This is a genomic window from Corallococcus interemptor, assembly GCF_003668875.1.
Classification (GTDB): domain Bacteria; phylum Myxococcota; class Myxococcia; order Myxococcales; family Myxococcaceae; genus Corallococcus; species Corallococcus interemptor.
In genome coordinates, this window is record NZ_RAWM01000058.1 from 1 (window position 1) to 49,948 (window position 49,948).

At 71.2% G+C, this 49,948-nt stretch carries 44 protein-coding genes; 27 read left to right on the forward strand and 17 right to left on the reverse strand.

Features of this window, described 5'->3' with window-relative positions; translation table 11 throughout:
* Nucleotides 1-188 precede the first annotated feature (188 nt).
* Nucleotides 189-692 carry a hypothetical protein gene (locus tag D7X96_RS20895; protein ID WP_121725542.1) on the forward strand — a complete coding sequence of 168 codons (504 nt, stop codon included), beginning with the start codon at nt 189-191 and terminating at the stop codon, nt 690-692.
* 122 nt (nt 693-814) lie between these two features.
* On the opposite strand, the gene D7X96_RS20900 is transcribed toward D7X96_RS20895, so the two are convergent.
* The 3 genes from D7X96_RS20900 to D7X96_RS20910 are packed head-to-tail and all read right to left on the reverse strand — an operon-like array spanning nt 815 to nt 3,683.
* The gene (locus tag D7X96_RS20900; RefSeq protein ID WP_121725543.1) at nt 815-1,078 is read right to left on the reverse strand and encodes a DUF3006 domain-containing protein; all 264 of its coding nucleotides are present in this window, start codon (nt 1,076-1,078) and stop codon (nt 815-817) included.
* Nucleotides 1,075-2,445: a ComEC/Rec2 family competence protein gene (locus tag D7X96_RS20905; protein ID WP_120548975.1), complete on the reverse strand. Its 1,371-nt coding sequence runs from the start codon at nt 2,443-2,445 to the stop codon at nt 1,075-1,077. The genes D7X96_RS20900 and D7X96_RS20905 overlap by 4 nt, the downstream gene beginning before the upstream one ends.
* Nucleotides 2,442-3,683: a ComEC/Rec2 family competence protein gene (locus tag D7X96_RS20910; RefSeq protein ID WP_121770553.1), complete on the reverse strand. Its 1,242-nt coding sequence runs from the start codon at nt 3,681-3,683 to the stop codon at nt 2,442-2,444. The genes D7X96_RS20905 and D7X96_RS20910 overlap by 4 nt, the downstream gene beginning before the upstream one ends.
* A gap of 113 nt (nt 3,684-3,796) precedes the next feature.
* On the opposite strand from D7X96_RS20910, the gene deoC reads away from it, so the two are divergent.
* From deoC to D7X96_RS20930, 4 genes are all read left to right on the forward strand, one after another.
* Entirely contained in the window at nt 3,797-4,657 is an 861-nt protein-coding gene (deoC, locus tag D7X96_RS20915) for a deoxyribose-phosphate aldolase (protein WP_120548973.1), read from the forward strand.
* A 21-nt stretch (nt 4,658-4,678) separates the two neighbouring features.
* Nucleotides 4,679-5,074, forward strand: coding sequence for a TraR/DksA family transcriptional regulator (locus D7X96_RS20920; protein WP_120548972.1), 396 nt, complete (start codon nt 4,679-4,681; stop codon nt 5,072-5,074).
* A 35-nt stretch (nt 5,075-5,109) separates the two neighbouring features.
* On the forward strand, nt 5,110-6,837 hold the full coding sequence (locus tag D7X96_RS20925) for a phospho-sugar mutase (protein ID WP_121770554.1): 1,728 nt from the start codon (nt 5,110-5,112) through the stop codon (nt 6,835-6,837).
* Nucleotides 6,838-6,920: 83 nt separating this feature from the next.
* A complete protein-coding gene (locus tag D7X96_RS20930) occupies nt 6,921-7,559 on the forward strand; it encodes a hypothetical protein (protein ID WP_199747136.1) in 639 nt (212 codons plus the stop codon).
* A gap of 43 nt (nt 7,560-7,602) precedes the next feature.
* On the opposite strand, the gene D7X96_RS20935 is transcribed toward D7X96_RS20930, so the two are convergent.
* The 5 genes from D7X96_RS20935 to D7X96_RS20955 form a co-directional block, all read right to left on the reverse strand.
* Nucleotides 7,603-8,781, reverse strand: coding sequence for a sensor histidine kinase (locus tag D7X96_RS20935; RefSeq protein ID WP_120548969.1), 1,179 nt, complete (start codon nt 8,779-8,781; stop codon nt 7,603-7,605).
* A 353-nt stretch (nt 8,782-9,134) separates the two neighbouring features.
* Nucleotides 9,135-10,064, reverse strand: a complete 930-nt coding sequence (locus D7X96_RS20940) for an ABC transporter permease (protein ID WP_120548968.1) — start codon at nt 10,062-10,064, stop codon at nt 9,135-9,137.
* The gene (locus D7X96_RS20945; protein ID WP_121724435.1) at nt 10,057-11,190 is read right to left on the reverse strand and encodes an ABC transporter permease; all 1,134 of its coding nucleotides are present in this window, start codon (nt 11,188-11,190) and stop codon (nt 10,057-10,059) included. Before D7X96_RS20945 ends, D7X96_RS20940 begins: the two co-directional genes overlap by 8 nt.
* Nucleotides 11,183-12,676, reverse strand: a complete 1,494-nt coding sequence (locus D7X96_RS20950; protein WP_121770555.1) for an ABC transporter ATP-binding protein — start codon at nt 12,674-12,676, stop codon at nt 11,183-11,185. Before D7X96_RS20950 ends, D7X96_RS20945 begins: the two co-directional genes overlap by 8 nt.
* A gap of 38 nt (nt 12,677-12,714) precedes the next feature.
* On the reverse strand, nt 12,715-13,908 hold the full coding sequence (locus D7X96_RS20955) for a BMP family lipoprotein (RefSeq protein WP_120548981.1): 1,194 nt from the start codon (nt 13,906-13,908) through the stop codon (nt 12,715-12,717).
* Between the two features lie 60 nt (nt 13,909-13,968).
* Between D7X96_RS20955 and D7X96_RS20960 the strand changes: the two genes are divergently transcribed.
* The 5 genes from D7X96_RS20960 to D7X96_RS20980 all read left to right on the forward strand — a co-directional run bounded on the left by D7X96_RS20960 (nt 13,969) and on the right by D7X96_RS20980 (nt 18,791).
* Entirely contained in the window at nt 13,969-15,273 is a 1,305-nt protein-coding gene (locus tag D7X96_RS20960) for a thymidine phosphorylase (RefSeq protein WP_120548965.1), read from the forward strand.
* A 13-nt stretch (nt 15,274-15,286) separates the two neighbouring features.
* On the forward strand, nt 15,287-16,459 hold the full coding sequence (gene moeB, locus D7X96_RS20965) for a molybdopterin-synthase adenylyltransferase MoeB (protein WP_121770556.1): 1,173 nt from the start codon (nt 15,287-15,289) through the stop codon (nt 16,457-16,459).
* Between the two features lie 25 nt (nt 16,460-16,484).
* Nucleotides 16,485-16,967 carry a PilZ domain-containing protein gene (locus D7X96_RS20970; RefSeq protein ID WP_244219671.1) on the forward strand — a complete coding sequence of 161 codons (483 nt, stop codon included), beginning with the start codon at nt 16,485-16,487 and terminating at the stop codon, nt 16,965-16,967.
* A gap of 69 nt (nt 16,968-17,036) precedes the next feature.
* Nucleotides 17,037-17,441: a cytidine deaminase gene (locus D7X96_RS20975; protein ID WP_120548962.1), complete on the forward strand. Its 405-nt coding sequence runs from the start codon at nt 17,037-17,039 to the stop codon at nt 17,439-17,441.
* A gap of 12 nt (nt 17,442-17,453) precedes the next feature.
* Entirely contained in the window at nt 17,454-18,791 is a 1,338-nt protein-coding gene (locus D7X96_RS20980; protein WP_120548961.1) for a 5'-deoxyadenosine deaminase, read from the forward strand.
* Here D7X96_RS20980 and D7X96_RS20985 read toward each other — a convergent pair.
* A complete protein-coding gene (locus tag D7X96_RS20985; RefSeq protein WP_121725370.1) occupies nt 18,788-20,224 on the reverse strand; it encodes a sensor histidine kinase in 1,437 nt (478 codons plus the stop codon). The genes D7X96_RS20980 and D7X96_RS20985 overlap by 4 nt on opposite strands.
* 283 nt (nt 20,225-20,507) lie before the next feature.
* On the opposite strand from D7X96_RS20985, the gene D7X96_RS20990 reads away from it, so the two are divergent.
* The 9 genes from D7X96_RS20990 (at nt 20,508) to D7X96_RS21030 (ending at nt 32,344) form a co-directional block, all read left to right on the forward strand.
* Complete coding sequence (locus D7X96_RS20990; protein ID WP_120548959.1) at nt 20,508-21,245, forward strand: PspA/IM30 family protein; 738 nt, start codon at nt 20,508-20,510, stop codon at nt 21,243-21,245.
* 33 nt (nt 21,246-21,278) lie between these two features.
* The gene (locus D7X96_RS20995; protein ID WP_120548958.1) at nt 21,279-22,466 is read left to right on the forward strand and encodes an ABC transporter substrate-binding protein; all 1,188 of its coding nucleotides are present in this window, start codon (nt 21,279-21,281) and stop codon (nt 22,464-22,466) included.
* A gap of 32 nt (nt 22,467-22,498) precedes the next feature.
* A complete protein-coding gene (locus D7X96_RS21000) occupies nt 22,499-23,305 on the forward strand; it encodes a hypothetical protein (RefSeq protein ID WP_121725005.1) in 807 nt (268 codons plus the stop codon).
* 121 nt (nt 23,306-23,426) lie between these two features.
* Nucleotides 23,427-25,082 (forward strand): hypothetical protein, encoded by a 1,656-nt coding sequence (locus D7X96_RS21005; RefSeq protein WP_120548956.1) that lies wholly within the window; start codon nt 23,427-23,429, stop codon nt 25,080-25,082.
* On the forward strand, nt 25,079-25,783 hold the full coding sequence (locus D7X96_RS21010) for an ABC transporter ATP-binding protein (RefSeq protein WP_121770557.1): 705 nt from the start codon (nt 25,079-25,081) through the stop codon (nt 25,781-25,783). The genes D7X96_RS21005 and D7X96_RS21010 overlap by 4 nt, the downstream gene beginning before the upstream one ends.
* Nucleotides 25,780-27,066: an ABC transporter permease gene (locus tag D7X96_RS21015; RefSeq protein WP_120548954.1), complete on the forward strand. Its 1,287-nt coding sequence runs from the start codon at nt 25,780-25,782 to the stop codon at nt 27,064-27,066. Before D7X96_RS21010 ends, D7X96_RS21015 begins: the two co-directional genes overlap by 4 nt.
* Nucleotides 27,063-27,830, forward strand: a complete 768-nt coding sequence (locus D7X96_RS21020) for a hypothetical protein (RefSeq protein WP_120548953.1) — start codon at nt 27,063-27,065, stop codon at nt 27,828-27,830. Before D7X96_RS21015 ends, D7X96_RS21020 begins: the two co-directional genes overlap by 4 nt.
* Nucleotides 27,831-27,947: 117 nt before the next feature.
* On the forward strand, nt 27,948-30,500 hold the full coding sequence (locus D7X96_RS21025) for a serine/threonine-protein kinase (protein WP_120548952.1): 2,553 nt from the start codon (nt 27,948-27,950) through the stop codon (nt 30,498-30,500).
* 86 nt (nt 30,501-30,586) lie between these two features.
* Nucleotides 30,587-32,344: an ATP-binding protein gene (locus D7X96_RS21030; RefSeq protein ID WP_208647350.1), complete on the forward strand. Its 1,758-nt coding sequence runs from the start codon at nt 30,587-30,589 to the stop codon at nt 32,342-32,344.
* A 5-nt stretch (nt 32,345-32,349) separates the two neighbouring features.
* On the opposite strand, the gene D7X96_RS21035 is transcribed toward D7X96_RS21030, so the two are convergent.
* The 4 genes from D7X96_RS21035 to D7X96_RS21050 form a co-directional block, all read right to left on the reverse strand.
* Nucleotides 32,350-33,144, reverse strand: coding sequence for a L,D-transpeptidase family protein (locus D7X96_RS21035; RefSeq protein WP_121723503.1), 795 nt, complete (start codon nt 33,142-33,144; stop codon nt 32,350-32,352).
* A 230-nt stretch (nt 33,145-33,374) separates the two neighbouring features.
* Nucleotides 33,375-35,300: a LysM peptidoglycan-binding domain-containing protein gene (locus tag D7X96_RS21040; protein WP_121770558.1), complete on the reverse strand. Its 1,926-nt coding sequence runs from the start codon at nt 35,298-35,300 to the stop codon at nt 33,375-33,377.
* Between the two features lie 125 nt (nt 35,301-35,425).
* Complete coding sequence (locus tag D7X96_RS21045; RefSeq protein WP_120548980.1) at nt 35,426-36,994, reverse strand: multiheme c-type cytochrome; 1,569 nt, start codon at nt 36,992-36,994, stop codon at nt 35,426-35,428.
* 5 nt (nt 36,995-36,999) lie between these two features.
* Nucleotides 37,000-37,386: a response regulator gene (locus D7X96_RS21050; RefSeq protein WP_014398957.1), complete on the reverse strand. Its 387-nt coding sequence runs from the start codon at nt 37,384-37,386 to the stop codon at nt 37,000-37,002.
* A gap of 181 nt (nt 37,387-37,567) precedes the next feature.
* Here D7X96_RS21050 and D7X96_RS21055 point away from each other — a divergent pair, with 181 nt between their 5' ends.
* From D7X96_RS21055 to D7X96_RS21090, 8 genes are all read left to right on the forward strand, one after another.
* Nucleotides 37,568-39,211 (forward strand): mechanosensitive ion channel family protein, encoded by a 1,644-nt coding sequence (locus D7X96_RS21055; RefSeq protein ID WP_120548979.1) that lies wholly within the window; start codon nt 37,568-37,570, stop codon nt 39,209-39,211.
* A 123-nt stretch (nt 39,212-39,334) separates the two neighbouring features.
* Nucleotides 39,335-39,901: a hypothetical protein gene (locus D7X96_RS21060; protein ID WP_120548948.1), complete on the forward strand. Its 567-nt coding sequence runs from the start codon at nt 39,335-39,337 to the stop codon at nt 39,899-39,901.
* A gap of 11 nt (nt 39,902-39,912) precedes the next feature.
* The gene (locus tag D7X96_RS21065; RefSeq protein ID WP_121723506.1) at nt 39,913-40,728 is read left to right on the forward strand and encodes a hypothetical protein; all 816 of its coding nucleotides are present in this window, start codon (nt 39,913-39,915) and stop codon (nt 40,726-40,728) included.
* A 14-nt stretch (nt 40,729-40,742) separates the two neighbouring features.
* Complete coding sequence (gene lpoB, locus D7X96_RS21070) at nt 40,743-41,354, forward strand: penicillin-binding protein activator LpoB (protein WP_120548946.1); 612 nt, start codon at nt 40,743-40,745, stop codon at nt 41,352-41,354.
* Nucleotides 41,355-41,363: 9 nt separating this feature from the next.
* Nucleotides 41,364-42,644, forward strand: coding sequence for a COG3014 family protein (locus D7X96_RS21075; RefSeq protein ID WP_244219670.1), 1,281 nt, complete (start codon nt 41,364-41,366; stop codon nt 42,642-42,644).
* 32 nt (nt 42,645-42,676) lie between these two features.
* The gene (locus D7X96_RS21080; protein WP_120548945.1) at nt 42,677-43,435 is read left to right on the forward strand and encodes a ZIP family metal transporter; all 759 of its coding nucleotides are present in this window, start codon (nt 42,677-42,679) and stop codon (nt 43,433-43,435) included.
* Between the two features lie 7 nt (nt 43,436-43,442).
* Nucleotides 43,443-44,234 (forward strand): class I SAM-dependent methyltransferase, encoded by a 792-nt coding sequence (locus D7X96_RS21085; RefSeq protein WP_120548944.1) that lies wholly within the window; start codon nt 43,443-43,445, stop codon nt 44,232-44,234.
* Between the two features lie 373 nt (nt 44,235-44,607).
* Complete coding sequence (locus D7X96_RS21090; RefSeq protein ID WP_120548943.1) at nt 44,608-46,326, forward strand: sigma-54-dependent transcriptional regulator; 1,719 nt, start codon at nt 44,608-44,610, stop codon at nt 46,324-46,326.
* Between the two features lie 19 nt (nt 46,327-46,345).
* Here the strand turns inward: D7X96_RS21090 and D7X96_RS21095 are convergent, their stop codons facing one another.
* Genes D7X96_RS21095 through D7X96_RS21110 form a run of 4 tightly spaced genes read right to left on the reverse strand, consistent with a single transcriptional unit; the run spans nt 46,346 to nt 49,938 of the window.
* The gene (locus D7X96_RS21095; RefSeq protein WP_120548942.1) at nt 46,346-46,843 is read right to left on the reverse strand and encodes a GDYXXLXY domain-containing protein; all 498 of its coding nucleotides are present in this window, start codon (nt 46,841-46,843) and stop codon (nt 46,346-46,348) included.
* On the reverse strand, nt 46,840-47,949 hold the full coding sequence (locus D7X96_RS21100) for a DUF4401 domain-containing protein (RefSeq protein ID WP_121770559.1): 1,110 nt from the start codon (nt 47,947-47,949) through the stop codon (nt 46,840-46,842). The genes D7X96_RS21095 and D7X96_RS21100 overlap by 4 nt, the downstream gene beginning before the upstream one ends.
* Before the next feature lie 2 nt (nt 47,950-47,951).
* Nucleotides 47,952-48,965, reverse strand: coding sequence for a DUF2157 domain-containing protein (locus tag D7X96_RS21105; protein ID WP_121770560.1), 1,014 nt, complete (start codon nt 48,963-48,965; stop codon nt 47,952-47,954).
* 49 nt (nt 48,966-49,014) lie between these two features.
* On the reverse strand, nt 49,015-49,938 hold the full coding sequence (locus D7X96_RS21110) for an alpha/beta fold hydrolase (RefSeq protein WP_121770561.1): 924 nt from the start codon (nt 49,936-49,938) through the stop codon (nt 49,015-49,017).
* Between the last annotated feature and the right edge of the window lie 10 nt (nt 49,939-49,948).

Here is a 49,948-nt window from a genome sequence, read left to right on the forward strand (position 1 = left end):
ACGTCCTGCTCCCGGGCGGGGAGCAGGACGCGTGACGCCGTGGGCCTGCCCGCCGCGAGCCGGAGCCGCAGCAGCCCTTCTACGCGGAGAACGAGCCGGGCCCGTCCGACGAGGACAACGGCGGCTTCGAGCGCGACGGCGACGAGGACGAGGGCACGCTCTTCGGCAACCGTGAGGCGCCTGCCCCGGTGCCCACGCCCGCCCCGCGCCGCGCGGTGGCTGCGCCGGTGGACAACGCCCCCGCGGCGAACGGCGCGCCCCTCAACGAGCTGTTCTCCGACCTGGACCTGCCCGGCAACCGGGGCGAGGCCTCCGACGAGGAGGACGCCGGTCAGGACGAGACGCGCGAGGATCCTCGCGGCGACGAGGACGAGGAGGACGCGCAGCAGGTGGACTCGAAGGCCGCGCGCAAGCGTCCGGTGGTGCCGGCCAGGCGTGGCAGCCCGCTGAAGGTGGTGGCGCTGGTGCTGCTGCTCCTCATCGTCCTGCCGGCGGTGGCGCTGTTCGGCCTGTCGGCGGCGGGCATGCTGCCGCCCGCCCTGGCGGACATGGTCAACAAGGTGACCGGCAAGGCGCCGCCTCCGGCTCCGGCTCCGGCGCCCCGTCAGGCCGCGCCCGAGCCCGTGGCGCCGCCGCCGGGCTCCGCGGCGGGTGGTGAGCCCGCGGCTCCGGCGGAAGGTTCCACGCCGTAGCCCACGGGTGAGATGGGCCTGCTTCCGCGTCACGCGGCGGGCAGGCCCACGGCGTCACGCGTCCTGCTCCCCGCCCGGGAGCAGGACGTTTTCGTTTCAGGCTCCTCGCCGTGCTCCTGGCTTCAGAGGTCGAAGTCGCCCGAAGGCGGCTTCTTTCCTCGCATCGCCTGTTCCCTCGCGGCGCGGACGTCCGCGCGCAGGGACTCGGTGGCTTCGGCGTCCACCGTCCCCGCTTCCAGGTCCACGACGTCTCCTTCGCGCACGCCCGCCGGAAGGGTGTCCAGCGCGCGGGTCACCTGCCGGCCATCCACCACCAGCACGGCGACGTCGTCCTCGATGCGGTCCACCGTGGCCCGGGACCGGGGGGCCTTCGCCTTCTTCGTCACGGGTGGCAGTCTCCGGCGGGCTCGCGGCCCGTCTTCAGCGCCGCGTCACGCGTGCTCCACGTGAGCAGGTTCTCATCCTTGATGAGCCTCACGCTGCGGCAGGTGGACTTGTGGAAGATGCGCTTGTTCTTGCTCGCCATGTAGCCGCCCGTCATGGACGTGCTGGAGGACGGGCGCACCGCCTTCGGAGGCGCCTCCTCCAGGCGCGTGCCCTTGCGCGCGGTGGGCAGGTCATCCACGTCCGTCACGCTGCCGCCGCGGGCCTTGCCGTCGCGCGGAGTCTCGGCGACGCGCGCGGGCTCCGTCTTCATGGCGGGCGGCGGCTCGGAGGGCTCCGGCTTCACCACGGGCTTCACCGTCCGCGCCAGCGGCGGACGCGGATCCAGCCCCGGGAAGACGCGCCGCGTGCCGCCAGGCTCGCCCGGGGTCGGACGCTGGAGCGAGAGCTCGAACTGCTTGCCGTCGCTCACCGCGTGCACCTCGCCGTTCACGTCCGTGCGGAACGTCCGCGCATCCACGCCGCGCAGCCGCGCGAGGAGCTCCTTCACCTTCGGGCTCTTGCCCAGGCTGTCATCCCCGCTGAACACCGCCGCCTGCGGGCGCACCTCCTCCAGGTACGCCTGCGAGTTCGCGCCCTCCACGCCGGGCGAGGCGACCTTCAGCAGCGTGGCCGGGGACAAGAGCCCGCGCTCCAGGAGCCGGGCCTCCGTCTCCCCCCGGGCGCCGCCCGCGAAGATGACCGACGTGTCGTCGTACGTCAGCCGCAGCACGATGGAGTTCGCCGCGTTGCGCCCCTCCGCGTCCGCGGCCCCCTTCAAGAGCGGCTCCGCGGGCGCGCGAGGCCAGAGCACCGTGAGGTTCACCCGGTCCTCCAGCGTCATCCGGACCAGCTCCTTGGGCGCGGACGAGGACGGCGCGGGTGAGATGACCTGCACGCCCCTCGAGCCCACCGCCGTCAGCAGCGCGTCGTAGGCCTTGGACGTGTCCGGCAGCTGCGGCTCCATCAACCGCTTCGCGCCCACGCGCTTGAGCACCGCCTCCAGCGCGCCGTGGTGCTTCGGATCCGGCTGGGTGAGCACCACCAGGTCCAGCTCGCGGCGCAGCAGCTCCGGCAGCCGGTTCACCAGGTGCGACTCGGCGGACGCGGGGCCGGAGTCCACCAGCACCGTGTTGCCGCGCGGCGTGACGATGAGCGCGGCATCCCCCGCGCCCACGTCGAAGAAGTACACGTGGAGCTTCCCGTCCGGCGCGCCCCCGAAGTAGCGCGACTTCTCCGGAGGCTTCTGCGCTGGCGGCTCGGACGGCTGCTGCTGACAGGCCAGGGAGGCGAGCAGCAGCCCCACTCCCAGCGCGATGCGGGCCTTCATGGATGACAATCCTCGGCGGGGCGGCGCTCACGCAGGGCGTCGGCGCGGCTTGGATAGACGGTGCGCTCGTTCTTCGAGCGCTTCAAGGTCTTGCAGCTCTCGCGGTGGAACACCTTGCTGCCCTTCAACGACACGTAGCGCTCGTCCGTGGCGGCGGAGGTGTCCGCTGGCGTCGTGGGCGAAGCGGGCGTTCGCGTCCGGGGCGTGCCCGGCTCCGGCTCCTTCTCCGTGGAGCGGCCGGAGCGGCCCTGGGGCGTGGGCTCGATGGGGCCCAGCGCCACCGGGGCTCCCGCCTGCTGCGTGCCACCCAGGCTCGCGGCCCCGGAGGTGCCCTTCGCCGAGCGCAGCGTCACGGACGTGCCGTCGCTCACCGCCATCACCTCGCCGTCCTGGTCGGTGCGGAAGGTGCGGGCGCGCACGTCGCGCAGGCGGCCCAGGACCTCCGGGCTGGGGTGGCCGTAGTCATTGCCCACGCCGCAGGAGATGACCGCCGCCTGCGGCTTCACGCGTTCCAGGAAGGCCGCGGTGGAGGAGTGCTTGCCGCCGTGGTGCGCCACCTTCAGCACCGTGGAGGTGAGGTCCACGGGCTTCCGCAGCAGCACCTCCTCCGTGGGCGGCTCCGAGTCCCCCGTGAAGAGGAACGCCGTCTTCCCGTAGGTGAGCTTGGTGACGATGGAGTTCGCGTTCGCGTCCGAGCGCGTGTTCGCGAGGAACGTCTCCTGGGGCACGCGCGGCCAGAGCACGGTCAGCGCCACGCCTTCGCCCAGGCCCACGGTGAGCAGCGTCTGGGGCGAGTTCGGGTTGGGCTCCGGGCTCATCACCTGGCCCACCTCGCGGCCCACGAAGTCCAGCAGGTCGCGGTACGCCTCGCTCGGGTGGTCGAAGCCGGGGTCCATGAAGCGCTTCGCGCCCACCGCCTTCACGGCCGCGCGCAGCCCGCCCAGGTGGTCCAGGTGCGGGTGGGTGAGGATGACCAGGTCCAGCGGGCCCTTCACCAATTCGCGCAGCCGCGCCGCCAGCCGCGTGCCGGCCTCTGGAGGACCGCCGTCGATGAGCACCGTCTTGCCCGTGGGCGACACGATGAGCGCCGCGTCCCCCTGGCCCACGTCGAGGAAGTAGACCGTGAGCCGGCCCGGGGCGGGGGAGGGCAGGGCCGGGGAGGACGGCGCCGCCGCGTGGCCCGGCACCACCGCGAAGAGGAGGACAAGGAGTGCGAGCAGCCGCGCGAAGACCTTCACGGGTTGGAACTCTACAGCCCCGCTCCCATTCTTCGCAGCCCGTGCGTTGACCGGCGGCTACGTCCTCCCGCGAGCGCTTCCCCGAGGCCCGGGAGTGGGCTAAGGGGCGCGGCATGCCGTCCGACGCCGAAGCCTTCTTCACCGTCCTGGAAGAGCTGGTCGACCAGGCCCGTCACCGTCTGCACGCCTGGAAGGTCCAGCAGGAGGCGGTTCCGCCCGCGCCCGCCGCCATCCTGAGCCCGGAGCCCCCGCGCCCGCCCGGCGTCAAGACGGCCACCGCGCGCGTGGACCCGGCCACCCTGGTGAAGGCGTCGGACCTGGCCCCGTACATCGACCACACGCTGCTCAAGCCGGAGGCGCGCGCGGAGGACATCGTGCGCGTGGCCGAGGAGGCCCGGCAGTACGGCTTCGCCACCGTGTGCGTGAACAGCTGCCACGTGGCCACCGCCGCGCGCGTGCTGGACGGGGCGACGGCCGTGCCCATCGCCGTGGTGGGCTTCCCGCTGGGCGCCGCGCTGTCGTCCGCGAAGGCCTTCGAGGCGCGCGAGGCCATCCGCGCGGGCGCGCGTGAAATCGACATGGTGCTCAACCTGGGCGCGCTCAAGGCGCACGACTACCAGCGCGTGCACCAGGACATCGCCGCGGTGGTGGAGGCCAGCCACCCCGTGCCCGTGAAGGTCATCCTGGAGACGGGCCACCTCACGGACGAGGAGAAGGTCGTCGCGTGCGCGCTGTCCAAGGCCGCGGGCGCCGCGTTCGTGAAGACGTCCACGGGCTTCGGGCCCGGCGGCGCCACGGTGAAGGACATCGAGCTGATGCGCGCGGTGGTGGGCGACGACGTGGGCGTGAAGGCCTCCGGCGGCGTGCGCTCCGCCGAGGACGCCGTGAAGCTCATCCGCGCGGGCGCCAACCGCCTGGGTGCCTCCGCGTCCGTGGCCATCGTCACCGGGCAGATCTCCACCGCGCAGTACTGACCCCTTCCCGGAGCACGCACCGTGACCCCGAAGCAGCGAGAGGACTTCCTCCAGCAGTTGCTCGCGCTCCACGCGGAGCTGAGCGGGAAGACGCCCCTGCGCATCGAGCCCAACCGCACCGACGAGGCGCGCGTGGGCGGCGACGAGGACGAGCAGCCCCTCAACGAGATGATGCAGACCATCGCGTCCAGCCGGAACCGCAACACGGACGGCACGCTGGCGCGCGTGGTGAAGGCCCTGGGCAAGCTGCGCGAGGACCCGGACTCCTTCGGCGAGTGCGAGGAGTGCGGCGACGAGCTTCCCCTGGGGCGCCTGAAGGCCATGCCCTACGCGGAGTTCTGCGTCGCGTGCCAGAACAACAAGGACGGCCCCAAGGGGCCGGTGCGCCGCAAGCACCTCACCGACTACAAGGGCTGAAAGAAGCCCCTTCTCCAACCACGAGGCAACGCGCGATGGACACCACCGGACTCAGGGAGCGGGCGGAGGCCTGGCGCAAGGCGGATCCGGATCCGGAGACCCAGGCGGAGCTGGCCAATGTGCTGGCGAAGCAGGACTGGGCGGACCTGTCGGACCGCTTCGCGCAGGACCTGGAGTTCGGCACCGCGGGCCTGCGCGGCGTGCTGGGCGCCGGCCCCAACCGGATGAACCGCGCCGTCGTGCGCCGCACCACCGCGGGCCTGGCGCGCTACCTCAAGGCCACCGTGCCGGACGTCACCACGCGCGGCGTGGTGGTGGGCCGCGACGCGCGCCGCCTGAGCAAGGAGCTGGCCGAGGACACCGCCGCCGTGTTCGTCGCGGAGGGCATCCCCGCGCACGTCTTCCCGGAGCCGGTGCCCACGCCCGTCACCGCGTTCGCCGTGCTGCACCTCAACGCCGCCGCCGCGGTGATGGTGACCGCCAGCCACAACCCGCCCGAGTACAACGGCTACAAGGTCTACTGGGGCAACGGCGCCCAGATTGTCCCGCCGCAGGACGTGGGCATCGCGGACGCCATCGCGAAGGTGGAGCCCGCCAACGCCGTGCCGCTGCTCACGCCCTCGGAGGGGCGCGCGAAGGGGCTGTGGCGCGACCTGCCGGAGGACGTGGGCAACGCGTACCTGCGCGCCATCCTGGACCTGCGCCTGTACCGCAAGGGCAGCGACATGCTGTCCATCGTCTACACGGCCATGCACGGCGTGGGCGGCGCGTGGGCGGCGCTCGCGCTCAAGGAGGCGGGCTTCCCGCGCGTGACGCCGGTGGCCGAGCAGCAGCAGCCCGACGGCCGCTTCCCCACCGTGCGCTTCCCCAATCCGGAAGAGCCGGGCGCCATGGACCTGTCCCTGGCCACGGCGGAGCGCGTGAAGGCGGACCTGGTGCTGGCCAATGATCCGGACGCGGACCGGCTCGCCGTGATGGCGCGGGATGCGTCCGGGAAGCTGCGCCTGCTCACCGGCAACGAGGTGGGCGTGCTGCTGGGGCACTACGTCCTCACGCAGGGGACGAAGCGCGCGCGTCCGCACGTCGTCACCACCATCGTGTCCTCCACGCAGCTGGGTGAAATCGCGCGCGGGCTGGACGCCGCGTACGACGAGGTGCTCACCGGCTTCAAGTGGATCGCCAACCGCGCGCTGGAGCGCACGGCGAAGGAAGGCACGCAGTTCGTCTTCGGCTACGAGGAGGCCCTGGGCTACACCGTGGGCACCGCCACGCGCGACAAGGACGGCGTGGGCGCGGCCCTGGTCGTCGCGGACATGGCCGCGTGGTGCGAGGCGCGCGGTACCACCGTGCTGGGCTACCTGGAGGAGATCCAGCGCCGCTTCGGCCTGCACGTGGGCGCCCAGCGCAACGTGACGCTCCCTGGCTCCGAGGGCGCTCGGACCATCCGCGCCATCATGCAGGCCTTCCGCGCGTCCCCGCCCGCGAACATCGGCGGCTTCCCGGTGACGGCCGTGCGCGACTACCAGAAGGGCGAGGGCGGCCTGCCTCCGTCCAACGTCCTCGCCTTCGCGCTGGAGGGCGGCGGCCGCGTCACCCTGCGCCCCTCCGGCACCGAGCCGAAGATCAAATACTACTTCGAGCACAAGGAGACGCCCGCCCCCGGCGAGCCGCTCCCCCAGGCCCGGCAGCGCGCGGAAGCGAAGCTGGCGGCCCTCATCGACGCCTTCCTGGCGCTGGCGCGTGATCGAGGCCAGCCCGCCTGAGTCCTGAGTCCTGAATCACCCTTCAACTGAACCAACCCCCCGGGTCGCGTCCCCTGTCGCGGCCCTTCGAAGAAAGGAACCTCGTGAAGCGCTTGATTCCTGGTTTCCTCCTGGCCGTGCTCCTGGCCATCCCCGGTACGGCGATGGCGCGCGGGCAGGGCTGGTCCCTGCTGGCGGCGGACACCGTCGGCTCGGGCCGCAACATGTTCAGCGCCCAGATTGGCTTCCCCGGCCTGACGCTGGGGCTGCTGCATGGCGGCTCGGACAACGTGGATATCGGCGGCAAGTTCAGCTTCAACTGGGGCCGTGAGGGCCTGGTGGACGCGTCCGACGCGGGCCTCAAGCTCCAGGGCTGGCTGCGGGTGATGATTGCCCGGACGGACAAGGTGGCCTTCGCCATCACCTTCCAGCCGGGGCCGTTCGTCTACTTCCCCCGGAACAACACGATGTTCGGCATGGCCCTGCCGGTGGCCTTCGTGGTGGGCATCCCCGTGGGCAGCGCGCTGATGATCAACGCCGGCCTCGACGTGCCGTTCAACGTCTACTTCGGCGAGGGCATCGGGCCGGTCATCCCCATCCTCTTCGGAGGCGGCCTGGAGTACTTCGTGAACAACAACTTCAACGTGAACTTCAACCTGCGGATGGGGCCCTCCATCGTCCCGCGCGCCGACGACAGCTTCTTCACGATGGAAGCGCTGGCGGGCGTGGCCTACCGCTTCTAGCCGTCACGCGGGCGGGGAGAGGCCTTCCCCGCCCGTGCGGCCGCTACCAGGACGACGTCTGCTCGGGCAGCTCCACCGTGAAGGTGCTGCCCAGGTTGACGCGGCTCTTCACGGTCAGCTTGCCGCCCATGCTCTCCACCAGGGTGCGCGCCACCGTGAGGCCCAGGCCCACGCTCTTCTCCGGGGCCTTGGTCGTGTAGTACGGCGAGAAGATGGCCTGCAGCTCGTCCTCGAAGATGCCGATGCCGGTGTCCTTCACGAAGAGCTGCGGGCCGAACTCACCGAACATGTCCGGCAGCTCCACGCCCACCTGCACCACGCGCGGACGGTCCTTCACGTCCTCCACGGCGTCCACCGCGTTGCAGACCAGCTCCGCCACCACCTGCTCCACCTGACGGCGGTTGAACACCACGGCGATGGGGTCCTCCGGCAGCACCGCGCGCACGTCCGCGCGGCCCAGGCGCCCGGCGGCGCGCAGGCGGGACACCACCTCCGGCACCACCTCCCGCAAATCGAAGCGCTGGATGTCCTGGGGACCGGAGGGGCCCAGGGACAGGAGGTGCTGTCCGTGCAGGCGCATCTGCTCGCCGGCCACGCCCAGCTTGAGCAGCTCCGCCGAGTCCGGCGGCAGCCCCTGGGCGGCGCGGGCGCGCACGTGCTCCAGCGCCCGCTGCAGGCCCACGCCCAGCTGGTCCATCTGCGTGGCCAGGTCCGCGGCCAGCGTGCCCACGCGCGCCAGGCGCTCCATGCGCACCCAGCGCGTGCGCGGGTCCTGGAGCACTTCACGCAGGCCGCCCTGCTCGCGGTGCGCCTTGAGCTCCAGCAGGGTGTGGACGCGCACCTTCAGCTCCAGCGGGTCCAGGGGTTCGGTCGTCAGCAAGTCGTCCACACCTGCCTCCATCACCTCGCGGCGCGTCTGGCGGTCCGCGGAAGGCGTGAGCATGAGGATGGGGAACTGCGGCGGGGAGAGCTCCTCGCGAAGGCGCCGGTACGCGGCCAGGCCCACCGTGCGGGCCCGCTCCACGTCCAGCAGCACCAGGTCCGCGGAGTGGCGCGACACCGCCTCCAGCGCGGCCGTCGTCCCGCGCGCGGGCAGCACGTCGTAGCCCGCCGGCGTCAGGATGGAGCGCACCCGCTCCACCCCGCTGGATTCCACGTCGACCGCGATCACTCGCGGGCGCTGGGGTGACGTCGAGCCTGTTGCCGTCGTCTGCATGTTCATGCCACCCCAGCCTGGAAACCGGACCGGCCAACGCCCACGGGCGCTGTCCCGCATCCGGGGGACCACGTCCCGGAATCGCTCAGGCCCACATGCTCCGCCTGCCCGGTATCCCGTCCGCAATCCGACATGGTCGCACTCCCATGCCAGCGGCATGCCGGACGTCCACCCAACGGCAGATCAGCCCACACTGGAAAGGCCGGAAAGCGTGATCCAGTAAGGTCAGGGGGTTGGCGGAGCGCCAACGCATGACCTGACGCATCAGGGCAGGTGCGCGCTTCAGATTTGGCAGGTCGAACCTGACCAAAAGTGTTTTCGGACCCGGGTCCCTGGATACCCGCTCCCTCTCAAAATGGTCAGCGGGATTCCTGTTCGTACGGCGTGCCCAGCGCGGCGGGGGCGTGGCCCCGCTGGCCCTGGAGCGCCAGGACGAGGAGGGTCAACAGGTAGGGCAGGGCGAGCAGGAAGCCCTGGGGGACCAGCTCGAGGAGCCAGGGAGCACTCGACGCGAGGCCGATCCGCAGCGCGTTGCCGAAGGCGAAGAAGAGCGCGGCGGCGAAGGCCCCCAGGGGCGTCCAGCGGCCGAACACCATGGCGGCCAGGGCCATGAAGCCCAGGCCCGCGGGGGTGTGCTGTTCGAACCGGTCCAGGACGGCGGTGGACAGCACCGCGCCGCCCAGGCCCGCCATGAGGCCGCCGCCCAGCACCGCGCCCCAGCGCAGGGCGGGCACGGACAGGCCCAGCGTGGCCACCGCGTGCGGCTTGTCCCCCACGGCGCGCAGGCGCAGGCCCAGCGGCGTGCGCGACAGGAGCAGGTGGAAGACGAAGGGCAGGGTGAGCGCAAGGTACGTGGGCGCCGAGTGGCCCGACAGCGCGCCCAACAGCGGCACGTGGGACAGGCCCGGCAGGTTCCAGCGCGACAGCTGGGTGATGCCGGGCGTGCCGTTGGGGCCGTAGAGGGATTCCAAGAGGAAGGTGCCGCCGGCCATGGCCACCAGGTTGAGGGCCATGCCGGAGACGACCTGATCCGACCGCCAGCGGATGCTCAAGAAGCCGTGCACCGCGGCGATGCCCGCGCCCGCGGCCATGCCCACCAGGACCGCCAGGGGCGTGGGCATCACGAGCGCCGCCACGGCCGCGCAGAAGGCGCCGGTGCGCATCATGCCCTCCACGCCCACGCTCACCACGCCGGCGCGCTCGGAGAGCATGGCGCCCAGCGCGGCGAACACCAGGGCGGGGGCCGCGTCCAGGGTGGAGAAGAGCAGCGAGTGGAGCACCTCAAGCACGGGGCACCTCCACTCCGGCCTGGGCGGGTTTCTCCGCCAGCGCCCGCTTCTGGCGCCGCTCCAGCAGGGCGAGCCACACCATGCGTCCGGCGACGAAGAGCAGCGCGAAGCCCTGGATGAGCTCCGGGAAGCTCTTGTGCACGCCCAAGAGCTGCATGCGCGTGCCGCCCGCGCGCAGGATGCCGAAGACGGTCGCGGCCAGCGCCGCGCCCAGCGGGTGGTTGTTGCCGATGAGCGCGATGGCGATGCCGTCGAACCCGTACGGCGCGCCCAGCGAGCCCGGGTAGCGCCCCTCCGTGCCCAGCACCAGCACCGCGCCGGCCAGGCCCGCCAGCGCGCCCGCGAGCGCCATGGCCCCGCCCGCGCGCCACAGCGTGGGGATGCCCGCGGCCCGGGCCGCCTCCGGGGTGAGGCCCACGGCGCGCGTCTCGTAGCCGGAGCGCGTGCGGGACAGCCACACCCAGACGCCCAGCGCCGTGGCGAGCGCCAGCGGGAAGCCCAGGTTGAGGCGCGAGCTGTCGCCCAGCAGCCGGGGCAGCTGCGAGGAGGGGAGGATTTCGGCGGTGCCGGTGATGGACGACGCGCCCTCCGCCACGGCGCGCAGCGGGCCGATGACGAGCCAGTTGTCCACGAGGCTCACCGCCACCCAGTTGAGCATGATGGTGGAAATCACTTCGTGCACGCCGCGCTTGAGCTTCAGCACGCCCGCGATGCTCGCCCACGCCGCGCCCGCCACCGCCGCCGCGATGAGGGCCAGCGGGACGTGCAGCACGCCGGGCAGCGACACGTGCGCGCCCACGAGCGCCGCGGCCAGCGCGCCCCAGATCATCTGTCCCTGCGCGCCGATGTTGAACAGGCCCACCTTGAAGGCCACCGCCACGGACAGGCCGGTGAGGGTGAGCAGCGCGGCCTTCATCGCGGCCTCGCCCAGGGGGCGCAGCACGGCGGTGGAGTTGCCGCCCTCCAGGAACGCGGGCCAGTTGCCCACGCCGCCCCAGAGCATCTGGAGGTAGGCGCGCGTGGCGGTGTCCGCGTCGCGCGTGAGGGCGATGGTCAGCCAGCACACCGCGAGCGCCAGCAGCACGGAGAGCACCGACGGCAGCACCTGCCGCGTCCGCTCACCCATGGCCTGCCTCCGCGCCCAGCATGCAGCGGCCCAGCGCGCGCTCGTCCAGGTCCTTGCGCGGGAAGTGTCCCGTCACGCGGCCTTCGTAGAGGACGTAGACGCGGTCGGACAGGGCCAGCACCTCCTCCAGGTCCAGCGACACCATCACCACTCCCGCCCCCCGCGCCTTCGCATCCCGAAGGCGTTCATGCACCTGCGCCACCGCGCCAATGTCCAGCCCGCGCGTGGGCTGCACGACGACGAGCAGCTTCGGATCCGCGTCCAGCTCGCGCGCCACCACGACCTTCTGCTGGTTGCCGCCGGACAGCGCCTGGAGCGCCACCACCGGGTCGTTCGGGCGCACGTCGTAGCCGGACAACAGCTGGTTCGTGCGCTCGCGGCGGCCCTTGAAGTCCACCCACGGCCCGCGAGCGAACGGCGGCTGACGGTGCCGGCCCAGCGCCACGTTCTCCTCCACCGTCATCGCCTTCACCACCGCGCGGGCCAGGCGGTCCTCGGGGACGTGGCCCACGCCGCGCGCCTTGGCCAGCGCCGGGGTCAGCCCCGCCAGCGGACCGCCCAGCAGCGTGCCCTCTCCACCGTCCAGCTTGCGCAGGCCGGTGAGCACCTCCGCCAGCTCGCGCTGCCCGTTGCCGTCGACGCCCGCGATGCCGACGATTTCGCCCGCGCGCACGGTGAGGCTCACGCCCTGGAGCGCCGGACGGCCGTTGTCGCCCGTGGCCCGCAGGTCCTTTGCTTCGAGGACGACGGGGCCCGTGGCCGCATCCTGCGTACCGGCCGCGACCGCGGGCACGCCGGTCATCGCGGCGCCCCTCGAACCCTCACCCACCATCAGCGAGGCCAGCGCGGAGACGGTGGTCTCGCTGGCGCGCACCACCGCGACGGTGCGGCCCCGGCGCATCACCGCCACGCGGTCCGCCACGCCCAGCACTTCCTTCAGCTTGTGGCTGATCAGCACCACCGTGCGGCCCTGCGCCACCAGCCCGCGCATCACCTGGGACAGCTCGTCGGACTCCTGCGGCGTGAGCACGGCGGTGGGCTCATCCAGGATGAGCACCTGCGCGCCCCGGTGCAGCGCCTTGACGATTTCCACCTTCTGCTGCGAGCCCACCGTGAGCGTGTCCACGCGGGCCCGAGGGTCCAGCTGGAAGCCGAAGCGCTTCGCCGTGGCCGCGACCTCGTCACAGGCGCGGTCCAGGTCCAGCAGGCCGCGCTTCGTGGGCTCGCGGCCCAGCACCACGTTCTCCGCCACCGTCAGCGTGGGCACCAGCATGAAGTGCTGGTGCACCATGCCGATGCCCCTCGCGATGGCGTCGCGCGGGCTCTTGAAGCGCACCGGCTTGCCGTCCATGAGGAACGTGCCCGCGTCCGGATGGTAGAGCCCGTAGAGCACGTTCATCAGGCTGGACTTGCCCGCGCCGTTCTCGCCCACCACGGCGAGCAGTTCCCCCGGGGCGATGTCCAGCGACGCGTCCTCCAGGGACACGCACGACCCGAAGCGCTTCGCGATGTGCTGGAGGGAGATCAGGGCTGCGCGACCTGGAAGGAGGACAGCTCCGCCTGCGTGCCCGGCACGGAAATCTTCCCGGCGAGGATCTGCTGCCGCAGCGACTCCACCTTCTGGAGCGCCTCCGCCTTGCCCGGGAACTCCACGCGCACGTCCGCCATGCCCACGCCGTTCTCCTTCAGGCCCAGCACCTGCTCACCCGCCGTGAGCTTGCCCTCCACCAGGTCCTTCGCCGCCTGGTACACGGCCAGGTCGCTGTGCTTCACCATGGACGTGAGGATGGCGTCCGGCGCCAGGTGCGACTGATCCGAGTCCACGCCGATGGCGAACACCGTCTTGCCCGCCGCGCGCGCCTCCTTCACCGCCTGGATGACGCCCAGGCCGTCCGTGCCCGCCGCGTGGAAGATGACGTCCGCGCCCTTGGCGATGAGGTCCTGCGCCACCTCCTTGCCCGCGGACACGCTGTTGAAGCTGCCCGTGTACACGGCCATCAGCGCGTCCGCCGCCTTCGCGTTGGTGGTGCGCACGCCCGCGCGGTAGCCCACGTCGAAGCGCTTGATCAGGGGGACTTCGATACCGCCCACGAACCCCACCTTGTTCGTCTTGGTGACGAGCCCCGCCAGCGCGCCCACGAGGAAGCTGCCCTCCTGCTCCTTGAAGAGCACCGTGCGCACGTTGGCCAGCGACTTGGGCTTGCCCTGCGCGTCCAGCAGCTGGCTGTCGATGAGCAGGAACCTGGCGTCCGGGTTTTCGGTGGCCACGTCGCGCACCGCGTTGGCCAGGAGGTACCCGTTGCCGATGGTCAGCTTCGCGCCCTGTTCCACGAGCAGCTGGAGGTTGGGGGCGTAGTCCTCCTGCGCCTTGCTCTGGAGCACCAGGGGCTGGATCGGCAGGGGCTTCACTTCCGGTGCGAGCGCCGCGAGGTCGGAGGAGATGGACTGACGCACTTCGCCAGCGGGGGCGTCCACGTACCTGCCGCCCTCGTACTTCTTGCCGGCGGCCCACAGCTCCAGGCCGCGCAGGGACGCGTCGTTGAACGAGTGGTCACCCCGGCCGCCCACGTCGATGACGAGCCCCACGACCACGGGTCTTCCCTCGGAGGGCTTCGTGGCGGTGGAGGCCTGGGAGGGCGCCTTGGGGGCATCCTCGGGCTTCTTGGAGCAGGCGCACAGGAGCGCGGCCAGGGCGAACACGTGGAGTCGGCGGAGCATCATGGGGCTGGCTATCTACCAGATGCGGCCAGGGCTTTCCCTCTGATATGGCCTTGCCCCGTGCAACCCTACGAGCTCATCAAGGCCAAGCGCGATGGCGGCAAGCTGGACCCGTCCGACATCCAGGCGTTCATCCAGGCGTACACCGCCGGCACCGTGGCCGACTACCAGATGGCCGCCATGTGCATGGCCATCTTCTTCAAGGGGCTGGACTCGCGGGAGCTGGGGGCGTGGGCCCGCGCCATGCTCCACTCCGGTGAGGTCCTGGACCTCTCCGACACGCCGGCCATCAAGGTGGACAAGCACTCCACCGGCGGCGTGGGCGACAAGGTGTCCCTGAGCCTCGCGCCCCTGGCGGCCGCCTGCGGCGTGCCCGTGCCCATGATTTCCGGCCGCGGCCTGGGCCACACCGGCGGCACCCTGGACAAGCTGGAGTCCATCCCCGGCTTCAACGTGAACCTGTCCACCGCGGACTACCGCCGGCTGGTGCGCGAGGTGGGGTGCTGCCTCATCGGCCAGACGGCCCAGGTGGCCCCGGCCGACAAGAAGCTCTACGCGCTGCGCGACGTGACGGCGACGGTGGACTGCATCCCGCTCATCGCGTCGTCCATCATGAGCAAGAAGCTGGCGGAGGGCATCGACGCGCTGGTGCTCGACGTGAAGGTGGGCAGCGGCGCCTTCATGAAGACGGCGGACGACGCGCGCGTGCTGGCCCGCACCATGATTGGCCTGGGCGCGGAGATGAACCGCAAGGTCGTGGCCCTGCTCACGGACATGGATCAGCCCCTGGGCCGCCAGGTGGGCAACGCCCTGGAGGTCCGCGAGGCCGTGGACATGCTCCGTGGCGAGGCGCCGGACGACTACACCGAAATCACCTACGCCCTGACGGCGGAGATGCTGGTGCTGGGCAAGAAGGCCGCCAACGTGGAGGAGGCGCGCGGGATGCTGCGCCGCTCCGTGGAGGACGGCAGCGCCATCAAGAAGCTGAAGGAGATCGTCCAGTCGCAGGGCGGCGACCCGCGCTCCATCGACGACTACTCGCTCTTGCCCACCGCGAAGGCCACGACGGACGTGGTGGCGCCGAAGGACGGCTTCGTCACCGGCATCCACACGGAAGGGGTGGGGCTGGCGGCGGTGGCGCTGGGCGCAGGAAGGCAGCGCGTGGACAGCAAGATCGACCCGGCCGTGGGCTTCACGCTGCTCAAGAAGGTGGGCGACGCGGTGAAGCAGGGCGAGCCCCTGGTGCAGGTGCACTACAACGACGCCGGGCCGGTGGAGGACGTGAAGGCGCGGCTGCTCGCGGCCTACCGGTTTGGCGACCGGGCGCCCGCGGCCCGCCCGCTGGTGCTGGAGCGGCTGGAGTAGTTACGCAATCGCCATGGCGCCCACGTTCCGCGAGCTGCTGTCAGAGGTGAAGAAGGAGATCCGCGAGGTCTCCCACGAGCACGTCCGTGAGCTGCTGGTCACCGGCCAGAAGGTGAAGCTCATCGACGTGCGCGAGGCGGACGAGTACGCGGGCGGACGGCTCCCGGGCGCGGTGCACATCCCCCGGGGCTACCTGGAGCTGCGCATCGAGGAGAAGGCGGACCGCGACGAGGAGCTGGTCCTCTACTGCGCGGGCGGCACCCGGTCCGCGCTCGCGGCCCGGACGCTGCGGGACATGGGCTACACGCGCGTGTCGTCGCTCGCGGGCGGGTACAACCGCTGGAGCGACGTGGCCTACCCGGTGGAGAAGCCGGTGGTGCTGTCCGCCGACCAGAAGGAGCGCTACCGCCGCCACCTCATCCTCCCGGAGGTGGGGGAGGAGGGGCAGGCGAAGCTGCTCCAGTCGAAGGTGTTGCTCCTGGGCGCGGGCGGGCTGGGCTCTCCGGCGGCGCTGTACCTGGCCGCGGCGGGCGTGGGCACGCTGGGCGTGGTGGACGCGGACGTGGTGGACCTGAGCAACCTCCAGCGCCAGGTGCTGCACACGCTGGAGCGCCGGGGCCAGCCCAAGGTCCAGAGCGCGAAGGCCGCCATCGAGGCCATCAACCCGGACGTGAAGGTGGTGCCCTTCCAGGAGCGGCTCACCTCCGCCAACGTGGAGCGCATCCTCGCGGACTTCGACGTCGTGCTGGACGGCGGGGACAACTTCCCTACGCGCTACCTGCTCAACGACGCATGCCTGCGGATGGGCCTGCCCAACGTGCACGGCTCCGTGTTCCGCTTCGAGGGGCAGGTGACGACCTTCGTCCCCTACAAAGGCCCCTGCTACCGCTGCCTCTACCCCGCGCCGCCCCCGCCGGAGCTGGCGCCGTCGTGCGCGGAAGCCGGCGTCCTGGGCGTGCTGCCGGGGCTCATCGGGATGCTCCAGGCCACGGAGGCCCTGAAGCTGCTCCTGGGGGTGGGGGAGTCGCTGGTGGGGCGGCTGCTCACCTTCGACGCGCTGGGGACGCGCTTCCAGGAGCTCAAGCTGCGCCGCGACCCGGAGTGCCCGGTGTGCGCGCCCGGAGCGAAGGTCCAGCTCATCGATTATGAGCAGTTCTGCGCCACCGGAGCCTGGGCGGGGGCCTGAGCCAGGGGCCTGAGTCTCCCGGGTGATGCATTTCAGACGCAACGGGGCGGACGGGCCCGCGTATGATGCCGCCGGCCTGGACCCGGGGCGGTGGTGGAACGCGACCCGGGTCGGATACGAGAGCGGCAGCGGCAGGGAGACGACGGCGATGTCCGAGCAGAACGAGAACCAGGACACCAGGACGGGAGAGGACCGGCGCGACTCGCCCCGCGTCCCCATGCGCCTGAAGGTCGGCTGGGATGGGGCGGATGGCTTCCTGGAGCGCGCCGGGGACCTGTCCCTGGGTGGCGTGGGCTGGGTGGGCGAGGCCCTGGAAGAGGGGAAGGACGTGATGGTGCGCTTCACGCTGCCCTCGACCCCCGAGGAAGTGGTGGTGAAGGGCAAGGTGCTGGCCCCCAAGCCCGGCGCGGCGGGCCTGGTGGTGCGGGTGAAGTTCGTGGACCTGCCGGTGGAGCTGGAGCTGGCCATCGCCCGGCACCTGGACGATCAGCTCAAGGGCGGGGCCTGAGTCAGGCTCCGGGTTTCATGCGGGACGGGGGCCCATTCCAGGGCCCTCCGACCCGCGAAGGAGGGCGGCATGGCGGAGGAGATTCCCTGGGAGAAGCTGTTCGAGGAAGCCCACCGGGTGCGCCAGCGCGCGCATGTGCCGTACTCGAAGTTCCCCGTGGGGGCCGCCGTGCTGTACGCGGACGGCTCCATCGTGGCCGGCTGCAACGTGGAGAACGCCACCTACGGCCTCACCGTCTGCGCGGAGCGCAACGCGTTCGCCGCGGGCGTGGCCCAGGGCAAAGGCAAGCCCGTGGCCGTGGCCATCGTCGTGGACACCCCGGAGCCCTGTCCCCCGTGCGGCATGTGCCGCCAGGTGATGGCGGAGTTCGCCGGGCCTGACCTTCCGGTGCGAAGCCGCACCCTCAACGGGCAGGAGGCGCGCTACCCGCTCAGCGAGTTGCTGCCCCACGCCTTCACCCGTTCCTTCCTCTAGGACCCCCCTCAAGTGGACTTGCTTCTCACTGGCGCCACCGTCGTCACCATGAACCGCGACCGCGAGGTGCTGCCTCGCGCGGACGTGCTCGTGCAGGACGGGCGCATCGCCAAGGTGGGCCGGGGCCTGAAGGTGAAGGGCGCCCGCCGAGTCCTGGACCTCGCCGGGCAGGTGGTGATGCCCGGCCTCATCCACGGCCACCTGCACGCCTGCCAGACGCTCTTCCGCGGCCACGCGGACAAGCGGGAGCTGCTGGACTGGCTGAAGGAGCGCATCTGGCCGCTGGAGGCCGCGCACGACCCGGCGTCCCTGCGCGCCAGCGCGGACCTGACCTTCGCGGAGCTCATCCGCTCCGGCTCCACGGCGGCGCTCGACATGGGCACCGTGCACCACTACGACGCCGTCTTCGAGTCCGCGCGCGACAGCGGCTACCGGCTGGTCGGTGGCAAGGCGATGATGGACTCCGGCGCGGAGGTGCCCGCCGGCCTGCGCGAGACGACGGCGGACTCCCTGTCGGAGAGCCTGGCGCTGATGGACCGCTGGCACGGCACCCACGACAACCGCCTGCGCTACGCGTTCGCGCCGCGCTTCGCCCTGTCCTGCACGCCGGAGCTGCTGCGCGAGGTGGGCCGGCTGTCGCGCGAGAAGGGCGTGCGCATCCACTCGCACGCCAGCGAGAACCGCACGGAGACGGACGTGGTCCGCCAGGTGACGGGCAAGGACAACATCGCCTTCTTCGACGGGCTGGGGCTCACCGGCCGCCACGTCACGCTGGCCCACTGCGTGTGGGTGGAGGGCGAGGAGCAGCGGCTCCTGCGTGACTCCGGCACGGTGGTGTGCCACTGCCCGGGCTCCAACCTGAAGCTGGCGTCGGGCTACGCGCGCATCCCGGAGCTGCTGCAGGACGGCATCCCCGTGGCGCTGGGGGCGGACGGCGCCCCGTGCAACAACACGTTGGACCTGTTCCACGAGATGCGGCTGGCGTCCGTGCTGCACAACCCGCGCGTGGGCCCGGTGGCGATGACGCCCATGCACGTCCTGGAGATGGCCACGCTGCACGGCGCTCGCGCGCTGGGCCTGGAGGACGAGGTGGGCTCCGTGGAGGCCGGCAAGCGCGCGGACCTCACGGTGGTGGACATGCGCGGCTTCCACTTCTGCCCGCTGCCGGACGACGTGACGGGACCGCTGGTGTACTCGGCGCGCTCCACGGACGTGTCGCACGTGCTCATCGACGGCAAGCTGGTGCTGCGCGAGGGCGAGCTGACGACGCTGGACGCGAACGCGGTGCTGGCCAACGCCCGCACGCAGGCGACGAAGCTCTTCGCCCGCGCGAAGCTGAAGGCCTCCTAGCGGCGCCGGGCGGCCGGTGGATCCGCCATTGGATCCGCCATTGGATCCAACGACGGCTGCGACGTCGGCTGTACGCGGGGCAGGCGCAGCACGAAGGACGTGGCCCAGCCCTCCGCGTCCTCCACCGCCAGCCGTCCGCCGTGGGCCTCCGCCGCCAGCCGGGAGAAGTACAGCCCCAGGCCGTAGCCCCGGCGGCCCTCCTTCTCCCTGCTGCCCTGCACGTACTTGTCGAAGAGGGACTCGCGCGCCTCTGGCGGGATGGCGATGCCGTCGTTGCGCACGGCCAGCCACTGGAAGCCCTCCGCCTCGCCGGCCTCCAGGCGCACCCGGCCGCCGGACGGGGCATAGCGGAGCGCGTTGGTGGCCAGGTTCTCCACCACGCGGATGAGCAGCCCCGCGTCACCCACCAGCTGGAAGCCGGGGGGACAGGACAGCTCCAGCTTGATTTTGCGCAGGCGGGCCGCGCCATCCAGGGAGCGGCGGACCTCGTCGAAGAGGGGCGCCACCGGGAAGGCCTGCTTGCGCGGGGACAGCCGGCCCTGCTCCAGCCGGGGCACGTCCAACAGGTCGGAGATCATCCGGTCCAGGCGCGCGGTGACGGCCAGGCCCGTGCGCACGGACTCCACCATGGGCGTGCCGATGGGCAGCTCCTGCTCCATCCACGACAGCGACAGCGTCACGGCGGACAGGGGCGAGCGCAGGTCGTGCACCAGGAACTGCATCAGCTGCTCCTGGTGGGCCTGCAGCGCCTCCAGCTGGGCGTTGCGCGCGTGGGCCTCCGCCAGCATCCGCTCGATGGTGCGGTGGGCGTCCTCCACGTCGTGGGTGCGGCGGGCCTCCAGCTGCCGGGCCACCTCCGCGTGCGACAGGTCCATGGCCAGCTGCCGCAGCCGCCCGGTGCCGTAGTGGCTCACCGCCGCCACCAGCACCAGCGTCACCGCCGCCACGGCCATGGCGCCCGGCCCCACGCCCGCCTGGTGCATGAGGACCGCCTGGGACAGCGAGGCCAGGCCCGCCGTGCCGTAGACGAGCCAGGGCATCAGCTCCAGGCCGGACAGCGCCACCACCAGCGCGAACAGCCCCAGGCTGAAGCCCGCCACGCCCGCGGGGAAGGGCGACACGGGCAGGGCCAACTGCTGCAGACCGAACACCAGCCCCACGTCCACCAGCGACTGGACGACACCCAGCTGCTTCGTCACGGGCCGGGAGCGCAGCGCGAACAGGAGCGCCACCACGCCGCCGTAGCAGAGCAGGAGCGGCGGGTAGTGGGCCCAGTCCCGGGCGCCCGTCAGCCACAGCCCCAGGCTGACGGCGAAGAACACGGCCGTGCCCACCAGCCGCACCGCCGCCCCCGCGCCCAGAACACGCCGGCGCTGGGCGGCCACCACCCGCGCGAGCTCGTTTTCAAAGGCGACGGGAGGAGTCGGGTCCATGCGACCTGTTCGTTTTCCCCGCTTCCTCCCCGCCCGGCAAGTTCATGGCCACAGCGTCTTTCGCGACACCAGGTACGCCCCTAAAGGGGCGGGGAGTGGCGGATGGGGGCCGGCCGGTGCCCCTGGACCCGGCCGGGCTGGCGGGCGGCGGCCTTCCAGGGGGCAATCAACCGCCCCGGGCGGGCGTAGTCACGGTGACACGCGCCTTGCGGCCGGATGCTTGTGAGCGGCGGAGTTCGTGTAAGGTGACTGGCATTACGCACAGGCGGAGGTGAGAGCCGACATGTGGCAGCGATTCAAGAGAGCGATGCGGAGCTTCGCGGGCTTCTTCGTCTCCTCCATCGAGGATCCGGAGCTCATCCTCGAGCAGAACATCCGTGACCTGAACGATCAGGTCCCCAAGATGAACGAGTCCATCGCCATGGTCCGGGCGAATGTGACGCTGCTCGAGAAGGAGAACATGAAGTACCAGCAGGACGTGCGGGAGCTGACCGCCAAGGTGAAGGCCGCCATCCAGGCGGGCCGGGACGACCTGGCCGGCACCTACGCGACCAAGCTCCAGGGGGAGAAGGAAGCCCTCGCGCGCAACCAGGCGCAGCTGGACATCGCGAAGCAGGCCTATGAGAAGGCCCTGAACGTCAAGAAGGCGTTCATGCGCGAGAAGGACAAGAAGACCCAGGAGGCGATGAACGCCATCCGGGACGCGCGGCGCGCCAAGTGGCAGGCGAAGGTCGCCGACACGATGGAGTCCTTCACCGTCGCGGGCGTGGACTCCACGCACGACGAGATGCTCCGCAAGGTCCAGGAGAAGACGGCCATCAACGAGGCGCGCATGCAGATGGCGCTGGAGTCGGTGGACCACACGGCCGCGGCCATCGAGGAAGAGGCGGAGAAGATCCAGGGCGACGAGCTCGTGAAGCAGTTCAAGATGGAGATGGGCCTGCTGGACAGCCCCGCGCCGGTGTCGGACGTGGGCGCGGGTCCGGAAAAGACCATCGGCAAGAAGGTGGAGATCAAGTAGGTCTTCGCCCATGAAAGGGGCCGGCGCACACGGATGAAGCTTCACCGCGGACCCGGCCTCTTTCTCTTCCTCGCGCTCTGTCTGCTGGGCGCGGGGTACGTCTTCGCCTCGCGGGCGGGTTACCTCGACCGCCTGCAGGCGCGCTTCTTCCCCTCCACCCGTGAGGCGGTGCGGCTGTCCCCGGGAGACTTCCCGGCGGGTGTCGCGGCCCCGGTGGCGGACGTGGCCTCCGTGCCACTGCGTCCCGTGCTCATCGGCTTCACCCCGCGTGGCTCCGCCTCCGCGCTGCTCGTGGCCACCGGTGGCGCCACCACCCTGGACAACCCCGCCACGCCCCCGGGCGCCGCGCAGGGGCTGCTCAAGACGGCGTACGCACTGGACGCCCGCGCGGTGCTCTTCGCTCGGGAGGAGGAGCTGAAGCAGGCCCTGTCCGTGGGCGCGGAGAACGGCGGCGTGGACATGGCGGCGCTGTCCGTGGACCGGCTCGCGTCGTGGGCGCCCACCCTGAGGGACGCGGCGCCGCGCACGGTGCTGCTGGTGGGACGCAGCCGGGGCCAGGAGGCCATGGCGGCGGTGGGCGTGCCGGACCTGGCCAGCCTGCGGGGCAAGCGGGTGGGCGTGTATCCGGGCGGCTCGTCGCACTACTTCGCCCTGTGGGTGCTGGCGCGCGCGGGGCTGCGGACCTCCGATGTTCGCTGGGTGGACCTGCCCTCCACGCTGGACGCCGGCCGGGCGCTCCGGGAGGGACGGGCGGACGTGGTGGTGGGGCTGTGGGGCGACGTGGAGCTGGCGGCGCGGGACCGGGGCGGCAAGGTGCTGGCCACCACGGCGGACGCCCCGCACCTGCTGGCCACGGTGCTGGTGGCCCGGGGCGACTTCGCGGCGCGCTACCCGGACGCGGTGCGGCGGGTGCTGCGGGGGCTGTTGGACGCGGGACAGGGCGTGCTGAAGGACCCGGCCGCCGGGGCCCGGCTGTTGGGCGAGGTGGCGCCCTACCTGGGCGACCCCACGGAGGCCATCCGGAGCGCTCCGCCCGCGACACTGGCGGACAATCGGGCCTTCTTCGGACTTTCCGGCGAGGCGCCGGTTACCTATGACGAGCTCTTCCAGAGCGCCGCGGCGCTCTTCCAGAAGCTCAAGCGCGGGAACGCGCCCCCGCCCGCGGAGGACACGCGGGACCTGGGCGCGCTGAAGTACGTCTCCGAGGCGCGGGGGCCCTGACAGCGGGGCGTTAGAGGGAAGGGGAGTCGGACGTGGCGAAGACACCGAACTACATCAAGGCCGCGTTCCTCCTGCCGGCCAACCTGGTGGGGCTGACGACGGCGGCCATGTCCAGCGCCGTGACGCAGGAGCCGCTGCCCATGATGGTGGCGCTGGGCGTGGAGGGCGTCTACCTGGCCGTCCTGTCGTCCATGAAGCGCTTCCAGCGCGCCGTGAGGGCGCAGCAGCCGGACAACCCGGAGGCCGCGCGCGCGGCGGTGGACTCGCTGCTCGCGGACCTGGCGCCGTCGCAGCGGGACCACTACCAGCAGCTGGTGGGGCTGAAGGAGAAGATCCTCGCCAACTACCGCAAGCTGCCCGGCGGGCGCGTGCTGGTGGCGGACAGCGAGCCCAAGCTGGACGCGCTGCTCACGTCCTTCCTGCGGCTCATCTCCGCGCTCAACCAGTACCGCACGTACCTCAACGGGTCCGACCGCGAGCACCTCACCTCCGAGGTGACGGCGCTGGAGGCGGAGGTCGAAAGCGAAGCCAACCCGCGCCTCAAGGACGTGAAGGGCAAGCGCGTGGAGATTCTGCGCAAGCGCCTGATGCGCTTCGAGCAGGCGGGCGAGAGCCGCGAGGTGGTGAGCCACCAGCTGGCGGGCATCGAGGACCTGATGCGGCTGACGCACGAGCAGTCCATCGCCATCCGCGACCCGGAGAGCGTCAACCGGCAGCTGGACGTGCTCTCCGCGGAGACGGAGGCCACGGACGAGACGGTGCGCCAGATGGAGCGCTTCCTCGACTTCACCGAGGAGACCTCCGCGCCCCTGCCGCACGGCGGCACCCGCGTGCGGTAGGGCGGGCACGGGCCCGGCCGGCGGGCACCTGTTCACCGTGGCACCTTGTGGCCATGGCAGGCGCCGGGAACGGCGCACGAATAGATTGACTCTCCGGCGCAGGCATCCTGTCCTGACGCCCATGCTCCGCCGCGTTGGATTCCTCCCGTTGGTCCTGCTGTTGGTCGTGTTCGCCGGCTGCTCGCGCTGCGGGAAGGAGGCGGCGGGGCCCGCGGATTCGCCCCGGGGTGTTTCGCGCTACCTGCCGCGCACCGCGCAGGCGGCCGTCGTCATCGACGACCTGGGCACGCTGGGCGAGAAGCTCGCGCGCTTCCAGAACCTCAAGGTGGCCACGTTCGTCGCGCAGCTGCAGAACTTCTCCTCCGCGGAGCGCTACGTGTCCGCGGTGATGCGGCAGGTGGGCGTGGACCTGCGCAGCCGGAAGGCGCTGGAGGACGCCGGCATCGACCCGAAGCGCGGCGCCGGCGCGGCCTTCCTCGGCGGCACGCAGGCCGTGTCCGTCATTGGCGTGAAGGACGCGGACAAGCTGAAGACGACCTTCGCCACCTTCGCGCGCTCGCGCCTGGGCGCTTCGGAGGAGAAGGACACGAAGGTGGACGCCGGGCGGCTCGTCACCTTCAACCGCCCGGGCTCCACGGAGCCCATGCTGGGCATGCTCTTCCTCAAGCACGACCTGGTGCTGCTGTCCGCGGGCGCGGCCGTGCCTCGGCTGACGGAGCTGGCGGCGCTGCCGGAGGAGCAGTCGCTTTCGAAGGAGCCGGTGCTGGAGGCGTCCCTCAAGCGCCTCTCCGGCGACCGTGACTTCCACGTGTGGCTGCCGGGCGGCATGGGCCTCCTGCCCGCGGGCAGCGTGCAGGGCATCACCTTCACGGGCCACATCGAGGACCGCGCGGTGACGCTGCGCGCGGACGCGCCGTGGCCGGACACGCAGGTGTCGCTCGCGGCGCTGGAGGCCAAGGGCGGCGAGTCGCTGGCGGGCTGGCTGCCGCAGGACAGCTTCTTCGTGGCGCGCTTCCGGGGTGACCCGTCGCAGCTGGACGGCGTGTGGCCGTACCTGGCCGGCTCGCAGGTGACGCGCGCCGTGCAGGAGGCGGGCTTCAACGTGAAGGCGGAGGTGCTGGACAACCTCAAGCCGGGCATGGCGCTGAGCCTGTCGCTGGCGCCCAACGTCAACCTGTCCTCGGGCATGCCGGACCTGGACCTGCGACGCACCAACCCCTTCCGCTTCGTCAACCTGGTGGCGCTCGCGGAGGTGAAGGACGTGGCGAAGGGGCAGGCCACGCTCGAAAAGGTGCCGGGTTTCGCGGGCGGCTTCGGCGCGAAGGTGGAGGCCACGGACCTGAGCGGCCAGAAGGCGTACCTCACGTCGTACCGCGCGGGCGAGGGCGCGCACTTCGCGCTGTCCAAGGACGGCAAGCTGGTGCTCGCGGCGCCCAAGGCGCGCCTGGAGTCCACGCTGGCCTCGTTCGCGCAGCCCGCGGGCGCGGGCCCCGTGTCCGAGGACCTGAAGGCGGTGGGCAAGGACGCCGCGCTGGTGGTGCTGTTGGACCTGCGCCGGCTGTCGGACGCGGTGAAGGCGCTGCCGTCCGCCGCGTGGGGCATTGGCGGCTTCGCCATCAAGGCCACCACGGTGCGCTGGCTGGACGCCACGGATGACCTGCGCGCGGTGACCATGGCCCTGTCCCGCAAGGACAAGGCGCTGCAGGCGGAAATCTCCCTGCGGCTCACGCCCGCGCCCGCGGCCTCCACCACCACGACCACCCCGGCCACGCCTTGATTCGCGCCCGAGATGTCGTGAAGGAGTACGAGGACGGCGAGGGCTCGCGCGTGCGCGTCCTGGACGGCGTGTCGCTGGACGTGGAGGCCGGGGACTTCGTCGCGGTGGTGGGCGCGTCCGGCAGCGGCAAGTCCACGCTGCTGCACCTGCTGGGCGGCCTGGACGTGCACTACCAGGGCACGGTGGAGGTGGGCGGCGTGAAGCTCACCGGCCTGAAGGACAAGGAGCTGGCGCGCTTTCGCAACACGCACGTGGGCTTCGTCTTCCAGTCCTTCCACCTCATCCCCAACCTGTCCGCGCTGGAGAACGTGCTGTTGCCCTCGCACTTCGGTCCGGCCACGCCGGACGGGCGCAAGCGCGCGAGCCAGCTGTTGGAGCGCGTGGGCCTGGGCACCAAGCAGGACCGTGCGCCCATCCGGCTGTCCGGCGGCGAGCGCCAGCGCGTGGCCATTGCCCGCGCCCTCTTCGGCGCCCCGAAGCTGCTGCTCTGCGACGAGCCCACGGGCAACCTGGACGCGGCCACGGGCGCGGGCGTCATCCAGCTGTTCCAGGAGCTGCACAGGGAAGGGCTCACGGTGCTGACCGTCACCCACGAGGAGCGCATGAGCGCGGTGGCGCGGCGGGTGCTGCGGCTCAAGGACGCGCGGCTGGTGGAGGAATCCCCCGCGTCAGCCGCCATGGCGTCGCGAGGTGCCCCGTGAGGTTCGACGCACTGTCGCGACTGGTGAGGTTGTCCCTCGCGCGCGAGCGCAAGGGCGCGTTCTTCTCCGCCTTCGGCGTGGCCATGGGCGTGGGCGCGCTGGTGTTCTTCGTGGGCCTGGGCCTGGGCGTGGGGCGCGTCATCCGCGAGCGCATCTTCCCCACGGACTCGCGGCTGGTGGACGTGGTGCCCCCGGCGGTGTCGCTGGGCCTCCTGGGCGGCGGCAAGCTGGACGCGGCCGCGGTGGAGCGGCTGGCCGCGCTGCCCGGCGTGGAGGCGACGTACCGGAAGATGAACGTCCGCGTGCCGGCGGTGACGCGCTACGACGGCGTCTTCTTCGGCTCGCGCCTGCGCATGGGCATGGAGGTGCTCGCGGTGGGCGTGGACCCGGGCCTCGTGCAGAAGGACGTGGGGCTGCCGGAGGCGAAGGACTTCAAGGACCCGGGAGAGGGCAAGGCCATCCCCGCGCTCATCTCCACGCGCCTCCTGGAGCTGTACAACAAGACGTTCGCGCCCGCGCGCAAGCTGCCGCAGCTGTCCGCGGAGATGCTCATCGGCTTCGGCTTCCCCGTGGAGTTCAACCGCTCCTACGTGGCGGCCACGTCCGGCGGGCCCACCAGCACGCAGCAGGCGCAGGTGGTGGGCGCGTCCGACCGGGCCATGCTCGCGGGCATCACCATCCCGCTGGACACGGCCGTGCGCATCAACCGCGCTTCCGGCGCGGACGCGGACAGCTACTCCGGCGTCACGCTGGTGGCGGCGGACCCCTCGCGCGTCCCGGAGCTGGTGGAGGCGGTGAAGGGGATGGGCTTCGAAATCGATGATCAGGAGCGCCGGATGGCGGAGAACGCGGGCGCGGCGGTGGCGCTCACCACGTCCGCGCTGGCCCTGCTCTCCATCCTCATCTGCGTGCTGGCGGCGGTGAACATCGCCCACGCCATGTCCTCCTCCGTGCGCGCTCGGGCCAGGGAGATTGGCGTGATGCAGGCGGTGGGCGCCTCGCGCGCGGACGTGCGCGCCATCGTGCTGGCGGAGGCCGGCGTGGTGGGCGTGCTGGGCGGCGCGGCGGGCACGGCGGCGGCGCTGGTGCTGGCCTTCATCGTGGACCGGCTCGCGAAGAGCCACCTGCCCAACTTCCCCTTCAAGCCGGAGAGCTTCTTCTCCTTCCCGGCAGGGGTCGTGCTGGGCGGCGTGCTGCTGGGGCTGCTCGCCGCGCTCGCCGGGGCCTACTTCCCCAGCCGCCGCGCCGCCGCCACGGATCCGGCCAGGACGCTGGCGGGATGAGCGGCCCCTCGCGCAAGACGCTGCTGGCCAACGTCGTGTGCCTGGGGGCGCTCGGGTGGATCTACGGGGGTGACCTGTCGGATGCGCTGCGCGCCCGGACCGCGGAGGTCTCCGCGCTCATGTCGCCGCCGTCCACCGTGCGCACCAGCGTCGTGCTGGGGCTCGCGGGCGTGGGCCTGGCCGTGTTCACTGCGGGGCTCCTGCGCAAGAAGCCGGAGGACTTCAAGGGCTACCGGCTCTTGCCCATCCTGCTCGTGCTGGCGCTCTTCGTGGACCTGGTGCTGGCGGAGGGGCGCACGCCGCTGGACTCACCGGACCTGGCCGCCGTGGCGCTCCAGCGCTTCCAGGGAGAGGCCCAGAAGCGGGCCACGGTGGCGGCCGTGCCCGCGCGAGCCGAGGAACTCCAGCCGCTCGTGGACGCCCTGGGCTCGCCGCCGTACCTGGAGCGCGGCCTCGCGGTGCCGGCCTACGCACTCCAGGTGCGCACCGGGTGCCAGGGCCCGGTCCGTGACGCGCCCGGCACGAGGCCCGGCACGCTGATCTACTGCGTGTCCCCTGACGGCAAGCAGGCCTGGGTGACGCTGGTGGGGCTGCCCGCCGAGGTGCGCTTTGGTGCGCCCGCCGTGCTCTCCCAGCGGGGCGAGCCGCGCGTCGCCATCGTGCGCGCCCAGCTCCCCGAGGAGGAGGAGAAGGGCGCTCCGCCCGGAATCGACCTGGAGGACTCCCTGGTGGATGGGGGCGAAGCGGTGTTCCCTTCACCCTGATTCGGGTGGATTCGGGCAGCCTGCAGGGCAAGCAGGCGGAAATAGGTCCGCGCGCGCGGTTGACCCTGCGGAGCCGCGATCGATAGGCTCCTTGCAAGGACTCGACCCCCACTCAAAGTGACGACCTCTCAACCGAAGCGGCAACCCATCCCGTTCGGGAAGTATCTCCTCCTGGACCGCGTCAACATCGGTGGCATGGCGGAGGTCTGGCGCGGCAAACAATTTGGCGCCAGCGGCTTCGAGCGGCTCGTCGCCATCAAGCGCATCCTGCCGAACATCGCCGAAGATGAAGAATTCATCTCGATGTTCATCGATGAGGCGAAGATCAGCGTCCAGCTGACCCACGCCAACATCGCGCAGATCTACGAGCTGGGGCAGATCGCCAGCAGCTACTTCATTTCGATGGAGTACATCCCCGGCAAGGACATGCGGGCCATCTTCGACCGCTGCCGGAAGAAGGGTGAGCCCGCGCCCGTGCCGCTGGTCGCCTTCTGCGTGGCGAAGATGTGCGAGGGCCTGGACTACGCCCACCGCAAGAAGGACGGGATGGGGCGCGAGCTCAACATCGTCCACCGCGACATCTCGCCGCAGAACGTGCTCGTGTCCTTCGAGGGCGAGGTCAAGGTCATCGACTTCGGCATCGCGAAGGCGGCGGGCAAGGCGACCAAGACGCAGGCCGGCATCCTCAAGGGCAAGTTCGGCTACATGAGCCCGGAGCAGATCCGCGGCCTGCCGTTGGATCGCCGCTCGGACGTGTTCGCCATTGGCGTGTGCCTCTACGAGATGCTCACCGGCGAGCGCCTCTTCGTGGGCGACAGCGACTTCTCCGTGCTGGAGAAGGTGCGCAAGGCGGAGGTGCCTTCGCCGTCCACGTACAACCGGCGCATCCCGGAGGCGCTGGAGCGCATCGTCCTCAAGTCGCTCGCGAAGGACGTGGAGGAGCGCTACCAGTACGCCAGCGAGCTGGGCGACGACCTGCAGCGCTTCCTGCTGACGAGCGACTCCATCTTCGGCCGCAAGGACCTCATGCAGTACATGAAGTCCACGTTCGCCGAAGAGGTGGAGCGCGAGAAGCAGCGCCTGGCCGAGTACGCGGACATCCGCGCGCCGGACGGCATGCTGGCGGCCATCGAGGCGGGCTACAGCGGCCCGTCCCCGGTGCCCACGCAGAGCCTGACCAACATCCCCGCCGTGGCGCCTTCCGCGCCCGCCGTGGAGCCGGTCCCCGCGCCGCCGCCGCGCGCCTCCAACTCCGGAGGCGCCGCGCAGGGCGCTCGCCGCTCGCCCACGCTCGCCGCGCTGCCCAAGCTGACCGCCGCGCCCGCCGCGCCCTCGCCCAAGGAGGACGAGGAGCTGGCGACGCAGATGGTGGATCGCGACGCCGTCTTCAACGACGCGCCGGAGCCCACCACCCAGCCGGGCGCCGCCATTGGCCGCGCCGTCACGCCGCTGGAGTCCCCGGCCGCGCCCCAGGATGACGACGGAGAGGATGTGTCGGGCCGCACGGCCGTCATCCCGCCGCCCTCGTCGCTGCCGCCCTCGGGGCCGCCGCGCCTGTCGCAGAACAGCGCGCCGGTGCTGACCGCCGCGCCGCCGCGCCCGTCGCTGACCAACGTGCCCACGTTGATGGCCAACGACGCGCCCTCGCCCCGGCAGACGCCCAACCGGGGCAATGATCCGCTGCCGCGCATCGTCCGGCCGGACTCGCCGCCGGAGCCGATGCCGCCCCCGCAGCGTCCGCCCGCGCCCCCCGTGCTCAACGGCGGGAACGCGCCGCGTCCGCCCGCCGGCCGGGGAGAAGCGTCCGCGAAGGAGGCCCGCCAGAAGAACGCGCCCGACGAGTCCGGTGCCTCCGGTGCCCGGGGCATGGGCCTCAAGGGAATCGACAAGCGGCTGCTCTATGGCGCCGTGGGCCTGGCCTCGCTGTTCATGCTGGTGGGCGTGGCCCTGGTCTTCTCTCCGAGCAAGCCCACGCAGGGCTACGTGATGGTGGAGCTCAAGACGCCGGATGCGAAGGAGCGCGCGATGGTGTCCATCAACGCGGGCCCTCCGGAGAAGTTCCCGTCCAACGGCTTCATCCTCAAGCAGCTGCCGGTGGGCAACGTCCTGGTGGTGGTGACCGCGGACGGCTACGAAGCCTTCAACAAGTCCGTGATGGTGGCCGAGGGCGCCAACGCCACGCAGGTGCCGGTGCAGCTCAAGCAGCAGTCGCGCTCGGTGCTGGTGGTCTTCAAGACGCAGCCGGATGACGCGGAGGTGAAGATCGACGGACAGGTCGCCCGCAAGCAGGGCTCCAACGCCAGCGTCAACCGGGACTTCTCCTTGAGCAACGACACCCCGCTCGTGGAGGTGTCCGCGCCGGGCTACGAGCCGCTCGTGAAGAAGTTCACGGTGAGCAAGGACAGCCTGGACGTGGCGGCGACGCTGGAGCGCGCGCCGGTGGAGGTGCGGGTCGAGTCCTCGCCCGAAGGCGCGTCCATCTTCCAGGGCAACAAGGACCTGGGCGCCGTGACCCCGACCACCATTCGGGTGCCGTGGGGGACGCGCGAGCTCACGTTGAAGGCGAAATGCCACGTGGACTCGGACGTATCCGTGGGGACGCCGTCCCCGGCGGGCTCCACGGTCAAGGTGGAAGCGACCTTGAAGAAGCAGGCCCGCTGCCGCGATTAGCGGCGGTGGGGGCCTGACACTTAAGAGGTAGTCTGGGGGTCCTCCCCCTGGATGTCCCTGGGGGGAGCGGCGCCGGAGGGATGTCCGTGACGAAGGTGCGTAAGGTGAACAAGGCGGATCCGCTGGCGGATCTGCCCCGGTGGGCGCAGCAGCTGGCGCGCAAGTACTACACGAAGACGGTCAGCACCTTCCTGCTGTACGGGGCCGTGCGCGACTTGCAGCCCCTGCAGCTGGAAGACGGCGGGCGCGGGTTCGGGACGCTCAAGACGTTCCTGTCGGAGGAGCTGTTCGGCGGGCGCGACCACGTCCTCTTCTACGACCGCTCGTCGGGCATCCGCTCCGCGACGCCGGAGACGCAGAAGGACCTGGCGCGGGCCATGACGGGCTACGACGCGATGTACGGCACGGACTACGCCAAGGCCATGCCGCGCGACCCGGGCCGGGCGCTGCAGATTCTTGAGAACTTCCTGCGCATGCGCCTGAGCGAGGGCCGCTCCATGGCGCTCATCATCGACTACGCGGAGACGTTGGTGCCCGGCGGGGAGATGAGCCACCTGTCCGCGGAGGACCGCTTCGTCGTGGCCACGCTGGACAAGTGGGCGCACGACCCGCAGTTCCTGGCGGGCGACGTGTCGGTGGTGCTGCTGGCGGAGAACCTGTCGGACGTGTCGCCGCGCATCAGCCGCAACCCGTACGTGGCGCCCATCGAGCTGCCGCTGCCCACGGAGGAGGAGCGCCTGGAGTACGTGCGCTCCAAGCTGGAGGGCAAGAAGCTCCAGTCCGTGTCGGAGGTACCGGTCGCGGGTCTGGCGAAGATGACGGCGGGCCTGTCGCGCATCAACCTGGACCGCGTGCTCACGGAGGCGCTGGAGCGGGAGGTGCGGATTACTCCGGAGCTGCTCAAGGAGAAGAAGAAGGAGCTCATCCAGGCGGAGTGCCACGGCCTCCTGGAGTTCATCGAGCCCGCGCACACGCTGGACGCGGTGGCGGGGCACGCGCCGGCCAAGCAGATGCTGCGGCAGGCGGCGTCCGCGCTGAAGAAGGGCCGCATCGAGGTCATGCCCATGGGCTACCTGGTCAGCGGACCGGTGGGCACGGGCAAGACGTTCATGGTGAGCTGCTTCGCCGGGGAGATTGGCATCCCGGTGGTGAAGTTCCTGAACTTCCGCAGCCAGTGGCAGGGCGTGACGGAATCGAACCTGGAGAAGATCTTCAACCTGCTGAAGGCCCTGTGGCCGGTGGCCGTGATGGTGGACGAGGCGGACACCTTCCTGGGCAACCGCGACTCCGGCGGCGACTCCGGGACGAGCAGCCGCATCTTCGGCTCCATCGCGTCCTTCATGGGCAACACGCAGTACCGCGGGAAGATCGTCTGGTTCCTGCTGACGGCGCGGCCGGACCTGCTGCCCATTGACTTGAAGCGCCAGGGCCGCGCGGAGGAGCACCTCGCGCTCTTCTATCCGCAGACGGACGAGGAGCGGAACGAGCTGTTCCAGGCGATGAGCAAGAAGACCGGCGTGTCGGTGGAGGGCGTGGAGTCCTTCGCCGCGCTCATCCCCGGCGGCGTGCGCGCCTTCAGCGGCGCGGACATCGAGGCGGTGATGGTGCGCTCGAAGTTCCGCGCCCTGGCGGAGGGACGCGATCAGGTGACGAAGGACGACCTGGCCGCGGTGCTGGCGGACTTCGTGCCGCCCAGCTACCCGCTGGAGATTGAGATGCAGAACCTGGTGGCGGTGCAGGAGTGCACCAGCCGGGCGCTGCTGCCGGAGAACTTCCGCAAGCTGGACCGCGACTACATCAGCAAGCGCGTGCGGGAGCTGAAGATGCTCCTCGAAGAACAGTAGGGCCATCAGCCAACGGTGATGGGGACGCCCAGGTGCGGGTCCTGGAGCGTCTCCACCACCGCGATGCGGTCGCCCACGGCGAGCGCGTCATGCAGCACGAGGATGTCCTCGTTCGCGTGGCGGATGCACCCGTGGGACACGTCGCCCCCGAGCAGGGCGGGGGCGCTGGTGCCATGCAGCTCCTCCCCGCTGCGCCGTCCATCCGCCCAGGACAGGTCCAGCAGCCGCGCGCCAAACACGTGCCGGTCGTTCCACAGCCGCGCGCCCGCGTCCTCGGTGGCCACCTGGTCCAGCTTTGCCCGGACGACCTTGAGGCCCGGGTGCGTGGGCGTGGCGGCGGTGCCCACCGCGTTGGGGAAGATGTCCACCAGCTGTCCCTGCGGGTCGAAGAGGAACGTGCGGTGCTCGCGCAGGGCGATGACCACGCGCACGGGCTGGCCTGAGTAGAAAGGGGAGGGCAGGGCGCGCGACTGTCCCCGTGAGCCCGGAGCCGGGGCGAGCGCCTCCAGGGCCTTCAGCGTGGCGGCGTCGAGCACGCCGCTGGAGCGCAGGCCCGCATGCACCTGGAAGTTGCGCAGCGCGCGGGCCGTGTCCGGTCCGTACCGTCCGTCCGCGCCACCGTACAGCGCGAACCCCATGTCCAGGAGCGCGCCCTGCACCGCGCGAAGCCCGTCCCCCTTGGAGCCCGTGCCCAGCACCGTCGCGCCGGACGCCACGTCCGCGAGCTGAGGCGAACTGGCGAAGCGGGGATGCTCCAGGGCGCTTGCCGCTGGACTCGCGAAGTCGGCCGGGGGCTCCATGACGCCGAGGCCTCCAGCCCGCGCCCGGGGTACTGGAACGGGCCCGCTGAAGCGCGTCAGCGAGTTGCCCTCGGACACCGTCCTGTCCCCCGGACGTTCGGCTCCACGGGGCAGGACGGACAGGACGGGCGCGTCGGGCGTTTCAGCGGGGAGACGCGGTGACTCTCGAAGCAGTGCGGAGGCGAGCATGGCGCCGGGGACTGCAAGGTCCCGGCCGCTGCATCACATCGTCACGGCGCGCTCAGCGACAGCAGCTTGCCGGTGGGGACCGTGCGGTGGTCCTTGATGTGGTTCCACTTCATGATGTCCTCGACGGACACGTTGTAGCGCTGCGACACCGACCAGAGCGTCTCGCCCTCGGCCAGCGTGTGCACCCTGGCGCCCTTGGGGCCCACGGGCGCCTGGCTCGCCACGGCGTTGGCCACCACGATGGTGCCGCCGCGCTCCTCCACCTTCGCCGGCGCCGCGCCCTTGGCGTCCGGCGGCCACACGGCCAGCAGCGTGCCCAGGGACAGCGTGCGGTTGCGCTTGGGCAGGTTGTTCCACTTCTTCAGGTCGTCCACCGACACCTGGAAGCGGTTGGCGATGAGCCACAGGCTGTCGCCCTCCTGCACGCCGTAGGTGATGCGCGTCTTGCCATCCACCTTCTCCGTCTTCACCGGGCCCGCCGCCACGGGGCCCCGGGGCGTGCCCGCGGGAACCTCGTCCTCCGGCCGCGTCGCCACCACGCCGCTGCGCCGCGCCTGCGCCACCTTCGACGCCAGCGCCCCGCTGACGCCCGCGTCACCGCTGCCACCCCGGCCGCTCGCCGGCACCGGAATCACCAGCTCCGCGCGCACCTTCAGCACCCGCGCGCTCTTCAGCCGGTTCATCTGGAGGATGGCCTCCGGCGCCGTGCCGTACTTCTGGGCAATCTGCGACAGCGTGTCGCCCTTCTTCACGGTGTGCACCCGGAACGTCAGCCGGTCCGCGGGCGACAGCTTCGCCAGGTTCTCCGCGAAGCGCGTCGTGGTGCCGCGCGGCAGCTTCAGCACGTACGGCTTCGAGGCCGTCGCCGGAGGCGTGCACCAGCGGCGCAGCTCCGGGTTCAGCTCCTGCACGTCCGCCACGCTCACCCCGGCCGCGCGCGCCACCACGTCCAGGTCCGTGGCGTCCGTGAGCTTCACCTCGTCGTATTCCAGCGTGGACTCGTACTGGAACTCCTCCTCGGAGAAGCCGAACGCGGTGGGGTTCTTCGCCACCAGCGCCGCGGCGATGAGCTTGGGCACGTAGTGCTTCGTCTCCTTCGCCAGCCCGGGCTCCTCCGCCAGCACCCAGAAGTCGTTCGTCCCGTAGCGCGTCACCATCTTGCGCACCCGGTACGAGCCCGTGTTGTAGCCCGCCCACGCCAGGTACCAGTGGCCCAGCTCCCCGTAGAGGTCCTTCAGGTACGCCGCCGCCGCGTGCGTGGCCTTGATGGGGTCGCGCCGCTCGTCCACCCAGAAGTCCTGCTTGAGGCCGTACTGCTTGCCCGTGCTGGAGATGAACTGCCACGGCCCGGCCGCGTGCGCCCACGAGTACGCGTTCGCGGAGAAGCCGCTCTCGATCATCGCCAGGTACACCGTGTCCCGGGGCAGGCCCTTCGCCTCCAGGATGGGCTGCATCACCGGCAGGTAGCGCGTGGAGCGCGCCATCCACTTGCGGAACCACTTGCGGCCGGGGCCCTGGAAGAACTGGATGTACTCGGCCACCCGCGGCTGCATGTCCACCGGGATGTCGTAGCGGTCCTTCACCTGCGAAATGTCGAAGCTCGCCAGGTCCGTGATGCGCGCCAGCGGCGGCGCCGTGTCGTCCTCGCGGAAGGTGGGCTCCTCCAGCGCGTCCAACATTCGGAGCCGCAACGGGTTCGTGAGTCCCAGCCGCCGCAAGGACTGCATCATCTCCGCGTTCGGCTTCGCCTCCGGGTCCAGCGTCGCGCCCTCCAGCGCGCGCAGCTCCTCCAGCTCGGCGGACTCGTTCTCCACCTCCTCCGTCTCCTCGCCCTCGTCCATGGGAGAGGGAGGCGCAGCGTCCTTGGAAGGCACCGCATGCACGCCGGGCGGCGGCACCGGTGACGGCGCCACGCCCTGCGAGGAGGGAACCGAGGCCAGGGCTAGCAGGAGCAGAGAGAGCGGCATGGGAACGCCAGGCGAGGTCGCCCAGAAGCAGGCGAAGGCCGCAGTATTCGCCAGCTTTCTTGACAGTCAAACAACAAGTCGCCCGGTATGCCCTCGGGAAGGACCCACCGTAGGAGCGAGCGACCTTATTTCGCCGGGGGCTCTCCTGCCTGCCCGCTCTTCCCCGTTCCGCCATGACCGGGTCCGAGGATGCGCGGCAGGTACGTGGCGAAGTCGAAGTGCGGAGAGTTCTCCGTGTTGTGGCAGGTGACGCAGACGGCCTGTCCCGGCTTGCCCACGATGGTGGCGGGGCTCGGCGCGTCCACGTGCTTGGAGCCCGGGCCGTGGCAGCTCTCGCAGCCCACGTCCTCGCGGCCCGCCACCTTGTCCAGCCGGCACACGCCGCCGGGCTTCTGCCAGCCGGTGACGTGGCAGCCCACGCAGTTGAGGTGGTGCTGCTTGCCCACCTCCTCCAGCGTCTCCCACGCGTGGTGGTGCTTCGTGCCTTCCCACACGGCGGTCGCGTCCGGGTGGCAGTCCGCGCACACCGCGCTGCCAACGAAGCCCGCCTGTCCCTTCGGGGGCAGGGGACAGTCCTGGCCGTGCGCCTTCGCCCACGCGAGGTTCAGTTGCCCCACGTCCGCGTCGTACGCCTTCACCAGCGCCTGCGTGTCCGGCGCGCTGGGCAGGTTCGACTCCAGCGGCAGGAAGTGCAGCGCGAAGCCGTTGACGTCCGAGGCGGGCGCGGGCGGCGCGGTGAGCAGGCCCTGCTTGCGCGCGGAGAGCTCGTCGCGCTTGCCCTGCTTCAGCGCCTTCAACTTCGGGTCGATGCCGGGCAGGGCGATCTCCTTGTCCAGGAGCGCCATGCGCTGCTCCAGCGCGGTGACTTCCCGCTCCACGTCGCCCTGCGAGCGCTGCGGCGTGAAGGGCCCCTTCGCCGGCGCGTACGTCAGGTCCACGCGCAGCAGCGAACGCCCCTTGCTCTGCACCGCCACCACCGGCACGTCCGAGCGCACCAGCCGGTTCTCCTCCGCGGAGAACTCCCCGGCGCTGTGCGTGGCCACCACCAGGTTCGCGGCCAGGCCCGGCAGCGCGGCGGCGGCCTGCGCGGCCTCCAGCGGCTGAGCCAACAGGCCCACGATGAAGTCCGCGCCCTGCTCGCGCGCCTGCTGGCTGGCCTTCACCAGCGCCTCAGCGGAAGCCGCGGCCACCACGCCCACCTTGCGCGCGCCCGCGTCCAGCACCTTCACGCCGCCCGCCGGAATCTCCGGCAGACCCAGGCCCTGGCGGAACGCGGCGCCGCGCGTGTCGTCCAGCTCGCCCGTGGCGCGCACGGCGATGCCCATGGTGCGGAACGCGTCCGCGAGCGCCTTCGCCTTGCGCTCCTCCTGGGGCACCTGATCCGCGTTGAGGTGCGTCTCACCGAAGAGGCTGTTGCCGCCGTCGATGTAGAGCACCGGCTGGCCGCCCTTGCGCGCCTCCTGCACCTGGAACGCCGCCCGGCCAATGCCGCCGCGCATGTTCTCGCTGCAGCCACAGGGGCCCAGGTAGCCCCGCGTGTCCGCGGAGATGAACAGCACGGCGCCCGGAGGCGCGGCGGGAGTAGGGGAGGAGGCCTGCTGCTGCCCGGGTGTGCTCTCCGGGGCGCGCGGCTCCTGGCGTCTGCAACCGGCGAGGAGCGCGCTCACGAGCACCGCGAGGACGGCCGCGCGCATCGTCATCACCAGAGGATGCTCTGCACCAGTTCGTCGATCTTCTCGCCCATCGCCTCCAGGCCGTTCACCTTGGAGAGCGAGCCGTCCGCGCCCACCTGCTCGGCCAGCTTCGACAACTCGTCGTCCGGCAGGCTGGAGAACAACACGATGGGGATGTCCTGCGTGTTGTACTCGTTCTTCAGCGTGCGGCAGATGTCCGTGCCCTTGGCCTCCGGCATGTGGATGTCCGTGAGGATGAGGTCCGGCCGCCAGCTCTGAAGCGTTTTCTCAAACTCCATGAGCGTGGAGGTGGCCACGACCTCATAGCCCCGGGCCTCCAGGACGGCCTTCTCCATGGCGAGGGTGATCTCGCTGTCGTCAATGAGGAGGATTCTTCGCTTCTCTTCGGACACGGCGACCTTCCTTGGGGGTCGGTTCTAGCCCACCACCCAGCGGCGCACCAATGCTTTCCCGTGTCGCGCTCCAGCACGGGTTTTCTGTTTTCAACCCCGGGCGTCCCAGCGGCCGGGCGGGCCTGGAAACACCCACCGTCTTTCCCGGACAACCGGCCGCACACGGAGTATGGAGGCGCCCATGATGCGGCATGCCTCCCGGGGCCTGGTGGCCCTCCTTCTCCTGGGGTGCGTCCTCGGCGGCCTCCCAGTATTGGCCCTCAACAATGGTCTGGGGCAGGTCCCCCAGGACCTGGACCGCACGTCGCCCCGCGCCACGGCGCAGGGCTTCCTGGACGCGGTGCATCGCGGGGCCTACGCGCGCGCGGCCCACTACCTCTACCTGGACCACCTGCCGCCCGCCGAGCAGCCCGCGAAGGGCGCCCAGCTGGCCCGGAAGCTGAAGTTCGTCCTGGACCGCGAGCTGTCGGTGGACACGTCCGTGCTGCCGAAGACCCCGGAGGGCGAGTCCCCCAACTCGCGCTTCGTGTCGCTGGGGGCCATCCCGCTCAAGGGCGAAAGCGTGCCCATCCGGCTGCAGCGCATCAACGTGGACAACGTGCCCACCTGGGTGCTGGCGGAGTCCACCGTGAAGATGGTGGACCCGCTCTTCGAGGAGTACGGCCCGCTGCTGACGGAAACGCTCCCCGCCGTCTTCTTCGACCGCACGGTGCTGGGGCTGGAGCTGTGGCAGTGGCTAGGCCTGGCGGTGACGCTGCTGGGCGCGTGGATCTTCTCCTTCCTCCTGGAGAAGCTGCTCCTGGCCACCGCGCTGCGGGTGGCGCGCTGGACGCGCATCTCCTGGGATGACCAGATCGTCAACGCGGGCCGGGGTCCCCTGCGGCTGCCCTTCTTCGCGCTCCTGCTGGCGCTGGGCACGTCGTTCCTGCTGCTGCCGCCCAAGCTGAAGCTCTTGAGCGACCGGGTGAGCTACTCGCTCACCATCGTCGCGGTGGCGTGGTTCATCCTGCGCTTCCTCCGCGTGTCGGAGGCCTACGTCCAGAGCCGCGTCACCTCCGAGTCCAGCCCCCACCGCCGCGCGCGCTCGCTGCGCACGCAGCTGGCCGTGCTGCGCGCCGTCTTCGAGGTGGCCACCTACGTCATCGCCGCCGCGCTGCTGCTCATGCAGTTCGAGGTGGTGCGCAACGTGGGCGTGTCGCTGCTCGCCTCCGCCGGTATCGCCGGCCTCGCCATCGGTCTGGCCGCGCAGAAGTCGCTCTCGTCGCTGCTCGCGGGCATCCAGCTGTCCATCACCCAGCCCGTCAGCATCGGGGACAACGTGCTGGTGGAGGGTGAGTTCGGCACGGTGGAGGAGATCACCCTCACGTACGTCGTGCTGCGCATCTGGGACCAGCGGCGCATGGTCATCCCCATCAACCAGTTCCTGGACAAGCCGTTCCAGAACTGGAGCAAGGGGTCCCCGGAGATCATGGGCACCGTCATCCTCCAGGTGGACTACATGGCGGACATCGACGCCCTGCGCGCGGAGCTGGACCGCATCCTCGCCAACGAGGGCAAGGACCTGTGGGACGGCCGGGTGAAGACGCTGGTCGTCTTCGACGTGATGGACAAGACGCTCACCGTGCGCGCCCTGGTGAGCGCGGCCAACTCCAGCAAGCTGGGCGACCTGCGCTTCCTCGTGCGCGAGCGGCTGGTCGTCTTCCTGCGCTCCAAGCCCCAGTGGCTGCCCATGGTGCGCAGCGAGTCCCGCCCCGCGCAGCAGCCTCCACCCTCCCGCGACGACCAGGAGGACGCCATCCAGGGCGCCCCGGAACCCCGGTCCTGAGTGGGAAGGGGCCTGGGAAAACGGGCGCTTGCACGGACGCTCGCCACGCGATGAATATGGCGACCCACGCGACGTCCGACGCGCGTAAGAGCATTCGCACCCAAGCTTGCGGAGTCCAAACAGATGAAGCGTCCTGTCACGTTGTGCGGAGCCCTGGCGCTCCTGGCCGTCGCCGCGCCGCTGACCGCGAGCGCCCAGGAGCGCGGCCGCACCGACGGGCCCGAGGAGTCGGAGTACGGCACGGGCGGGTATTACGGCGACAGCCGCCGGGGCGTGTCGCTCCAGCTGGACTGGGGCGCGGCCATCAACTCCCAGGAGAGTCCCCGGGGCGCGCCGGAGGGCCCGCCGCTGTTCGTGGGCGCCACCGTGTCCCTCTGGGGAGATGACTGGTACCGCCTGGACGTCAGCGGCGCGTACGTCTTCGACGGCGGGCGCTTCATCGGCAACGTGGGCCCCACCTTCCGCAGCTGGGGCTGGCCGGTGGCCTTCACCCTGGGCCTCAAGGCGGGCGCCATGGTCATCCCGGAGGGCGAGGGCCTTCGCTTCGCCCTGTCGCCGCAGGTGGGCGCGGAGCTGTACCTCGACCGCCGCGACCACGTGCTCATGGGCCTGCACTACTCGCCGGACATCCCCATCGGGGGAGGAGGAGTCACGAACCGGTTGTTCATGAACGTCGGCTACCGGTTCTGACGGGAAACGCCATGATCGCTCAACTGCTCGCCGCCGCTGTCGCGTTGACCACGGCCCAGGCGCCTCGCGCCGCCTCGCCGTCCGTGGCACTGCCGTTCCCGTCCGGGGACGTGCAGACCTACAACATCATCCAGTGGGACCCGAACGCGCTGCCGCGCATCTATGAGCGGTCGGACCAGCTGCCGCTCACCGACGAGGAGCTGACCAAGCTGTCCCAGGCCGGCTTCGAGCCCGCGCAGCTGGTGAAGATGATTGAAGAGCGCCGCTGCGCCTGCGACGCGAGCGCGGACGGCCTCATCCGCCTGAAGAAGGCGGGCGTGGACAAGACGGTGCTTGCCGCGGTGTCGCGCCACGGCCTGGCGCCCAACCGCCAGCTGGACATCCTGGTGACGCTGGACTTCACCGGTGAGAGCCGCACCGCGCGCGAGGCGTTCCTCTACTTCTTCGTGGACGACGGCGACATCACCCGCGTGTTCTCCGCGAACATCCCGGAGCTGCTGCAGCGCCGCAACAGCCACGAGACCCTGGTGGACCGCAGCGACATCATGGTGGCGCGCACCGTGCGCCGCATCCAGCTGGCGGGCCACGTGCCGCTCAAGACGTACGGCGCGCACCGCGTGATGGTGGCGGCGAGCGCCAGTCCCACGCTCACGCACCCCACGCAGCTGACCCCGCAGGAGCGCGCGAAGGCGCAGACGTACACCTTCGACTATCCGCGCGCCTCGTTGCAGAGCCTCTGCCGCCTGACGGCCGGCTACCGCCGCGACGCGGTGCTTGCCTACAAGTGGAACTTCGAAGGCAGCCGCTTCGAATGCGAATGGAACTAGGAGTCGACCCGACCATGAACACCCGCCGCCTGCTGCTGTCCGCCCTCGTCGCCGTGTCGCTCGCCGGCTGTGGAGGCCCCCGCGCCTTCACGCGCGGCACCTACGAGGACCCCAACACCATCGAGATGCTGGGGGACCGCTTCAACGAGAACGACCTGCAGCTCATCGCGAAGAAGATGGCCGAGTCGCTCGCCAGCTCCCCGCGCTTCGCTCAAGCCCCACCGCAGGGCCAGGCGCTGCCCATCGTCCTCGTGGGCAAGCTGCGCAACAGCACCAGTGAGCACATCGACATGCGCTCGCTGGGGGACAAGATTCAAACGGCGCTCGCGCAGACGGGCCGCTTCGCGCTGGTGGACCAGCAGGCGCGCCAGGACATCGCGGAGGAGTACGAGTACCAGCAGTCCGGCTACGTGAACCCGAACGCCGCCAAGGCCCCGGGCCAGCAGGCGTCGGTGGACTTCCTGATGACGGGCGACCTCGCGTCCATCATCCAGGAGGTCGGCCGCGACAAGCTCGTCTATTACAAGATGACGGCGAAGCTGAACGACGTGCGCACGGGCACCATTGCCTGGACGGACGAGAAGCAGATCCGCAAGAAGTTCGAGAAGCAGGGCGTGAGCTGGTAGCCGTCCGCCGTGGCCCACCTCCCCGACATCGCATCCCAGGCCCCGCGCGCCTCCGCCTCCCCGGCGGCGCGTTGGGGCCTGTTGTTCGTCCTGGCCGTCTCTGTCCTGGGCACCGGCTGCGCCAGCGACTACGTGGCGCGCACGGCGTCCGCGCGCTCCGCGTACCAGGCCTCTGACTATCCGCGCGCCCTGCGTGAGCTGGACGGCGAGCAGAAGGAGGCCCCCGAGCGCGACCAGCTCCTCTTGCTGTTGGACAAGGGCATGGTGCTGCACGCGTCCGGGCAGTGGGAGGAGAGCACGAAGGTGCTGGCGCAGGCGGACGACCTCAGCTCCCAGCTGGACATCACCTCCGTGAGCGAGGAGGCCGGCATCCTGCTCAGCAACGAGCGGCGCCGCGCCTACCGCGGGGAGGACTTCGAGAAGCTGATGATCTCCGTCCTCCAGGCGCTCAACTACGCGGAGCTGGGCCGGGACGAGGACGCGCTCGTGGAGGTCCGCCGCGTCAACGAGCGCATCGAGAAGATGATCACGGAGGAGAAGAAGCCGTACGAACAGCTCGCCATCGCGCGCTACCTGGGCGGCGTGCTGTACGAGGACCAGCGCGAGTGGGACTCGGCCTTCATCGACTACATGAAGGCGTACGAGCTGGAGCCCCGGCTGGGCGGCCTGGTGGAGCCCCTGTTGCGGCTGGCGAAGAAGACGGGCCGCGACGACGCCTACGCCACCCTGTCCCAGAAGTTCCCGGACGTGGCGCACGACCCGCTGGGCCCCACGGACGGGCAGCTGGTCGTGGTGGTGGAGGCGGGCCTGTCACCACAGAAGGAGCGCGCGTCGCGCGACTACGGCGACTCCGGGGACCTGATTGAGGTGCCCGTGTACCGGGACCGCGGCGGTACACCGCCGGTGCGCGTGTCGGTGGAGGGCCGGGCGCAAGCAGCGGTGACGGTGACGTCGCTGTCGCGCGTGGCCCAGGTGCACCTGAACGACCGCATTGGCCGCATGCTGGCGAAGCAGCTCGCGGGCGCGGTGGCGAAGGCGGGCGTGGCCGCGGGCGTGGGCGCGCTGACGAAGAGCAAGGAACTGGGTGTGCTCACCTTCCTGCTGCTCAACGCGGGCAACCAGGCGGACCTGCGCTCCTGGCTTTCACTGCCGGCGGAGTTCCAGGTGGCGCGCTTCCGGCTTGCTCCGGGAAAGCACACGGTCCAGGTGGATGCACCGGGCCGGCCCACCACCCACCTGGTGGAGGTGAAGCCGGGGCGGGTGGAGGTGCTGGTGGTGCGAAGCTACTGACGGCGTCGTTTTGGGAGTAGGGTGCGCGCCCCATGTCGCCGGTCGTGGCCGAAGTCGTCCTGTATTCCTTCATCGTCGTGGTGAGCGCGCTGGCCGGCGCGGGCGTGGTCATCTTCAATGACCGCTCCACGCGGCTCGTGACGTTCCTCGCCTTCGCGGCGGGCGTGATGTTCGGCGCGGCCTTCTTCCACATGCTCCCGGAGGCCTACGAGGGCGGCGGCTGGTGGGCCTTCGCGCTCGTGCCCATGGGCTTTCTCTTCGTCCTGGTGCTGGAGCGCTACCTCGTGGCGCACACCTGCGAGGAGCCGCCGGACTGCGCGGAGCACGTGCACGGCCACGCGCTGGGCTTCAGCGCGTTCCTGGGCCTGTCCACGCACACGCTCTTCGACGGCATCGCGCTGGGGTCCTCCGTGAAGGAGGGCGTGGGCGCCATGGCGCTCTTGGCCATCACCGCGCACAAGGTGCCCTCGTCGCTGTCGCTCGCGTCCATCCTCCAGGCGGAGGGCAAGAAGCGCGGCACCATCCTGGCGTACACCGCGCTGTACGGCCTGATGGTGCCGGTGGGCGCGGTGCTCTACTTCGGCTTCGACGCGGTGCTGAGCTTCCAGTCGCTGGCGCCCAAGGCCCTGGCCTTCTCCGCCGGCACCTTCCTCTACATCGCCGTGTCGGACCTGCTGCCGCACGTGAACAAGCACGGCAGGGACAAGCCCGGCCGCAACCTGGTGGCATTGGCAGCCGGGTTGCTGGTGATGTTCGTGCTCGCGCGCGCGCTGGGGCACACGGACCACTGAAGACATCATGGAAAGACGCAAGGACTGGTACGAGCACCCGGAGTACTACGAGGCCATCTTCGGCACGGACACCGTGCGGGAGGCGGACTTCCTCCAGGCGCTGAGCCGGCGCTTCGGCACCGGCGGCAACCAGTGGCTGGAGCCCGCGTGCGGCGCGGGCCGGCTGGTGGCGGAGGCCGCGAGCCGGGGCCTGAAGGTCGCGGGCTATGACTTGTCGGAGGCCATGCTCGCGCACGCGCGCAAGCGCCTGTCCCCCGCCGAGCGCCGCCGCGTGAAGCTGTCCCAGGCGCGCATGGAGGACTTCTTCGACCCGGCGCTGGAGGGGCGCGTGGACCTGGCCCACACGCTGGTCTCCACCTTCCGCTACCTGGACAGCGAGAAGGCCGCGGTGGAGCACCTCACCGGCACTCGCCGCCTGCTCAAGCCGGACGGCATCTACGTGCTGGGCTTCCACCTCACGGACTACGCGCGCTCCGGTCCGGAGCACGAGCGCTGGGTGGGGCAGGTGGGTCCGGACAAGGTCGTGTGCAACACGCACGAGGGCCTGCCGGAGCAGCGCCTGCGCCGCTCGCCCATGCGCAACCGGCTGCGCGTCACCGGGCCGGACAAGGACTGGCTCATCGAAACGACCTGGTACTTCCGCACCTACGACGAGGCCCAGGCGAAGCGCCTGTTCCGCAAGTCCGGCCTGCGCGCGGTGGCCACGTTCGACTTCGACTACGACCTGGACTCGCCCGTGGGACGCGGCAGCCCGCGCCTGGACCGCGTCTTCGTGCTGAAGCCAGACGGATTGGTGTGAAATGACCCGGCCGCCTCCCTGCTGGGGAGGCGCGCGGTCCGTCAGGTTTTGGGGCTCAAGCGTCAGGGGTTTTTGCGTCCTGTCCGGACGCGGTTGCGTTCCATTGGGACGCAGTTTGACGTGGGGCTTCGCAGGAACCCGCGAAATCATTGGGCCCTGTCGCTGGCACGCCGCCCGCAATGCGTCTGGCCATACGCGCCGGCAACGGCGTGTACCGCATCCAGATGCACCCGGAGCGCGGAAGGAGGGGCCGCTCCTTCCGCGCTCTCCATCTGAATCCGCACCTCCCCGTTATCTCCGATAGAGTCGGCGTCTGTTTTCGGGACGGCTTCGCCGGTCGGCGGTGGCGTGGCTTCCGCAGGGAGGCGAGCGGATGCGAGACGAGTTGGCGCAGCTGATGGCTGCGCTCAGGGACTCCAAGGACTTCGAGACCGCGGCGGCGGCCACGTTGCGCCGGATGCTGGCCGTGGCGGAAGCCGCGGTGGCGTCCAGCCGCTACGCGGGCCGGGCCCGGGTCCTGCGCGGCATCGTCCACCTGCGTCCTGGCGAGGCGTACCGCCGGCTGGCGGCGCTGGACGTGGGCGCGCGCGAGGTGACGGACGCCGGTGTCGGCACGCCCTTCTTCACCTCCGCCACGGCGTGGCGCGCGGTGGTGGAGCACCGGTGCGCGGTGTCCATCGACGTGAACATCGGCACGGTGCAGCCGCACGCGCCGGACGCGCCGGTGACGGGCGACCCGGGCCTCGCGGGCTTCCACAGCAACGAAAGCAAGCAGCGCTTCCTGGGCCGCCACGCGACGCACGTCTGCGTGCTGCCCCTGCGCACGCCCTCGGGCATGGAGGGCATGATTTCGCTGGAGGCGGACTGCCTGGCCGCCATGGGGCAGGAGTTCGTCTGGCGCGAGGCCGGGGACCTGCTCCAGCTGCTCACGGACATCGCCGCGCCGTACCTCACCGCGCTGCCGCAGCGGCCGGTGGCCACGCCGGAGGTGGACGAGTTCCTCCCCGTGGTGGGCCGCTCCATGGCGGAGCTGCTGCCGATTCTCCGCACCTTCGCGCTCCAGGACGAGACCATCCTCGTGAGCGGCGCCACGGGCGCGGGCAAGTCTCGCCTGGCGCGCTGGTGCCATGAGCGCTCCGGCCGCCGGGGTAAGCCCTTCGAGACGCTGGACCTGGTGACGGTGCCGGAGGACCTCCAGATGGCGGAGCTCTTCGGCTGGAAGAAGGGCGCGTTCACCGGCGCCGTGCGCGACGCGCCGGGCGTGGTGGCCCGCTCGGATGGCGGCACGCTGTTCATCGACGAAATCGACAAGCTGTCGCTGAAGGCGCAGGCGGGCCTGCTGCACCTGCTGGAGTCGCGCAGCTACCGGCCGCTGGGCGAGGGCACCGGAGAGAAGCTCGCGGACGTGCGCTTCATCATCGGCACCAACGCGGACCTGCACGCGCAGGTGCGCGCCGGCCGCTTCCGCGAGGACCTGTACTACCGCGTGAACGTGCTGCCGGTGCGCATGCCGCCCCTGCAGGACCGGCAGGACGAGATTCCCCTCTGGGCGCGGTACATGGTGAACCGCCGTCACCGCGAGCGGCCGGCGGAGGGCTCCGCGCGGCTGGCCCCGGAGGCGGAGCTGCTGCTCAGCACCAGCTCCTGGCCGGGCAACCTGCGGCAGTTGGACAACATCGTGCGCCGTGCGTACTCCATGGCGATGGTGGACCACGCCGGCGGCACCGGCGACCTGGTGCTCCAGGAGAAGCACGTCTCGCAGGCGCTGGGCTACGAGCAGGCCCCCGGCGGCCGTCCGCTGCCGGAGGCGCTGCGGGCCGCGGCGCAGGCCTTCGTGGGCGAGGCGCGCAGGCGCAGCTCGCTGGACCTGGACTTCGCGGACAGCTTCCGCGGGCTGGTGCTGGGCATGGCCATCCGCCAGGTGGGCCGCGACGAGGCGTTCCGCCTGCTGGGCCGCGAGAGCCTGGTGAAGAACCGCAACCACCACAAGGCGCTCAAGCGCGAGCTGGAGAAGGTGGACGGCCTCTACAAGGCGCTGGGCGAAGGGGGCTCTCCCTTCGCCGACCTGCTGGAGAACGAGGACTCTTACTGACGCCGCGGGGGGCGCGCCCTCAGTGGATGGCGCTGCCCAGCGGCTGGTGGTTCTCGTCGCGCAGGCCCACCAGCACGCTGGTGCCGTTGTCCATCACGCGCAGCTCTCCGTAGCGCGCGTTCGCGTAGCGCTCCGCGTGGCCCTCCTGGAAGAAGAAGGCCTCCGCGCCCAGGCGCATCTGCGAGTTGCGGATGCGGAAGCGCAGGCGCACCTCGCCGGGCCCAAGCGCGGTGCCCGGCGTCTCGTAGCGCACGAACTCGCCCACGTTGTGCTCGTCCAGGCGCAGCACCACGTTGCCATCCTCCTGCGGCTGCTCGCGGCCCTCTCGCCAGCCCTGGTTGATGGCGTAGTCGAGCACCATGTAATCGCCCTGGATGAGCGAGCGCGGGTCCACCGGGGCCAGCCGCAGCAGCACCGGCTGCCCCCGCGCGAGCACGGTCTCCTTCTGCACGACGAGGAAGGCGAGCGCGACGAACACCAGCGCGAGCCCCCCGAAGATGACGGCGGTGCGTTTCATGGGGCCTCCGCGAGCACGGCGGGCTGCCGCCGCAGGAAGAACTGCCGGACACCCAGGAGCACCAGGCCGCTGCCCAGGAGCGCGAGCGCCTTGGCCAGCAGCGTGATGCGCAGGTCGTAGTAGTAATACGCGCCGAACGTCAGCAGGAACGCCACCGCCAGCCCCAGCATCACGCGGCTGCGGCGGTGGAAGCCGAGCGTCAGCATCAGCACCGCCACCAGCACGCCCGGCGTGCTCAGCGTCATCAGCGTGAGCAGCACGAGCGCGCAGACGGCCGGAATCCAGATGCGCTTGTCATTCGCAAGCCCCAGCTCGCGCAGCACCCGCCACCCCGTCCACAGCGCGAGGAGCGCCAGCGCGATGGAGAGGTACGCGCTGGGGAGGAACCCGCTCTCGAAGCGGAAGACGTAGTGGAAGCCCTCCTGTGAAGCCTCCCAGTTGCGGAACAGCAGCCACCCGGGGACGGCGCACGCGAGCGCGAAGGCGATGGGACCCACGCGGGCGCCCAGGGGGCCGCGCCGCAGCTGGGATTCATGCAGCAGCAGGCCGGAGAGCGCCGCGGCGCACACGAGCATCCACAGGTCCACGGCCGCCCCCCCCACGACCTCGAGCACCAGCGCGCCCACGGACGCGCAGACCCCTACGGTCGCCAGGAAGTAGAGGATGACGTCCGGGAACACGGCGAGCAGCACCAGGGACGCCACCACCCCCGCGAGCGAAATGGCCACGGTCCCCAGGTCCAGCTCTCCCAGCCCCACCAGGAACGCGCCCACGCCCGCCATGCACAGGGCCAGCGCGAGCTGCTCCATGAAGGGGCCCCGGGTCGCCCTGCGCAGGAACACCGCGCCCACCGCCAGCGCGAGCCCCAGGCCGAGCAGCGCCACCTCCTCCTTCCACAGGCCCACGCAGGCGAAGAAGCTCAGCAGGAGGACGGCGGACAGCCACGCGCCACCGCCGGACAGCGCCTTCACGTACCACGGCGAGGCGCCCTGCGCCTTCTGCCGGACCTCCAGGGTGGTGCGGGCGCGCGCGTCCACCTCCGCGTCCACGTGGCCCTCGGCCTTGAGTCCCGTCAGCACGTCTTGAATGGTCGGTCGCAGGGCCATGTTCAGGTCTCCTCCGAAACGCCCGTGGCCTGCGACTCGTGGCGCAGCCAGTAGACGGCGAGGCCCACCTCACCGATGAGCAGCAGGGGCAGGAAGAAGAGGGTCATCTCCTCGGCGTGAGTCACTTCGATGAAGAAGTAGCCCGCCGCCGTGGTGACGAGCGTGATGACGCTCACCGCGCCCACGGTGAGCAGGAACAGCTCTCCGTGAAGGTGCCGGTGCAGCGCGTAGATGGCCACCAGCGCGCCCAGCACCAGCAGCAGGCCCACGCCGGACTCGAGCGTGCGGCCATGCCCTTCGCCCACGATGAACAGGCAGCCCAGCCCCACCAGCGGTATCAGCGTCATGAGCGACAGCACGCGGGGCATCCACCGGCCCTGGAGCCAGGACACCTTCAGGTTGGCGAAGTGCTCGTACGTCGCCCAGGCGAAGCCGTTGAGCAGCCCCAGCACCAGCGCCAGCCGCGCCTCGTGCGCGTCGGAGTGCCCCATGCGCTGGCCCCAGAAGAGGATGACGCCGGTGTTCACCAGCACCAGCTGGAGCATCCACAGCGGCGTGAAGCGCGCCAGCGCCACCCACGGCAGGATGAGCACGCACCACCCGATGAACAGCTCATACGGATCCGCGCCCGTCTGGTACGCCTGCCCGTACACGGCGAGCAGTGGCCCCACCAGCACCGCGGCCGCGAGCAGCGCGAACTGGCCCGCCGGCCGGTCACCCAGCCGCCACGCGCCCACCGCCGCCCCGGCCATGCCCAGGCAGATGAGGCCCAGCTTGGTGAAGCGCCCCATGTCCGCCCAGTTGTAGGCGAAGAAGTACACCACGCCCGCCAGCACCAGCAGCGAGCCCAGGGCCATCAACGTCGTGGACAGGAACGCGCGCCACGCGGGCCGCGCCGGCGATGCGACCGCCAGGTGCAGCGCGCGCCCGTACGCGTCCGGGCTCAGGATTCCGGCGTCCGCCAGCGCGTGCAGCCGCTCCGGCGTCGCCTCCAGGTCGAGGAAGTCTTTCGGCACGGCGGAGGACTGTACCCGGTTCGCATGACGCCGGGGACGTCGGGCACGCTCACGTCCCGGAGCGCTCCGCGTCCAGGAAGGCCTTCAGCTCGGGGAGCACGCGCTCGGGATGCTCCAGTTGCGGACTGTGTCCGCAGTCCACGCGCAGCACGCGGGCCTGGGGAAGCCCGCGCGCGGCCTCGTCCGCCAGGGAGACGGGCAGCGTCTCGTCGCGCTCGCCCCAGACGAGCAGCACGGGGACCTTCACCTCGCCCAGCCGCTCGCGGCGGTGGAACACCGGGCCCGTCAGCGGCACCAGCGCGTTGAAGGCGTGCGCGGCTTCGGGCCTCCCTCCGGGCACGCTCAACAGCTCATAGCCCAGCTGTCCCAGCTTCTCTCCCAGCGGCGTGGGCGGCGGCGGCAGCATCCGCGCCATCGCCCAGGGGCCCAGGTTGCGCGCCAGCCGCTCCGGCCCCGCTCGGAAGAACAGGCGCGAGGCGCGCGGCATGTCCGGGCCCAGCCCCATCGCGTCCACCAGCGCCAGCCGCTCCACCGGCACCGCGCCGCGCAGCGCGAGCTCCAGCGCCACCAGCCCGCCCAGCGAGTGACCCACCACCGACACCGGCCCTGTCGCCAGCATGCCCAGGGCCTCCTCCACCGGCGCCGTGAAGAAGCGCACCGCGTCCTCGGCGGACCGCACGGGCACGTCGGCCGGGGTGGATTGACCGAAACCGGGCAGGTCCAGGGCCAGCACCCGGTGGTACCGGGCCAGCGCCGTCAGGTACGCGAACCAGTGGGTCGCCGCGTGCCCACGCCCGTGGAGGAAGACGACCGTGGAGCGCGCCCCGTCCCCGGGGCCAGGGCCTCCTTCGAGGATCCGTACCGCGCCGCCGCCCCCGGGCAGCCAGTGCACCTGGGGCACCACGGCCGGGGCCAATTGGGCCAACAGGCCTGTCTCGACCGGGCCCACGGGGGGCGGCGGCGCGGTACGGATCCTCGAAGGA

Excerpts from the sequence above, each read along its gene's own strand:
- D7X96_RS20975 (WP_120548962.1), top strand. The coding sequence starts at position 17,037 with ATGGCGGAGGAGATTCCCTGGGAGAAGCTGTTCGAGGAAGCCCACCGG.
- D7X96_RS20985 (WP_121725370.1), bottom strand. The coding sequence starts at position 20,224 with ATGGACCCGACTCCTCCCGTCGCCTTTGAAAACGAGCTCGCGCGGGTG.
- D7X96_RS20995 (WP_120548958.1), top strand. The coding sequence starts at position 21,279 with ATGAAGCTTCACCGCGGACCCGGCCTCTTTCTCTTCCTCGCGCTCTGT.
- D7X96_RS20955 (WP_120548981.1), bottom strand. The coding sequence starts at position 13,908 with ATGCTCCGCCGACTCCACGTGTTCGCCCTGGCCGCGCTCCTGTGCGCC.
- D7X96_RS20990 (WP_120548959.1), top strand. The coding sequence starts at position 20,508 with ATGTGGCAGCGATTCAAGAGAGCGATGCGGAGCTTCGCGGGCTTCTTC.
- D7X96_RS21085 (WP_120548944.1), top strand. The coding sequence starts at position 43,443 with ATGGAAAGACGCAAGGACTGGTACGAGCACCCGGAGTACTACGAGGCC.
- D7X96_RS21040 (WP_121770558.1), bottom strand. The coding sequence starts at position 35,300 with ATGCCGCTCTCTCTGCTCCTGCTAGCCCTGGCCTCGGTTCCCTCCTCG.
- deoC (WP_120548973.1), top strand. The coding sequence starts at position 3,797 with ATGCCGTCCGACGCCGAAGCCTTCTTCACCGTCCTGGAAGAGCTGGTC.
- D7X96_RS21095 (WP_120548942.1), bottom strand. The coding sequence starts at position 46,843 with ATGAAACGCACCGCCGTCATCTTCGGGGGGCTCGCGCTGGTGTTCGTC.
- D7X96_RS20905 (WP_120548975.1), bottom strand. The coding sequence starts at position 2,445 with ATGAAGGCCCGCATCGCGCTGGGAGTGGGGCTGCTGCTCGCCTCCCTG.
- D7X96_RS21045 (WP_120548980.1), bottom strand. The coding sequence starts at position 36,994 with ATGCGCGCGGCCGTCCTCGCGGTGCTCGTGAGCGCGCTCCTCGCCGGT.
- D7X96_RS21020 (WP_120548953.1), top strand. The coding sequence starts at position 27,063 with ATGAGCGGCCCCTCGCGCAAGACGCTGCTGGCCAACGTCGTGTGCCTG.
- D7X96_RS20945 (WP_121724435.1), bottom strand. The coding sequence starts at position 11,190 with ATGGGTGAGCGGACGCGGCAGGTGCTGCCGTCGGTGCTCTCCGTGCTG.
- D7X96_RS20925 (WP_121770554.1), top strand. The coding sequence starts at position 5,110 with ATGGACACCACCGGACTCAGGGAGCGGGCGGAGGCCTGGCGCAAGGCG.
- D7X96_RS21055 (WP_120548979.1), top strand. The coding sequence starts at position 37,568 with ATGATGCGGCATGCCTCCCGGGGCCTGGTGGCCCTCCTTCTCCTGGGG.
- D7X96_RS21100 (WP_121770559.1), bottom strand. The coding sequence starts at position 47,949 with ATGGCCCTGCGACCGACCATTCAAGACGTGCTGACGGGACTCAAGGCC.
- D7X96_RS20935 (WP_120548969.1), bottom strand. The coding sequence starts at position 8,781 with ATGAACATGCAGACGACGGCAACAGGCTCGACGTCACCCCAGCGCCCG.
- D7X96_RS21005 (WP_120548956.1), top strand. The coding sequence starts at position 23,427 with ATGCTCCGCCGCGTTGGATTCCTCCCGTTGGTCCTGCTGTTGGTCGTG.
- D7X96_RS21060 (WP_120548948.1), top strand. The coding sequence starts at position 39,335 with ATGAAGCGTCCTGTCACGTTGTGCGGAGCCCTGGCGCTCCTGGCCGTC.
- D7X96_RS21065 (WP_121723506.1), top strand. The coding sequence starts at position 39,913 with ATGATCGCTCAACTGCTCGCCGCCGCTGTCGCGTTGACCACGGCCCAG.
- lpoB (WP_120548946.1), top strand. The coding sequence starts at position 40,743 with ATGAACACCCGCCGCCTGCTGCTGTCCGCCCTCGTCGCCGTGTCGCTC.
- moeB (WP_121770556.1), top strand. The coding sequence starts at position 15,287 with ATGGCGCCCACGTTCCGCGAGCTGCTGTCAGAGGTGAAGAAGGAGATC.
- D7X96_RS20970 (WP_244219671.1), top strand. The coding sequence starts at position 16,485 with ATGCATTTCAGACGCAACGGGGCGGACGGGCCCGCGTATGATGCCGCC.
- D7X96_RS21090 (WP_120548943.1), top strand. The coding sequence starts at position 44,608 with ATGCGAGACGAGTTGGCGCAGCTGATGGCTGCGCTCAGGGACTCCAAG.
- D7X96_RS21035 (WP_121723503.1), bottom strand. The coding sequence starts at position 33,144 with ATGGAGCCCCCGGCCGACTTCGCGAGTCCAGCGGCAAGCGCCCTGGAG.
- D7X96_RS21080 (WP_120548945.1), top strand. The coding sequence starts at position 42,677 with ATGTCGCCGGTCGTGGCCGAAGTCGTCCTGTATTCCTTCATCGTCGTG.